Genomic DNA, 57,325 nt, shown 5'->3' with positions numbered 1-57,325 from the left:
ATGCAGAGCGTGGTGCCGTCCGCGAAGACGTAGACGTCGAGGGTGCCCAGCGGGCCGGGGCGCACGTCCGTCAGTTCGATCGCCGTGTCGGCGAGCTCTTCCAGGCGGCTCACCGTGCGCTCGTGGTCGGTGACCACGGGTGTCTGCACGGGGACGAAGTCGGGGTGCGAGGGGTGGCGGCGGCGGGCCGCGGCCAGCTCGGGGGAGTCCTCCGGATACTCGGAGACCTCCGGCAGATCGGTGATCTCGACGAGCTCGCGCTCGGCCCTGGCCCGCTCGCTGAACTCCGTCAGCTCGACCAGTTCCTCCAGGGCCTCGGTCGCTTCGAGGTCCATCGCCTCAAGACCGGCGAAGTCGGCCTGGCGGGGGAGGAAGAACGGGGCGTCGTCGCCGAGGCCGGCCAGCCCTCCCAGCAGGGACGGGGCGTCGGCGGCGTCGCGGGCCTCCTGCGCGGCCCAGAAGGCACGCGCCTCGGCGAGCTCGCGCTCCCGCTCCTCGGCGAGCGCCTCGGTGACGGCCGCGCGTATCTCCGCGGCGGGGGTGGCTGTGCTGCGGCTCTGCGGCGGCACGGAGGGCGCGTCGAACCGGCTCGCGGCCAGCTCCGCACGCAGGGCCGCGACCTGCTCGCGCAGCCCGTGAGCGGCGTGCAGGGCAGCGGCGCCGACAGCCGTGGCAGCGGCGGTGGTCAGCAACAGGGCAAATGACATGGCGCTCACTGACATACTCCCGGTTTCAATCGATCCCCCCGACTTCCTACATCAGCTTGGCCTGTGCGTGTGCCCGCTGTCAGTGCATTACGTCACGAATTGGACAGGTCTTTTGGCCCGGCGTTTCACCCCGAAACCAGCGTGACCTGCGAAAACGACTCTCCCCCGGGACGCAGATCACATCCTGGGGGAGATTCGGTCACGGTCGGGGCTCGGCCCGGTTCGCGGAGGCCGTTCCGAGGGAAGGGCGGGGCCTCAGCTGAGGCGCTCGATGACCATGGCCATGCCCTGGCCGCCGCCCACGCACATGGTCTCCAGGCCGAACTGCTTGTCGTGGAACTGCAGGCTGTTGATCAGCGTGCCGGTGATCCGGGCGCCGGTCATACCGAACGGGTGGCCTACGGCGATGGCGCCACCGTTGACGTTGACCTTGTCCAGCGGCAGGCCGAGGTCGCGGTAGGAGGGGATGACCTGGGCGGCGAACGCCTCGTTGATCTCGGCGAGGTCGATGTCGCCGACGCTGAGCCCGGCGCGCTTGAGCGCCTGCCTGCTGGCCTCGACCGGCCCGTAACCCATGATCTCGGGGAGAGGCCGGAGACGCCCGTCGAGACGATCCGGGCCAGCGGGGTCAGGCCGAGCTCACGCGCCTTGGTGTCGGACATGATCACCAGTGCGGCGGCGCCGTCGTTGAGCGGGCAGCAGTTGGCGGCGGTGACCAGGCCGTCCGGGCGGAAGACCGGCTTCAGCCCCTGCACACCCTCCAGCGTGACGCCCGCGCGCGGGCCGTCGTCCTGCGAGACGACGGTGCCGTCCGGCGTCGTCACCGGGGTGATCTCACGCTCCCAGAAGCCGTTCCCGATGGCCGCTTCCGCGAGGTTCTGGGACCGTACGCCGAACTCGTCCATCTCCTGGCGGGTGACGCCCTTGAGCCTGGCCAGGTTCTCCGCGGTCTGCCCCATCGAGATGTAGGCGTCCGGGACGGCACCGTCCTCGCGCGGGTCGTGCCAGTGCGCACCCTCCTGCCCGGCCCGCTCGGCGGTACGGGCCTCGGCCTCGGCGAAGAACGGGTTGTGCGTGTCCGGGAGGCTGTCGGAGTTGCCCTTCACGAAGCGGGACACCATCTCGACACCGGCCGAGATGAACACGTCGCCCTCGCCGGCCTTGATGGCGTGCAGAGCCATACGGCTGGTCTGGAGCGAGGAGGAGCAGTAGCGGGTGACCGTACAGCCGGGAAGGTGGTCCATGCCCATCTGTACGGCGACGACGCGGCCCAGGTTGTTGCCCTGCTCGCCGCCGGGGAGGCCGCAGCCGAGCATCAGGTCGTCGATGTCCCTGGGGTCCAGCTCGGGGACCCTGGCCAGCGCGGCGCGGATGACGGTGGCGGTCAGGTCGTCCGCGCGCAGGTCCTTGAGGGACCCCTTGAAGGCCCGGCCGATCGGTGAACGGGCAGCAGAGACGATCACGGCTTCGGGCATCACGCGGCTCCATGAGGGCTGGAAGGCGGACTGGCAGGCTTGGCTGACTTGGAAGTTACCCGGCCGTATCGCTGAGGTCACCCAGCAGGCCGTGTGATGCGGGCCTCTTTTCTAAGCAACCGCTCAGTCGCCCCGCCGCACCTCCCGGTACGCCGGACCCGCACCCGGGTCGTGTCCGGTCTCCCGGCCGAGGTCCCGGGGGGTGTTCTGACCGGTGTCCTGGCCGGTGGCCCGACCGGTGCCCGGCTGCCGGTCCGCAGCGGGGTCGGGAGCCGTGGCGGCCTGTGCCTCCAGGCGCGCGGCGGGGTGCGGCGGCGGGTGCGAGGCGGGGTGCGCGGCCGGTTCCGTGGCCGCGGGCAGACGCCGCCGCCTGCGGTGCCTGAGCAGGGCCCAGGGAGCCCGGGCGCCCGTGACCTCCGTACCGGCCTCCCGTGCCGCCCTGGAGGCCGCCTTGGCCACCGGCAGCAGCCCCTCGCGCCGTCCCTCGTCCAGCCGGTCCGACTCCGGCCACAGGCCGAGCGCCGCGCAGACGGTCGGCAGCATCGCCATCGCCGCCGTCGCGTACCCCTCCGCGGACGGGTGGTAGTTGTCCGGGCCGAACAGTTCGCGCGGGTTCGCCGCGAACTCGGGCCCCAGCAGATCGCCCAGTGACACCGTGCGCCCGCCCTGCTCCACGGCGCCGATGGTCTGCGCCGCCGCCAGCTGCCGGCTCACCCGCCGGGCCAGCCAGCGCAGCGGCTGGTAGACCGGCTCGATCGTCCCCAGGTCCGGGCAGGTACCGACGATCACCTCGGCACCCGCCGTCCGCAGCCTGCGCACGGCGGTGGTCAGGCACCGCACCGACTGGGTGGCGGGCAGCCGGTGCGTCACGTCGTTCGCCCCGATCATGATCACGCAGACGTCCGGGACCCGCGCCGGGTCCGCCAGCAGCAGCGAGACCTGGCGCTCCAGATCGTCGGACCTGGCCCCGGGCAACGCGACGTTCCGCAGATCCACCGGCCGTTCGGAGACGGCCGCCAGCCCCGAGGCGAGCAGGGCCCCCGGCGTCTGCCCGGCTCTGCGCACCCCCTGGCCCGCCGCCGTCGAATCGCCCAGCATGACGAGCCGCAGTGGTGCGGCGGGGCCGGTGAACGCCACCCCGTACCGCCCGTCCGCGCTCGGTGGCACGGGTGCCGTACCCCCGCCCACCTGCCGTTTCGCGAGCTGGACCTCGGCCAGCACCACACCGACCGTCGCGGCTCCGATCAGCCCGATGCCGCCGCCGCCGTAAGCGGCGCCCGCCGCGATCCGCCGTGCCACCCTCGCCCTCGACACAGTCGGGTCCACCTCCTCTTCGCCGTACGCCGTGCTGACAACTACCTGCCCCGTGGGTGGTGGCACCCAATCGTTTCGCCCAATCTCGTGCCCGTACGCATACTCTGGCCGGACCATCTCGGAGATCCCGGAGTACACGGTGCAATTCCACGATTCGATGATCAGTCTGGTCGGCAACACCCCGCTGGTGAGGCTGCGCAGTGTGACGGCAGGCATCCAGGCGACGGTCCTGGCCAAGGTCGAGTACTTCAACCCGGGCGGGTCGGTCAAGGACCGGATCGCCCTGCGCATGATCGAGGCGGCGGAGCAGAGCGGCGAGCTCGGACCCGGCGGCACGATCGTCGAGCCGACCAGTGGCAACACGGGTGTCGGCCTCGCCATCGTCGCCCAGCAGAAGGGCTACAAATGCGTCTTCGTCTGCCCGGACAAGGTGTCCACGGACAAGATCAATGTGATGCGCGCCTACGGTGCCGAGGTCGTCGTCTGCCCGACGGCGGTCGACCCCGAGCACCCGGACTCGTACTACAACGTGTCCGACCGGCTGGTCCGTGAGACGCCGGGGGCGTGGAAGCCCGACCAGTACTCCAACCCGAACAACCCGCGCTCCCACTACGAGACCACCGGGCCGGAGCTCTGGAAGCAGACGGACGGCCGCATCACCCACTTCGTGACGGGCGTCGGCACCGGCGGCACCATCACCGGTACCGGCCGCTACCTCAAGGAGGCCAGCGACGGCGCGGTGAAGGTCATCGGCGCGGACCCGGAGGGCTCGGTCTACTCGGGCGGCTCCGGACGGCCGTACCTGGTCGAGGGCGTCGGTGAGGACTTCTGGCCCACCGCCTACGACCGCACCGTCACGGATGAGATCGTCGCGGTGTCCGACAAGGACTCCTTCCGGATGACCCGCCGCCTCGCCAAGGAGGAGGGGCTGCTCGTCGGCGGTTCCTGCGGCATGGCGGTCGTCGCGGCCCTGGAGGTCGCGGCGCGGCTGGGACCGGACGACGTGGTCGTCGTCCTGCTGCCCGACAGCGGGCGCGGCTACCTGAGCAAGATCTTCAACGACGAGTGGATGGCGGACTACGGCTTCCTGGAGAACACCGGCCCCTCCGCCCGCGTCGGCGCCGTCCTGGACTTCAAGGAAGGCCCGCTGCCGCACCTGGTCCACATGCACCCGGAGGAGACGGTCGGCGAGGCGATCGAGGTGCTCCGCGAGTACGGCGTCTCCCAGATGCCGATCGTCAAGCCGGGCGCCGGCCACCCGGACGTGATGGCCGCCGAGGTCATCGGTTCCGTCGTCGAGCGTCAGCTCCTGGACGCCCTGTTCACCCAGCGCGCCCAGCTCACCGACTCGCTGGAGAAGCACATGTCGGCCCCGCTGCCGCAGGTCGGCTCCGGCGAACCGGTCGAGGACCTGATGGCCGCGCTCAGCGGCGCGGACGGCGCGGACGCGGCGATCGTGCTGGTGGAGGGCAAGCCCAAGGGCGTCGTGAGCAGGCAGGACCTGCTGGCGTTCCTCGCCAGGGACGCGGGTGCGAAGGCGTAACACCGGCTGTCCTGGCTTCGTGTAATCGGTACGAGCGCGTCACGTACGCGCAGCACCCGCTTAACACGCGTCGGGCAGATTGGTGGGTGTCGGCAGGGGAACCCGCCGGCACCCGAGACGGCGACACGGAGTACGGAGCGGCTCCCGGACCTCCACCGTCGCCAGGACGCGGCACCCGGCCCTGACCCGGACCGCGTCCCTCGCGGGGACCGTCGTCGTCCCGCCCCCCGGGCAACCGGGGTGCGGCGGTCCCCGCGACTACCTCTCCCCGTCAGCGGCTCGTCCATGTGCCGCGTGCACCGCGTTGACACCGACGATCCCCACCCAGGCCACCACGAGTCCGCCGAGCCCGGCGTTCGCGACGCCGATGGCGGAGAGCGGGACGGCCAGCACCAGCGAGAGCGCGCCGAAACCGAAGCGCTCGCCGAAGGCACCCAGCGGTGCGGTGCCCGGTCCTCACGGACCACGGCCGTGTGCCGCTCGGCGAGATGGCGGCGCACCCGCCGGTCGAGCGTGCCGTCCAGACGTTGCTCCACCTTCTCCAGGAACGAGTCGATGAGGGCGGACTCGTACTCCGGCCCCAGTTCGGCGCGGGCCTGGAGGGTGGCGTCGAGTTCCTTCCTGAGCTCAGGGTCGCGGGTTTCCATGCTCCGTACCGTACGAAGCGCGGCGCACCCGGGTTGAGAACCGTCGACGAACGCGACAGTTGACAAGGCGGCTGACCTCGCCACTGTCAGTTCGATCAGTGCCGTACTAGGTCGATTTCGAACCACTCAAGATGACAGTGCCCATGGTGGCGGGCCTGCGGGTGTCGATCGTGTTCCCGGCTGATCCGGGCGGGTGGCGAGACGGGCTTTCCTCCGCGGGACATCTCCACCGGCAGGACGCGTGGGAAACCGGGTGGTTTGTCGCACGCCGCGCAGCTCAAAGGACCCATCGTTCTGGTCTGGGACAACCTGCGTACCCATCTCATGCCGCAGATGAAGGACTTCATCGCCGCGAACCAGGACTGGTTGGTTGTTTCCACTTCCCCTCGCGGTCACGACCAGGTTCACCCGCCCCTGCACCCACTTTCGATCACACCGCACTCAAGATCGATAGGACAACGGCTTCTTAACCCGCAGGAAAGCATCTGGGCCCCGGTGAAACGGACCATCGTCAACCTCGCCACCGCAGTGAAGCGCAGCCTTAAGAAGCCCCAGTACCGACCGCACCTCATAGGCGGCTGACACGATCGGAGTGACATCACGAATTCAAGTTCAATAGCGGTCGTCTGTCCCAACTAGCCGACAGGCGGGTGTATTTAGCGAACGGTCATGACTCTTGCTCTGATGTCCCTCCACGAAATGAGCGAAGTGTGGAGGCGTTGTGGCCGACGGCACACATCAAGGTTCCGTGTGTCGTGGTGAACCAAATTGATCGATATATACCTTCATTGCGGCGCTGTACTCGCCCTCCCTGTAAGCGCACAGCATCAAAATCCCGCCATTGCGCTGTGCTGGCCGGTCTGGACCCTTACTTGGGAACGGGTGCTCCCCGTAGATTTCCGACGACTGCGGAGAGCGCTTACCGGCTGCGCTCCGGACCTGGGGGGAGAGGTCCGTGCGGTCGCCTTCATTTGCTCCAACCTGAGGGAAGCGTCATGTTCAACGCACTCAGAACCGCCGTCAGTGCAGGGTTAGCTGTCGTCGCGGATCCCTTCGGTGATTCTCGCTGACCGGCGGCCTCGTGTGCAGCTCGCATTGCGCGCGAGGCCGCCTGCTGCTCAGCGCAAGGCTACGGCTCCCGCGCTACCGCTTTCTGGCGCGTTGAGGGCGGAAACGCTGGGCGGGCCGCCATGTTCGCGTTCACTCGAGTTTTGCGTTACGAGCTCGGCATACGGACGCCCGGGCGCCTGAGATATCTCGATTCTCATGTCCGGATGGGACCCCACCCATCAAGCTCCGCTCCACCCACCAAGTGCCGCCCGACCCCGGACGCGGCCCCGCCTCCCCCTGTCGAGAGGGCACCCCATGGCCGACGAGATGGTGCGTCAAGCCCAGGTCTTCATCAACCGCACGTACAGCAGCCGCATCGGCATGACCGTCGAGGAGAACGGTCAGACCAGCTGGAACACCATGTACGCCCTGACCCGCGCGCTCCAGTACGAGCTGGGCATCACCAGTCTGTCAAACAGTTTCGGCCCCACCACACTGGCGGCCATCGCCGAGAAGTACGGCAAGATAGACGCGTCCAACGTCCCGTCCGCGGACTTCTGCCGGATCCTCCAGTCCGCCCTGTACTGCAAGGGGTACGACGGCAGCGCCATCGACGGCACATACAACGCCCGCGTCCAGCAGTCCGTCACCCAGCTCAACGCCAACATGGGGTTGAGCGTGGTCTATCCGGGAAGTGCGCTGTGGCCGAAGGTCCTCAAGGGCCTGTTCAACATGGACGCGTACGTCACCGTGAACGGCGGCTCAAGTGCGGTCCGTTCGGTGCAGCAATGGCTCAACGGCCAGTACGTGCTGCGCAAGGACTTCTATGTCATCCCCTGTGACGGCCACCACTCGCGCGATGTCGCCAAGTCGATGCTCTTCGGTGTTCAGTACGAGATCGGAATGGCGGACGGAGTCGCGAACGGTGTCTTCGGCCCCGTACCCAGTCGGGCCTGAAGTCGCACACCCTGTCGGTCGGCAGCTCCGGCAACTGGGCACGGCTCTTCACCGGCGCGATGATCCTCAATCAGCGGTCGGTCGTCTTCGGTAACTTCACCAGCGCGGTTTCTACCGCCGTCAATGGCTTCCAGTCCTTCGCGAAGCTCCCCGTCACCGGTAAGGGTGACTTCTCGACCTGGGCCTCCCTCCTCGTCTCGTACGGTGACCAGAGTCGCAACGGCGAGGCATGTGACGGCGTCACCAAGATCACTGACGCCCGCGCGGCCACCCTCAAAGCGGCCGGCGTGAAGTACATCGGCCGTTACCTCACCAACCCCAGCGCCACATCTCTCCCCGAGAAGGCCATCCAGCCCGGTGAGCTGGCCACCATCGCCTCGAACGGCCTGCGCTGCTTCCCCATCTACCAGACATACGGCCGGGACGCCGACGGCTTCAACTACCCCGCCGGACGGGCCGCCGGACAGGCCGCGGCCAACGCCGCCCTCGACCACGGCTTCAAACCCGGGACACGGATCTTCTTCGCCGTCGACTTCGACGCGCTCGACCACGAGGTGACGTCGAACGTCCTGTCGCACTTCAAGGGCATCGTGGACGCACTGGCCGCCGACGGCGGACGGTTCGGGATCGGCGTGTACGGGCCGCGCAACGTCTGTACCCGGGTCGGCGAGGCCGGGCACTCCACCGCCTCGTTCGTCTCCGACATGTCCTCCGGCTTCTCCGGGAACTTCGGCTACCCGCTGCCCGCCGACTGGGCGTACGACCAGATCGTCACTCGCACCTTCGGCTCCGGCACCGGCGCCATCGAGATCGACGTCAACATCGCCTCCGGCCGCGACACCGGCCAGGGCGCCTTCAACGCGCCCCGGCCACCGCGCGCCGACGTCGCCTTTGACGGCTCCTTCCTCAACGCGCTGGCCGAAGACCTGAGCCGCTACATGCGCAGCATCGGCTACGAGGACGACGGCGGCACCGGCGCCGACGCCCGCCTCTTCACCCACATCCAGTGCTTCGAGACGATCATGTCGCACGACGCACAGACCACCCAGCTGTCCCGTTCGTACAGTATGCGCAAGGCGCTGATCCAGACCTCCGCGTACTGGGAGATGCGGCACTACGACCTGATCGACCAGGGTGTGGACCACCAGGTCGCCTCGTACCACCTCAACGGCATCGGCATCGTCAAGGACTCGTCGACCGGCATCGGACAGATCAGTGGCGAGGTCGGTATACGCGCCTGGAACCACTGCATCGACAAGGGCTTCGTCACCGGCACCCGCACCGACCCGACCAAGGACGCCGACCTCTGGCGGATGTGGCAGAAGGTCAACAAGGACAACGCCTTCACCATGCGGACCGTGCCGCTGATCCACCTGTGGGGCGTCGCAGGCAAGCCGGGCGGCAAGAACCCGCCGGCCGGCGAGACCACCCTGCGCCCCATGAGCCTGGCTTACACCGAGGGCGAGATCTTCGAGATCATCCGCCGCTACCAGGGCTGGGGCGACCAGGCCGAGACCGACGCGGCCAAGCGGATGGGGCTTTACCACATCTTCGAGAAGTACAACAACCTTGTCCGACAGCTTGCCGTCGGCTGAGGTGTTCACCATGACCTCCCAGTATCCCGCCGCCGTGCCCCTGCTGATCGGCGTCGTCGTCGCCGCCGTGATCGCCTTCGGTCTCGTCGGATACGGCTTCCCGGCGATAGGCAGGGGCGGCCGCGGGGCCGTGGCACGCGGCGGCGCCGCGCTCGCCGGAGCCCTCGCCGCAGTCGCCTACGCCTGGGGCCTGGTGTCGCTCTTCCTCGACGAGAGCGGCACCGCCCAGGCATGCCAGGACGCGAACCCTGCGCTGTACGGGCAGGTGAGCGGCTACAGCGTGTCCTACCTGCCGCCAGCCCTCAACTGCCGCCTCACGTCGGGTGGTTCGTACGCGGCGGCCGTCCCTGACTTTCTTGCGCCCGTGATGACGGGCTGTGCAGTGATCGCGGTGACGCTCGCCCTGATCGCCGTCGCCGAACACCGCCGCACCACCACCCCCGAGCATCCCGAGAAGAGGAACACGTGAGCGCCACCCCCGCCTCCCCGCTGTCCCGCAGAGGCTTCCTGCTGCGTGCCACCGCCGTCGCCACCGCAGTGGCGCTTCCGCACTCGCAGGCGTTGGCCTCCCCGGCATACGCCGCCGGGCCGCAGGACTACACCTTCCCCAAGGCCGTCCGCGAAGGCGTCGCACGGGCCGAGGCCCGTAACGAGCGCCTTCTTGCCGGGACCCGCTCGGCCAACGGCTGGGATATGGAGACGGCCACCGACCAGGGCGGATCCATTGCCAACCGGCCCGTGCCGGGTACCCCTGTGACGGACCTCCGGGTCCGGCTCGGCGCACCTGAAACCGTCCTGGTCCACCTCGTCCGACGCTTCCATTACGAGCTCGCCGAGCTCCAGCCCGGCGAGGTCGTCGGCTGGTCCGCTCCGGACGGGCTCCGGGGGCCGGCCCGCAACCTGGCCTCCGGCACCGCCGTCCGCATCCGCCCCGGCCACTGCCCGCCCGGCACCAAGGGCGGCTACTTCCCTCTCGAACTCGCGGTTCTCCGCGACATCCTCGCCGAACTCGACGGCGTGGTCCGCTGGGGCGGCGACGACCGCGCCGTCGACGAGGCACTCTTCTACCTCGCCGTCGGCCCCGACAACACCCGCCTGACAGCCGTCGCCGAACGCCTCCGCGCTGGAGAGGGCGCCGGTACCCTCGTGGACGTCCACGACAAGCGTCGCCGCTCGGCCGCCGACGCCCTCGCCCGCCGCCAGCGCAACGATTCCTGACGCCGCTCTCCGCGCGGTCCGGGGCTCCGGTGGAAGAGGGCTTATTCGGACAAGCGAGCCGGGCCATCCCGGGCGTCAGGGTGTCCGAATGGACCTCACCGCCTTCTAGGGCGCGTATCGAGGCGTGATCTGGTAGATCGTGCGTGCATCAAGCGGGTGCAACTGACGGATGCAGAGTCTGCGCCGTGAGGCGCTGCTGATTCGAGCGGAGGTGGGAGACCTTCGCCGCTGGCCCCGTCGGAGCAGGGTGGTGAAGCTGAGGGCAGCTTGATCCGGGTGAAATACGTGGTGGGCCGCACCACCGGGCTGACGGGAGAGCAGGTGCGGAACATGACGCTCGCCCGCTACGCGGGAACAGCCCTGGACCCGCTGCCGCAACACGACCCGGAAGGGCATGGTGCCCTTGCGAGGTGGAGATACCGGCAGCGGATGGTGCTGCGCCAGCGCTCGAACGTCTGTCCACCCACGAACCGAACGCCTCACCCGCCTGCGGGGCTGTGACCAGCGCCAATCGTCGAGGCAACACCCACCCCACCCCCAGAAGTGACTCAAGTCACTATCACCTAGGTGGCTATCGCTATCACGTGCACTGTCATGTTGGCCTGGACACCGTCATTTCCAGCGATCGTTCTCATGGGTCAGTGGGGCTGGCCCCCCTGTTTCCCCGGCTGTATATGGACATGCAGGCCGCCGGCTGGCTGAATGGATTCGTCGGCGCCGGACCTGGCGCGACGGATCACTGGAGGGTCAGGATGAGCGGGAGCGGCCCGGCCGCACGGTTGCAGCGGCTCTTCGAGGGGCATCGGCTCACGCCCACCCAGCGCCGGATCGCCCATTCCATGGTGCGCAGGGCCGGGGACGCGCCGTTCCTGTCCAGTGTGGAACTGGCCGAGCTCGCGGGGGTCAGCCAGCCCTCCGTCACCCGGTTCGCCGTGGCACTCGGGTTCGACGGCTACCCCGCGCTGCGCAGGCATCTGCGGGAGGTGGCCCCCGCCGGGACGGCCGTGGGCACCGAGGACGCGTACAACGAGTACCAGCAGGCCGTCAGGGCCGAGATCGAGAACCTCCAGCATCTGACCGAGCTGCTCGCCGACCCCGGGCCGGTGGAGCGGGCGGGGCGGCTGCTGGCCGGTTCGCGGCCGCTGCCCGTGCTGGGACTGCGGGCCGCGTCCTCGCAGGCGCGCGGCTTCGGTTACTTCGCGGCCAAGGTGCACCCGGACGTCCGGGTGCTCGACGAAGGCGGCAGCGCGCTGCTCGACCGGATCGACGCCGTACGGCGGGCGGGGGCCACGGCGCTGATGTGCTTCGCGCTGCCCCGCCACCCCAGGGAGGTGCTGGACGGACTCGCCTACGCCCAGGAACAGGGGCTGACCGTGGTGACCGTCGCCGACTCGGCGTTCGCGCCGGTGGCCAAGCACAGCGACGTACTGATCCCGGGGGCTGTCGGAACCGGCCTCGCCTTCGACACGGCGTGCGCGCCGATGCTGCTGGGGCGGGTGCTGCTGGAGGCCATGTGCGACGCGCTCCCGGACGCGCAGGCCCGGCTGGAGGAGTTCGACGCGCGGGCCGCCGCCCGTGGTCTGTTCGTCGAGTAGCCGCGGCGCGGCCGGGAGCGCCGCGCCCGCTGCCGCGCGGCGCCTCCGGGCAGCGGTCAGACCTCCAGCTCGGCCTCGATCCGCTTCAGCTGGTGGCGGGCCATCGCCAGGTTGGCGCGGGCGGAGTCCAGGACCAGGTAGAGGAAGAGGCCGTTGCCGCCACGGGTCTTGAGCAGCCGGATCAGGTGGTACTGGGTGCCCAGCGTGATCAGGATGTCCTCTATCTCGTCCTGGATGCCGAGGTGTTCCATGGTGCGGAGCTTGGCGCGTACGACGTCGGTGTTGCCCGCGGCCGCGACCTCCAGGTTGAAGTCCTTGCCACCGCCGAGCGTGCCCAGGGCCATGCCGCTGGTGTAGTCGACGAGGGCGACGCCCGTGGTGCCCTCGATGGACGACATCGCTTCCTTCAGTGCCGCTTCGGTGTTCGCCATGGGTGCTCGTTTCCTTTCCCTGTCCGGTCGGGGTGACCGGAGCCGTTTCTGTGCGGGGTCTGTCCCGGTGGGGGCAGGGGCGCTAGGTGGTGGGCCGGTGCGGCAGGGGGCCGTGGTGCGCGGCGGGGGGCTGCGGGCCGCTCACCGCGCGGGCGGGCCGGTCGGCACGGGTCAGGGCCCCGTCGATGAGTTCGCCGATACGGGTGCCGGCGCGGCGGCCCTCCAGATGGAGCCGCCCGACGTTGATGCGGTCCTCGGCCAGCAGGGTCAGGACGGCCGACCTGCCCGCCGCGTAGGTGGCGATGTAACCGGTGTCGCCGCGCACCAGGAGTTCGCGGAAGCCTCCCCGGCCGGTCGCTTCGGTCATCCGGATGGCCACGCCGAGTGCGGCGGCGGTCAGGGCGGCCACGCCCTCCGCCTCCACTCCCGGCGTGTCGTGTGCCACGACCAGGCCGTCCGTGCTGGCCGCCAGCGCGCCGGAGAGCAGGGGGACGCGGGCCCGTAATCGCTGGAGTTCACTCAGGACGTCCCGTACCTCGGGCTCGGGCACCATCAGTTCTCTCCTCCCGGCACGCTGTCTGAGCGCGCGTATCACAGGGCCTCCAATGCGTCTCGGAGCCGGCGCAGCAGGGCGACGTCCGGGTCGGCCGTCTCCGGCAGGGCGGCCAGGCCGTGCGCCGCGGCACCCGGTGCCGCTTCCCGCCCGACCGCTTCGACCAGCCCGGCGGCCGCGAGCCGCCGCAGGTCGACCAGGAGGTGGAACGCCGAACGGCCCAGCTCCCGGGCGATGTCCGAGGCCGTCCGCACGCCGTCGGCCAGCTCCAGGACCCGGAGCTGGCGGGGCGGGACGGGCGCGTCCAGGGGATACGCCGTACGGGTCACCGGCGCGGTGTCGGTCAGCGCGTCGGGCCATATCCGGTCCAGGAGTTCACGGCGTCTGAGCGTCTCGCGCTGCACGGCGTCGACGGCGACGGGCCGGACCGGGCCGATCCAGTGCGAGACGCCGTAGCGGAAGCGGGCCGGGGTCCTGGTCGGGGCGAGGGCGAAGAACGCCGCGTCGTACAGGGCGCCCAGATGGCACAACTCCAGTGCGCCGCCGGGCACATGCCCGCTGTCCACCAGATAGCGGGCCACCCGCTGCCCGGCGCCCGCCTGGGCCACCGCGTCCCACCAGCCCTCGTGGCGCAGGGCCCCGCCGGTGGTCAGCAGGATGTCTATGCCGGGGGTGGCGGGGCTCTCGGCGTGCACCACCTGGCCGTCCGCGAGGTAGAGGGTGCCCCGGTCCCTCAGCAGGGCGCCGGTGGCGCGCTCGGCCGCCAGGCGCTGGAGCATGGGGGAGGGTGTGGTGTGCCGCGCGTCCTCGTCGGGGCCGGCGGTGAGCGGTCTCATGCCAGGACCAGCCGCTCCGCCATCTCGCCGAGCCGCAGGCGGGCGAGGGCGAGGTTGCCTTCCGCCCGGTCCAGCCACAGGTACAGGAAGACACTGCTGTCGAAGGCCGTCTCGACGAAGCGGAGTACGTGGTAGCCGGTGTGCGTCGTGATGATGACGTCTTCGACCGGCGGGCCGGGTCTCGGCCCGCCGGCCCCGCCGGGCGGCGGGAGCGCGAAGGCGGGCTGCTCGGCCGCCATCCGCGCCACCTCCGCCGTCTCGGCGGCGGTGGCCTCGTGGTCGCCGTTGGGCGATTCGCCCGTGGTGCCGAGGGCGAGACCGCTCGTCCAGTCGACGACGGCGGCGCCCCGGGCACCGGGCAACCTCATGACTTCGAGCAGGCACTCGTCGATTCCGGGCACGCGGACTCCCCTCCCGACGTCGCGTACGGCTGTGACCCAGAGGTTACGCAACGTGCCCGCGTCCGGAAGGAGTTCTGGCAATTTCCCGTGGTACATGCGGACGGCCGGGAGAGCGCTGCACCGGCGCCCCGCCCGGCTCAGCGCTTCTCGCGCGCGCTCATCACCATCTTGTTCACCGCCCACAGGCCGATGCCGATCAGCAGGAGCACCCCGGCCCTGATGTAGACGTCCGCGTCCCGGTCGGCGAGCGGGCCGGCCAGGATCAGGGCCGTGATCGCACCGAGCACGGGCAGGGCCGTCGGCGTACGGAAGTGGGGATGGTCCACCGGGTCCCTGCGCAGCACGAGGACGGCGATGTTGACCACGGCGAAGACACACAGCAGGAGGAAGGCCGTCGTGTCGCCGAGACCCTCGATCTCGCCGGTGGTGACGAGGCCGACCGCGAGTACGGAGACGAAGACGATGCCGGCCCACGGGGTCCGGCGGCCGGCGAGCACCCGGCCCATGACGGGCGGGAGGATGCGTTCGTTGGCCAGGCCGTAGCAGAGCCGCGAGGCCATCATGATGTTGATCAGGGCGGAGTTGGTGACCGCGAACAGGGCGATCAGGGCGAAGAGTTTTGGCGGGAAGTCGACGCCGCCCGCCTTCACCACTTCGAGGAGCGGCCCGCTGGACCCCGCCAGGGTGCGGTGGTCGACCAGCAGGGAGGAGGCCAGCGCCACCAGCACGTAGACCGTGCCCGTCACGGCGACGCCGATGAAGATGGCGCGCGGGAAGGTGCGCGCCGGGTCCCGGGTCTCCTCCGCCATGTTCACCGAGTCCTCGAAGCCGACGAAGGCGAAGAAGCCGAGCGCGGTCGCGCCGAGCACGCCGGTGAAGAGCGCGAAGCCGGTGCCGCCCGCCTCGAAGTCGGTCAGCCGGGAGGGCTGCCCGTCACCCGTCAGCACGGCGTACGCGCCGATGGACAGGACCACCAGCAGACCCGTGACCTCGACGATCGTCAGCACGACGTTGGCCTTCACCGACTCCGCGACACCGCGCAGGTTGACCGCCGCGAGGATCAGGATGAAGAGGATGGCGACCAGCGTCGGCGGGAGGGCGGTGGTGAACTCGCCCAGGTAGTCGCCGCTGAACGCGCGGGCCGCCGCGCTCGCGGAGGAGAGGCCGGAACACATCACCATGAAGGCGATCACGAAGGTCAGGAACGGGACCTTGAACGCCTTCTGGGTGTAGAGCGCGGCCCCGGCCGCCTTGGGGTACTTGCCGACGAGCTCCACGTACGAGGCGGCCGTCAGGATCGCGACGACGAAGCCGATCAGGAACGGCAGCCAGAGGGCCCCGCCCACCTTCCCCGCGACCTTGCCCGTGGTGGCGTAGATGCCGGTGCCCAGGATGTCGCCGATCACGAAGAGGATCAGCAGCCTGGGGCCGATGGCCCGCCTGAGCGCGGGTGCTTCCGCCGGAGCGGGTGTCTCGGACGGGCGTGATGTGGTCACGGATACCTCCCCCGGGTGTGTGGTGGGGGACATTTGCCCGGGCGTGGCGACGGCTCACCTGTTGACTACAAGTATTCAGACCTCCAGGATATGAATAGAAGTTTCACGGTCACGCCGGAGCCGGAGCCGGAGCCGGAGCCGGCGTCGTAGTCGTAGTCGTAGTCGCGAGGAGGCATTTCCATGTCAGGACCCCGCCCCGTACGGGCACCGCGCGGTACCGAACTGAGCGCCCTGGGATGGCAGCAGGAAGCCGCCCTCCGCATGCTCCAGAACAACCTGGACCCCGAGGTCGCCGAGCACCCCGACAAGCTCGTCGTCTACGGCGGCACGGGCAAGGCCGCCCGTGACTGGCGCTCGTTCGACGCCATGGTCCGTACGCTGCGGACGCTCAAGCAGGACGAGACGATGCTCGTGCAGTCCGGGCGGCCGGTCGGGGTCATGCAGACCCACGAGTGGGCGCCGCGCGTCCTGATCGCCAACTCCAACCTGGTCGGCGACTGGGCGAACTGGGAGGAGTTCCGCCGCCTGGAATCCCTCGGCCTCACCATGTACGGGCAGATGACCGCCGGTTCCTGGATCTACATCGGCACCCAGGGCATCCTCCAGGGCACGTACGAGACGTTCGCCGCCGTCGCCGCGAAGAAGTTCGGCGGAACGCTCGCGGGGACGATCACCCTGACGGCCGGGCTCGGCGGCATGGGCGGCGCCCAGCCGCTGGCCGTGACCATGAACGACGGCGTCGCGATCTGCGTCGACTGCGACCCGCGCGCCATCGAGCGCCGGATCGAGCACCGCTTCCTGGACGTGCGGGCCGACAGCCTGGAGCATGCGCTCCAGCTCGCCGTCGAGGCCCGCGACGCCCGCCGCCCGCTCTCCATCGGCCTGCTCGGCAACGCGGCGGAGCTGCTGCCCCGCATGCTCGCCGAGGGCGCCCCGGTCGACATCGTCACCGACCAGACCAGCGCCCACGACCCGCTCGCCTATCTGCCGCTCGGCGTCGACTTCGACGACATGGCCTCGTACGCCGCCGAGAAGCCCGCCGACTTCACCCAGCGGGCGCGGGAGTCGATGGCCGCCCACGTCGAGGCGATGGTCGGCTTCATGGACGCGGGCGCCGAGGTCTTCGACTACGGCAACTCGATCCGCGGGGAGGCGCGACTCGCGGGCTACGAGCGGGCATTCGACTTCCCGGGCTTCGTGCCCGCCTACATCCGGCCGCTCTTCTGCGAGGGCAAGGGCCCCTTCCGCTGGGCCGCGCTCTCGGGCGAGGCGTCCGACATCCACAAGACGGACAAGGCGCTGCTCGACCTCTTCCCGGAGAACGAGTCCCTGCACCGCTGGATCAAGATGGCCGGTGAGCGCGTCCGCTTCCAGGGGCTCCCGGCCCGCATCTGCTGGCTCGGCTACGGCGAACGCGACAAGGCGGGCGAGCGCTTCAACGACATGGTGGCGAGCGGCGACCTCGCCGCCCCGCTGGTCATCGGGCGCGACCACCTGGACTGCGGCTCGGTCGCCTCGCCGTACCGCGAGACCGAGGCCATGCTCGACGGCTCCGACGCCATCGCCGACTGGCCGCTGCTGAACGCCATGGTCAACGTGGCGTCCGGGGCGTCCTGGGTGTCGATCCACCACGGAGGCGGCGTCGGCATGGGCCGCTCCATCCACGCGGGCCAGGTCACCGTCGCCGACGGCACGAGGCTGGCGGGCGAGAAGATCCACCGGGTGCTGACGAACGACCCGGGCATGGGCGTCATCCGGCACGTCGACGCCGGGTACGACATCGCGGAGTCGGTAGCCGAGGACAAGGGCGTACGCGTCCCGATGACGGAGACCGAATGACCGCCCCCGCGGACGGCCGCTCTTCGGGCGCGGGCCCAGTCGCACCGGACGGCCGCCCCTCCGGTACGGAGCCGGTCGCACCGGACGGCTCCCGCCCCTCCGCCGCGGCCCCGGTCGCACCGGACAGCCGCTCCTCCTCCGGCGCGGAGGCCACCGCCGCGCCGCGCCCGGCCACCGCCGCGCAGGCCGGCGGTCCCTCCTCCCACGGGAGCGGTTCCTCCTTCCACGAGATGTGGCGCGACCTCGCCCCCCTCGGGCGCGACGCCCGCTCCGGCGGATACCGGCGGTACGCCTGGACCGCGGCCGACGCGGACTGCCGCGCCTGGTTCCGTACGCAGGCCGAGGCCCGCGGCCTCACCTGTGAGGTGGACCGCAACGGAAACCAGTGGGCCTGGCTCGGTGACCCCCTCGCGGGCGACGCCGTCGTCACCGGCTCGCACCTGGACTCCGTGCCGGACGGCGGCGCCTTCGACGGCCCCCTCGGCGTGGTCTCCTCCTTCGCCGCACTCGACGAACTCCGCCGCAGGGGAGCGGAGTTCGTCAAGCCGCTGGCCGTCACCAACTTCGGTGACGAGGAGGGGGCCCGCTTCGGGCTCGCCTGCGCGGGCTCCCGGCTCGCCGCCGGGCAGCTGAGCCGCGAGCGCGCGCACCGGCTCCGCGACGGGGACGGGACGTCCCTGCCGCAGGCCATGGCCGCCGCAGGACACGACCCCGACGCGATCGGCCCGGACCCCGAACGCCTCGCCCGAATCGGCGCGTTCGTCGAACTGCACGTGGAGCAGGGGCGCGCCCTCGACCTCTCCGGCGATCCGGTCGGCATCGCCTCCGCCATCTGGCCGCACGGGCGCTGGCGCTTCGACTTCGGAGGCGAGGCCAACCACGCCGGGACCACCCGGCTCGCCGACCGGCGCGATCCGATGCTGACGTACGCCGAGACCGTGCTCGCCGCCCGCCGTGAGGCGGAACTCGCCGGCGCGCTGGCCACCTTCGGCAAGATCACCGTCGAGCCCAACGGGGTCAACGCCATCCCCTCCCTCGTACGCGGCTGGCTCGACTCACGCGCCGCCGACCAGGCCACCCTGGACACCGTCGTCGCGGGCATCGAACGGGCCGCCCGCGACCACGCCCAGCGGGCCGGGATCGACCTCGACGTCGTCCGGGAGTCCTTCACCCCGGTGGTGGAGTTCGCACACACCCTGCGGGACGAGATCGCCGAGACCCTCGCCCGGCGGCCCTCGCGCGACACGGGCCGCGCCGTACCCGTCCTCAGCACCGGAGCGGGGCACGATGCGGGTATTTTGTCCGCTTCGGTACCTACCGCCATGCTGTTCGTCCGCAACCCCACCGGCATTTCCCACTCGCCGGCCGAATACGCCGCCGAGGACGACTGCGTGGCCGGTGTCATCGCACTCGCCGACGTACTGGAGGGCCTCGCGTGCCGCTGACGACCGAGCCGACCCCGATGCCCGACGCACCGGCATCCGCCACCTACTGGCTCTCCCACGCCTGGCTCGGCAACCATGTGGAGCCCGGCGTCACCCTGGACGTGACCGGTGGCCGGATCACCGGTGTGCGCACCGGCGTCGAGGTGCCCCCGCCCGGCGCCACAGCCCTGCGCGGACTGACGCTCCCCGGGCTGGCCAACACCCACTCGCACGCCTTCCACCGGGCGCTGCGCGGCAGCGCCCAGGTGGGCTCCGGCACCTTCTGGACCTGGCGCGAGCTGATGTACGGGACGGCCTCCCGGCTGACCCCCGACACGTACCACGACCTGGCCCGCGCCACGTACGCCGAAATGGCCCTGGCCGGCATCACCTCCGTCGGTGAGTTCCACTATCTGCACCACGCGCCGGGCGGCACCCCCTACGAGAACCCCAACGCGATGGGCGAGGCGCTCATCGCCGCCGCCGCCGAGGCCGGAATCCGCATCACGCTGCTGGACACCGCCTACCTCGCCGCCGGTTTCGGCCAGAAACCCGGACGCCAGCAGCTGCGCTTCTCCGACACCACGGCCGACGCCTGGGCCGAGCGCGCCTCCCTCCTCAAGGGTGACGACCACGCCCTGATCGGCGCCGCCGTCCACTCCGTACGCGCCGTGCCGGCCGGGCAGCTCGCCACCGTCGCCCAGTGGGCCGAGGAGCGGGACGCCCCGCTGCACGTCCACCTCTCCGAGCAGATCGCGGAGAACGACGCCTGTCTCGCGGCCCACGGCCGCACCCCCGCCCGGCTGCTCGCCGACCACGGCGTGCTCGGCCGCCGCACGACCGGCATCCACAACACGCACCTCACGGCAGAGGACATCGACCTGCTGGGCTCCTCCGGCACCGGCACCTGCATGTGCCCCACCACCGAACGCGACCTCGCCGACGGCATCGGACCCGCCGTCGCCCTCCAGCGCGCGGGCTCCCCGCTCTCGCTGGGCAGCGACAGCCACGCCGTGATCGACCTCTTCGAAGAGGCGCGCGCGATGGAGCTCAACGAGCGCCTGCGCACCCACGTACGCGGCCACTGGACCGCGGCGGCCCTCCTGCGCGCGGCCTCCGCCACCGGGCACGCCGCACTCGGCCGCCCGGACGCGGGCGTCATCGAACCCGGTGCGCCCGCCGACCTCACCACCGTCGCCCTGGACTCCGTCAGAACAGCGGGGCCGCTGCCCCGGCTGGCAGCCGAAGCAGTCGTATTCGCCGGCTCCGCCGCGGATGTGCGGCACACGGTCGTCGCGGGGCGGCACATCGTCCAGGACGGTCACCACACCCGGGTGCGGGACGTGCCCGCGGCACTCGCCTCGGCCATTGCCGCCCTGCACGGCTGACCCAGGACTCCCCGGACCCTCGCGCAAGGAGAAACAGCCTCCTCATGACGACGACCGCCGTCATCAACATCGCCAGCCTGGTCACCAACGACCCCTCCCTCGGAAACGGGACCCCCCTGGGCCTGATCCGGGACGCGGCCGTCGTCATCGAAGGCGACCGCGTCGTCTGGACCGGTGAATCAAGCAAAGCACCCGCCACTGACAACGCCGTCGACGCGGGCGGCCGGGCCGTGATCCCGGGCTTCGTGGACTCCCACTCCCACCTCCTCTTCGCGGGGGACCGCACCGAGGAGTTCAACGCCCGGATGTCCGGCCTCCCCTACACCGCGGGCGGCATCAGGACGACCGTCGCCGCCACCCGCGCCGCCTCCGACGAGGAGCTGGACGCGAACGTCTCGCGCTACCTCGCCGAGGCGGCACGCCAGGGCACCACCACGTTCGAGACCAAGTCCGGCTACGGCCTCACCGTCGAGGACGAGGCCCGCGCCCTGCGTATCGCCGCCCGCCACACCGATGAGGTGACCTACCTCGGCGCCCACGTCGTACCCGCCGACCACGCCGACGACCCGGCCGGTTACGTGGAGCTGGTCACCGGCCCGATGCTGGACGCCTGCGCCCCGTACGCCCGCTGGATCGACGTCTTCTGCGAGAAGGGCGCCTTCGACGGCGACCAGGCTCGCGCCATCCTCACGGCGGGCCGCGCCAAGGGCCTGCATCCGCGCGTCCACGCCAACCAGCTGGGTCACGGCCCCGGCGTCCAGCTCGCGGTGGAGCTCGACGCCGCGTCCGCCGACCACTGCACCCACCTGACGGACGCGGACCTCGACGCGCTCGGCCAGGGCGACACGGTGGCCACCCTCCTGCCGGGCGCCGAGTTCTCCACCCGCGCGGCCTGGCCCGACGCCCGGCGCATCCTGGAGGCGGGAGCCACGGTCGCGCTCTCCACGGACTGCAACCCGGGCTCGTCCTTCACGTCCTCCATGCCCTTCTGCATCGCGCTCGCCGTACGGGACATGGGCATGACGCCGGACGAGGCGCTCTGGTCGGCCACCGCGGGCGGCGCCGCGGCGCTGCGCCGTACGGACGTCGGCGTCCTCACCCGGGGCGCCCGCGCGGACCTCGTCATCCTGGACGCCCCGAGCCACGTCCACCTCGCCTACCGGCCGGGCGTCCCCCTGGTCAGCGCGGTCTGGCAGCGCGGCGAACGCACCCTCTGACCGGCCCGTCCCAGCGCCCGCCGCACCCGACGCGGCCTCACGCATGCCGCATGCCGCTTGCCGAAAGCGGAACGCCGGATGCCCCCTGCGGAAGAAAAACGAGAAATGCGGAAGGACCCGCCCGTCCCCAGGCAGGTCCTTCCGCAAGATGTCACCGGTGCCGGGCCGACAGCGTCCGGCGCGGCAGGTCATTCCTCCAGGGTCAGGCCCTTCCTGAGCTTGCCCAGGGTCCGCGAGAGCAGCCGGGAGACGTGCATCTGCGAGAGGCCGAGCTCCTCGCCGATCTCCGACTGCGTCATGTTGGCGACGAAGCGGAGGGAGAGGATCTTCCGGTCACGGGCCGGGAGGGAGGCGATGAGCGGCTTGAGGGACTCGACGTACTCGATGCCTTCGAGCCCGTGGTCCTCGTAGCCGATCCGGTCCGCCAGCGTGCTCTCGTTGTCGTCCTCCTCGGGCCTGGCGTCCAGCGAGCTCGCGGTGTACGCGTTGCTCGCGGTCATTCCCTCGACGACCTCGCCGTCGGTGATGCCGAGGCGTTCGCCGAGCTCCGTCACGGTGGGAGCCCTGTCCAGCTGCTGGGCGAGCTCGTCGCCCGCCCTGGCGAGGTCGAGCCGCAGCTCCTGGAGTCGGCGCGGGACGCGCACGGACCAACTGGTGTCGCGGAAGAAACGCTTGATCTCGCCCGTGATGGTCGGAAGCGCGAAGGTCGGGAACTCGACGCCGCGGCTGAGCTCGAAGCGGTCGATCGCCTTGATCAGCCCTATCGTGCCGACCTGGACGATGTCCTCCATCGGCTCGCTGCGGGAGCGGAACCGGGATGCCGCGAACTTGACGAGCGTCAGATTCAGCTCGACGAGTGTGTTGCGGACGTACGCGTACTCGTGGGTGCCCTCTTCGAGGGTCTCAAGCCGTGCGAAGAGGGTCCTGGACAGCGCCCGGGAGTCCAGCGGCCCCAGCTCCGTGTGGGGCGGGACGTCGGCGTCTGTGAGGTCGGTCGTGCCGGTGGTTTCCGTACTTCCGGTGGTGCTGGTGGTGCCGGCGCGCGGGCCGGGTACGGCGATCGCGGCAAGGGAGCCGGAATCGGTCGGTCCCTGAGGACATGTCGACGGCGCGTTGTGGGTACGCGGTACGTCGAGCCGGGGTGACATGCTTCTCCTCCATCGTTCTCGGCATATGGCTGCCGATGCCTATACGTGTTCCTGCGGTGAAGCGGCGCCTCCGAAGCCACGAAAATTGGTATGTCCCTACCCTTACCCGGTTCCTGCTGCGACTTACAAGCTGCAAATCATGTCCTATGTCCGCTTTGTCAAGTTCTTCGGGTACCGCGTGGCGTACGGAACGCGTACTGTTTCTCGAACGTCGGCGATAGCTAGGCAGACAGCCGCGCAGAAACACGCGCGGGCGGTGACGGACGACGAAGAGGAACGGGCATGGACCGCGGGACGGTCGGCAGTGCGAACCGGGGTCGGCTTCACGTCGAGGTTCGAACCGAAGGGCACAGCGAGGTTGTGACGCCGGTGGGTGAGCTCGATCACCACACCGCGGACTTGCTGCGAGAGCCTCTGGAGAGTGCGGTCGAGCAGGGGCGCGTGCGCCTGGTGGTCGACTGCTCGCGCCTTGATTTCTGCGACTCGACCGGACTGAACGTCCTGCTGGGCGCACGTCTCAGATCCGAGGCGGAAGGCGGCGGTGTCCACCTGGCCGGCATGCGGCCCGTCGTGGCGAGAGTCTTCGAGATCACCGGGGCCGACGCGGTGTTCACCGTCCACGCCTCACTCGAAGACGCACTCAAGCCCTGACCGCGGGCACACACCCCGGGGTCCCGGGCGCCACATCTGCCGCCCTCGTCACACGATCACGTGGCCCGAGTGGGTGTTGTCACGATTCGGCAGGGCAGGAGACACCTCGGTGGCGTCCTGGCAGCCCGCACACTCTGTATCTGATCAGTTATCCGTTCAATGGCGACATGGTGAATCGGTGAGGTGAAGCGCTGATGAGCACCACCCGGCAGCATCCGCCGGGCGACCTCGGCCGCGACTCGGACGGCGCGGGCGAGCCCGACGCCACCCCGGGCGACCGGCAGTGGCGCACGCTCTCACTGGGGCAGGCCAGCGGCATCGTGCCGATGGCCCGCGATTTCGCCCGGCAGGCACTGTACGACTGGGGCTGGCTCCCGGCGGCGGGGGCCGACCGGCGCGCCGCCGCCGAGGACGTGCTGCTGGTCGTCTCCGAGCTGGTCACGAACGCCTGCCTGCACGCGGACGGCCCCGAGGAGCTCCGTATCGGGCACACGCCCAAGGCGCTGCGGGTGGAGGTCGTCGACCGCGGCGCGGGTCAGCCCACGCCGCGCACCCCGCACCGCGCGGGGCGGCCCGGCGGCCACGGGATGTTCATCGTGCAGCGGCTCTGCCTGGACTGGGGCGTCACCCGTACGCCCGAATCACCGGGCAAGACCGTCTGGGCGGAGCTCGCCTCCCCCGCGTGATCCCCCCTCCGGGCCGTGCCCGGGCTCGTCCTCGCAGGAGCGCACCGGATCGGTGCGCTCCTCTGTCATGTCTGGCCCCTAGGGCGTAGAACAACGTCCGGCAGCCTTACGGACTCCCGTCACGGCCCGGACCCGCCAGCCACCAGGGCATGACGAAGGAGGGCCGCCGCACCGGGATCGGTGCGGCGGCCCTCCTTGCGGGTGAGGACGTACGTCAGCGGACGTTGCCCATGAGTTCCTTGACCTTGCCGCGGTACATGAAGATCGCGACACCCGCGAGCACCGCGAGGGCGGCCTGGAGGGCGACCACTCCGGTGCCGTTGAGCTCGACCCCGGCGATGGACAGCAGACCGGTGGTGCAGTCACCGGCCGTCACCGCCAGGAACCAGACACCCATCATCTGGCTGGCGTACTTGGCCGGCGCCATCTTCGTGGTGACGGAGAGGCCGACCGGGGAGAGCGTCAGCTCGGCGACGGTCTGGATGAAGTAGATCGCGACCAGCCACATTGCGGCGGCCTTGTGGCCGTCGCCCGCGATCGTCAGCGGCAGCAGGAAGACGAAGAACGACGCACCGACCAGCACCAGACCGGAGCTGAACTTCACGATGGTGCTCGGCTCCTTGCCCCGCCGGTTCAGCGCCAGCCAGAAGGCGGCGAAGACCGGGGCCAGCGCCATGATCAGGACCGGGTTGACCGACTGGTACCAGGAGACGGGGAAGTCCCAGCCGAGGACCGAGTTCTCCGCGGAGGACTCGGCGAAGATCGCCAGCGTCGAGCCGCCCTGGTCGTAGATCATCCAGAAGATGGCGGCGGCGACGAAGAACCAGATGTAGCCGGACATCTTCGACTGCTCGGCGGCGCTGAGGTCCTTGTCGCGCTTGATGCGCGCCAGGACGATCACCGGGATGACCAGACCGGCGATGGTGATCGGGACCAGGAGCCAGTTGAGCGTGTAGACGCCCGTCACGACGGTGCCGGCGTAGAAGACGGCCGCGACGCCCATCCAGATCATGGCCTTGCGCAGGGTCGACGCGCGTTCGGCGCGGTCCAGCGGCTTCGGGACGACGAGGCTGCGCTCGTTCAGGTGACGCGTACCGAGCAGGAACTGCGCGACGCCCAGGCCCATGCCGAGCGCGGCGATCGCGAAGCCCAGGTGCCAGTTGACGTTCTCACCGATGGTGCCGATGACCAGGGGCGCCGCGAAGGCACCCATGTTGATGCCCATGTAGAAGATCGTGAAGCCACCGTCGCGGCGCGGGTCGTCCGGGCCGTCGTAGAGGTGGCCGACCATCGTCGAGATGTTGGACTTCAGCAGCCCGGAACCGATCGCCACCAGCCCGAGACCGGCGAAGAACGTGCCTTCGGACGGCAGCGCCAGCGTCAGGTGGCCGATCATGATGACCCCGCCCGCGATGGCGACGGTCTTGCGCGGACCCCAGACACGGTCACCGAACCAGCCGCCGGGCATGGCGAGCAGGTACACCAGGGAGAGGTAGACCGAGTAGATCGCGGTGGCCGTACCCGCGTTCATGTCGAGCCCGTTCGGGGCGATGAGGTACAGCGGGAGGAGTGCGCGCATTCCGTAGTAGCTGAAGCGCTCCCACATCTCCGTCATGAAGAGAGTGGCCAGGCCGCGGGGGTGGCCGAAGAAGGTCTTACCGCCGGTACTGACGGAATCCTTCGTCAGGCTGGAAGCCATGGTCGATCCTTGCTGGTCGGGACGCGTCGCCTCGTGAGCGTTACGCGCCCGGTGAGGGGTGGCCGGCACCGGCGCGGACCTGCCCCGTCCCCTCCACTCGAAGGGACCCGCTCAGGCCACCGCTCTCCGTACGGAGTCGATGCCGGAGCAGGAGGAGCCGACCGCAGCGGGATCCACACCCGGCGCGCGCAGTACGCGCCGGGCCCGGCCCACAGGTCATTCACCTTCAAGGCCGGTGGGCACCGGCCCGCACAGAAAAAAGACCCTTGGCGCTCAAAGCTGCCCAAAGGTCCTTCCGTAGTGCATCAGGCGTCGGAACACCATACGACACGACAGTGCGGGTTATGAAAGGACTTGAGACATGGATCACAGGTGATGTCGGAACCAGGGTCTCATCTTCGAAGGTCCACAGAGAGTTCGCTGCCCAGATACAGAGGGCTGCACCAGCACCTCACTCCTCGCCCTCCGTGCGGACTACCATCACCCCATGACCCGTGTACTGCTCGCCGAGGACGACGCGTCCATCTCGGAGCCACTGGCCCGCGCACTGCGTCGGGAGGGTTACGAGGTCGAAGTCCGGCAGGACGGTCCTTCCGCGCTGGACGCCGGACTCCAGGGCGGTATCGATCTCGTCGTGCTCGACCTGGGGCTGCCCGGGATGGACGGCCTCGAAGTCGCCCGCCGACTGCGCGGTGACGGACTCGCCGTACCGATCCTGGTGCTGACCGCCCGCGCCGACGAGGTCGACACCGTGGTCGGTCTCGACGCGGGGGCCGACGACTACGTCACCAAGCCCTTCCGCCTCGCCGAACTGCTGGCCCGGGTCCGGGCCCTGCTGCGGCGCGGCGCGACCGAGCCCGCGGTGCAGCCCGCGACCCACGGCGTGCGCATCGACGTCGAGTCGCACCGGGCCTGGATGGGCGACGAGGAACTCCAGCTCACCGCCAAGGAATTCGACCTGCTGCGCGTCCTCGTCCGGGACGCCGGCCGGGTCGTCACCCGGGACCAGCTGATGCGCGAGGTCTGGGACACCACCTGGTGGTCCTCCACCAAGACGCTCGACATGCACATCTCCTGGCTCCGCAAGAAGCTCGGCGACGACGCCGCCAACCCCCGCTACATCGCGACGGTGCGGGGCGTCGGCTTCCGGTTCGAGAAGAGCTGACGTACAGAGACACTCATGCGCCGTCGACTGATCAACTCCACGCTCGCCGTGGTGCTCGTGGTGATCGCCGTCTTCGGCGTCTCCCTCGTCCTCGTGGAGAGCCGCACCATCAGCAGCAGCGCCCAGGAGAGCGTCGACTCCGAGGCGCTGCGGCTGATCAGCGTCGTGGACAGCCGGCTGCTCGGTGACGAGCGGATCACCGCCGGCGTCCTGGCCGAGCAGGTCGACTCCAACCGCTACGCACGGGTGGACATCCCGGGCCGGGACCCCATCGAGGTCGGCGAGCGCCCCGAGGGTGACGTCATCCGCAGCTCGACGACGGGGGAACAGGGGGAGAGGGTCACCGTCGAGGAGTCCGGTTCGGCCGTCACCCGCGAGCTCGGCCGCACCCTCCTGATCATCGGCGCGGTGGCGCTCCTCGCGATCGTCTCGGCCGTACTCCTCGCCGTACGCCAGGCCAACCGGCTGGCCTCACCGCTGACCGACCTCGCCGAGACGGCGGAACGCCTCGGCTCCGGTGACCCACGCCCCCGCCACAAGCGGTACGGGGTCCCGGAGCTGGACCGCGTGGCCGACGTCCTGGACTCCTCAGCCGAGCGGATCGCCCGGATGCTGACGGCGGAACGGCGCCTCGCCGCCGACGCCTCGCACCAGCTCCGCACCCCGCTCACCGCGCTCTCCATGCGGATCGAGGAGATCTCCGTCACCGAGGACCTGGAGACGGTGAAGGAGGAGGCGCACATCGCCCTGACCCAGGTCGAGCGGCTGACCGACGTGGTGGAGCGGCTGCTGACCAACTCGCGCGACCCGCGTACCGGCTCCGCCGTCGTCTTCGACCTCGACGAGGTCGTCAAGCAGCAGATCGAGGAGTGGCGCCCCGCCTACCGCAGCGCCGGCCGCGCGGTCGTCTGCTCCGGCAAGCACGGACTGCGGGCGGTCGGGACCCCCGGCGCGGTGGCGCAGGTGCTCGCCGCGCTGATCGAGAACTCGCTGATGCACGGAGGCGGTACGGTCGCGCTGCGCACCCGGGTCACCGGCAACCAGGTGGTCATCGAGGTGACGGACGAGGGGCCGGGCGTCCCCGCCGACCTCGGTGCGCGGATCTTCGAGCGCACGATCAGCGGCCGCAACTCCACCGGGATCGGCCTCGCCGTCGCCCGGGACCTCGCGGAGGCGGACGGCGGGCGGCTGGAGCTGCTTCAGCAGCAGCCCCCGGTCTTCGCCCTCTTCCTCAGCAGGGTGGCCAGGAAACGCAAGGACGAGGACCGTCCGGTGCGCTGACCGCTCCCAGTGACCGCGCTCAGTTGCGTACGGGGCCCGGCTCCACCCGCGTGACCTGCTCGACCAGCGGGACCGGCGGGGTACGGGGCGGCTGGGGCGCGGTCTCCGCCGACGCGGAAACGTCCTCCGGCGTCACGGCCGCATCCGGGGCCTCCGGGGCCTCCGCAGCCCCTTCCGCCCCTTTGGCGGGCAGCGCCTTGAACACCCAGGTCCGGTAGGACCAGAAGCGGAACAGGGTCGCGACCCCGATCCCGACGATCTTGAAGACGTTGTTCTGGAGCGGGGTGTCCCAGCCGAACCCGTACGTCGCCGCGTACAGCACCCCGACCTCGATCACCGCGCCCACGGCGCTGAACGCCAGGAACAGCATCAGCTCCCGGGTCCTGCGCCTCTTGTCGCGGTCCCGGTAGGTCCAGTAACGGAAGCCCACGTAGTTGAAGAGGATGGCGACGCAGGTCGCCATGAGGCCGGCCCGGACCACCGGAATGTCGGTGGTGCGCCAGATCAGGTTGGAGACCGCGATGTTGACCAGCACGCCGACCGCGCCGACCGCGCCGAACTTGGCGGCCTCCCGGCCCAGAACATCCAGGCGGGCCCGCAATGCGCCACGTTCGTCCATGGTGACCGCTCAGCCCCGTCCGTTCGGTTTCGTCAACCCGGCCATGCTAACCAGCCCTCCCGTGTGATGGCGGTGAGCGCGGGGGAGGAGGGCGCGGCCGGAAGCCAGGGGAATGCGGTGCGGTGCGGCACGCCCCCGTCCGCCCCGGCACCTGTCCGTCACCTGTCCGCCACCGGTCCGCCGTCCGGAGGGCCCCGGCGCGGCGGATACTCTGGAGGGGTGACGTTCCCGGTAGTCGGCATGGTCGGCGGCGGTCAGCTCGCCCGTATGACCCACGAGGCGGGTATCCCCCTCGGCCTGAAATTCAAGCTCCTCAGTGACACCCCCCAGGACTCGGCGGCCCAGGTGGTGAGCGAAGTCGTCATCGGCGACTATCGCGACCTGGACACGCTGCGGGCCTTCGCGCGCGGCTGCGACGTGATCACCTTCGATCACGAGCACGTGCCGACAGAGCACCTGCGGGCCCTGGAGGCGGACGGCATCCCCGTCCGCCCCGGCCCCGACGCCCTGGTGCACGCCCAGGACAAGGGGGTGATGCGGGCCAGACTCACCGAGATCGGCGCACCCTGCCCCCGCCACCGCCTGGTCCGGGACCCGGCCGACGCCGCCGCCTTCGCGGCCGAGGCCGGCGGCTTCCCCGTGATCCTCAAGACGGTCCGCGGCGGCTACGACGGCAAGGGCGTGTGGGTCGTCCGCTCCGAGGAGGACGCGGCCGAGCCCTTCCGGGCGGGCGTCCCCGTCCTCGCGGAGGAGAAGGTCGACTTCGTACGGGAGCTGGCGGCCAACATCGTCCGCTCCCCGCACGGCCAGGCCGTCGCCTACCCGGTCGTCGAGTCGATCCAGGTCGACGGCGTCTGCGACACGGTCATCGCCCCGGCCCCCGGCCTCGACGAGCGGCTCGCGGGCGAGGCCCAGCAGCTCGCCCTGCGGATCGCCGCCGAGCTCGGAGTCGTCGGCCACCTGGCCGTCGAGCTGTTCGAGACCCGGGACGGCCGCATTCTCGTCAACGAACTGGCGATGCGCCCGCACAACTCCGGGCACTGGACCCAGGACGGCGCGATCACCTCGCAGTTCGCCAACCACGTGCGGGCGGTCCTGGACCTCCCGCTGGGCGACCCGCGCCCGCGCGCCCCGTGGACGGTCATGTGCAACGTCCTGGGCGGTGACTACCCGGACATGTACCAGGCGTATCTGCACTGCATGGCCCGTGACCCGCAGCTCAAGATCCACATGTACGGCAAGGACGTGAAGCCGGGCCGCAAGGTCGGGCACGTCAACACCTACGGCGACGACCTGGCGGACGTGCGGGAGCGCGCCCGGCACGCGGCCGACTACCTGCGAGGAACGATCACCGAATGACCTCCCCCGGTACCGCCCCCGTCATTGGCATCGTCATGGGCTCGGACTCCGACTGGCCCGTCATGGAAGCAGCCGCGAAGGCCCTCGACGAGTTCGAGATCCCCTACGAGGTCGACGTCGTCTCCGCCCACCGCATGCCCCGCGAGATGATCGCGTACGGCGAGGAGGCGGCCGGCCGCGGTCTCAAGGCGATCATCGCGGGCGCGGGCGGCGCGGCCCACCTGCCCGGCATGCTCGCGTCGGTGACCCCGCTGCCCGTCATCGGCGTCCCCGTCCCGCTGAAGTACCTCGACGGCATGGACAGCCTCCTCTCCATCGTGCAGATGCCCGCGGGCGTCCCCGTCGCCACCGTCTCGGTCGGCGGAGCGCGTAACGCCGGCCTGCTCGCCGCCCGCATCCTCGCCGCCCACGACAGCGAGCTGATGACGCGGATGCGGGACTTCCAGCGGGAACTGAACGACCAGGCGACCGAGAAGGGGAAACGGCTGCGGGCCAAGGTCGAGGGCGCCGACTCCTTCGGCTTCGGGAAGTAGGGCACCGTGGACCACCTGGACCGGGCCCGGGAACTCCTCGCCGCCCACCCCGTCGTCGACGGCCACAACGACCTGCCCTGGGCCCTGCGCGAACAGGTCGGCTACGACCTGGACGCCCGCGACATCGCCACCGACCTCACCGGCGCCCTGCACACCGACATCCCCCGGCTGCGCGCCGGCGGCGTCGGGGCGCAGTTCTGGTCGGTCTACGTCCGCAGCGACCTGGCCGGTGACGCCGCGGTCAGCGCCACCCTCGAACAGATCGACATCGTCGCCGAGATGCTGGCCCGCTACCCCGCGGACCTGCGGCGCGCACTGACCGCCGACGACATGGAGACCGCCCGCGCCGAGGGCCGGATCGCCTCCCTGATGGGCGCCGAGGGCGGCCACTCCATCAACAACTCGCTGGGTACCCTGCGCGCCCTGCACACCCTCGGCGTGCGCTACATGACGCTGACGCACAACGACAACATCGACTGGGCGGACTCGGCGACCGACGTCCCGCGCCTCGGCGGCCTCTCAGCGTTCGGCCGCGAGGTCGTACGGGAGATGAACCGCATCGGCATGCTGGTCGACCTCTCCCACGTGGCGGCCACGACGATGCGCCAGGCGATCGCCACCTCCACCGCGCCGGTGATCTTCTCGCACTCCTCGGCGCGGGCGATCTGCGACCACCCGCGTAACATCCCGGACGACGTGCTGGCACAGCTCCCGGTCAACGGGGGCGTGGCCATGGCGACGTTCGTGCCGAAGTTCGTCCTCCCGGCCGCCGTCGCCTGGACGCTGGCCGCCGACCGCAACATGCGCGAGCACGGCCTGCACCACCTGGACACCACATCGGCGGCCATGCGCGTCCACGCCGACTTCGAGGCGGCCTACCCGCGCCCCGAGGCCACCGTCGCCACGATCGCCGACCACCTCGACCACATGCGCGAGGTCGCCGGCATCAACCACATCGGCATCGGCGGCGACTTCGACGGCACGGCCTTCCTCCCGGAGGGGCTGCGGGACGTCGCCGGCTATCCGAACCTGATCGCGGAGCTCCTCGCCCGCGGCTGGTCCGCCGCCGACCTCGCCAAGCTGACCTGGCGCAACGCCGTCCGGGTGCTGCGCGACGCGGAAGCGGTGGCCCGCGACCTCAGCGCCCGCTACGGCCCCTCGCACGCCACGATCGGCGAAGTGGACGGCTACACGGTCTGAGCCGACCGGGGTACGGGCCACGGTCCGTACCCCTGGTCCGGCCTGAACCGCGCCCGCACGGCGACCGAGGACGGAGCGTCCACCGGGCGTACCCGGCTCACATCCGCCCTGCCCCGACCGTCACGCCTTCGGCCGCCCCATCGCCCGGAACGTCCACCCCGCCTCACGCCACAGCGCGGGATCGAGCGCGTTGCGTCCGTCCAGGATGATCCGCCGCGCCGCCGCCTCGCCCAGCTCCGCCGGGTCCAGCTCACGGAACTCACGCCACTCGGTCAGGTGAAGCACCACATCCGCACCGCGCACGGCATCCAGCGCCGAGTCCGCGTAGGCGAGCGTGGGGAACAGCCGCCGGGCGTTGTCCATGCCCTTGGGGTCGAACACCGTGACCTGTCCACCCTGGAGGTGGATCTGACCGGCCACGTTGAGCGCGGGCGAGTCCCGTACGTCGTCGGAGTCCGGCTTGAACGTGGCGCCGAGCACAGCCACCCGCCTGCCCAGGAACGAATCGCCGCCCACGGCCTCCCGGGCCAGCTCGACCATGTGGCCGCGGCGCCGCATGTTGATCGAGTCGACCTCGCGCAGGAAGGTCAGCGCCTGGTCCGCGCCGAGCTCACCCGCACGGGCCATGAAGGCCCGGATGTCCTTGGGCAGGCAGCCGCCACCGAACCCGATGCCCGCCCGCAGGAACTTCTTCCCGATGCGGTCGTCGTGGCCGATCGCCTCGGCCAGCTTCACCACGTCGCCGTCGGCCGCCTCGCAGACCTCGGCCATGGCGTTGATGAACGAGATCTTGGTCGCCAGGAAGGAGTTCGCGGACGTCTTGACCAGCTCGGCGGTCGGGTAGTCCGTCACCACGAACGGCGACCCCTCCCCGAGCGGCCCCGCGTACACCTCGCGCAGCAGCTTCTCGGCCCGCTCGCTCTCCACCCCGACGACGATCCGGTCCGGGTGCAGGGTGTCCTGGACGGCGAAGCCCTCCCGCAGGAACTCCGGGTTCCACGCCAGCTCGGCGTCCGCGCCCACCGGGGCCAGCTCCGCGAGCCGCGCCGCGAGCCGCGCGGCGGAGCCGACCGGCACGGTGGACTTCCCGACGACGAGGGCCGACCGGGTCAGCTGCGGCGCGAGCGAGTCGAAGGCGCTGTCCACATAGCTCATGTCACAGGCGTACTCGCCGTGCTTCTGCGGAGTGTTCACGCAGACGAAGTGGACGTCACCGAAGGCACCCACCTCCTCCCAGGAGGTGGTGAACCGCAGCCGCCCGGTGGACCCCTCGATCCCGGCGACGTGCTTCCGCAGGATCTCTTCGAGCCCCGGCTCGTACATCGGCACCTTGCCGGCCGAGAGCATCTCGATCTTCTCCGGCACGACGTCGAGCCCCAGGACGTCGAAGCCCAGCTCCGCCATGGCCGCGGCGTGGGTGGCGCCGAGGTAGCCGGTGCCGATCACGGTGATCTTGAGGGCCATGGAGTGCTCCTGGGAGATACGGACGGGCGTGCGGAGCCGAGCATAGTCGCGCTCCGGAACCTGTATTTCCCTCACCCGCCCGGTTGTATTTGCCCCACCCGTCCACCGTGCGATTCCCTCACCCGTCCACCGCGCGCCACCGGTCCTTCCGAGTCATGCCCCCTTTGCACCACCCCTGTCGTCAAGCTCACGCGACGGTTGCGTATGCCATTGCCCGAGCGGCCCACTAAAATCGGGTTACTTAACGGTAGTTAGCACATCTGGGGAGTGAGAGTCTTGGCGGGTTCGACCGATTTCGACCTGTACCGTCCGGCGGAGGAGCACGACATGCTCCGCGAGACGGTCCGCTCGCTCGCCGAAGCGAAGATCGCCCCGCACGCGGCAGCGGTCGACGAGGAGTCCCGCTTCCCGCAGGAGGCCCTCGACGCGCTCGTCGCCTCCGACCTGCACGCCGTCCACGTACCCGAGGAGTACGGCGGCGCCGGCGCCGACGCGCTCGCCACGGTCATCGTCATCGAGGAAGTGGCCCGCGTCTGCTGCTCCTCCTCCCTCATCCCGGCCGTGAACAAGCTGGGCTCGCTCCCGGTGATCCTCTCCGGCTCCGAGGAGCTGAAGAGGAAGTACCTGGGCCCGCTCGCCAAGGGTGACGCGATGTTCTCGTACTGCCTCTCCGAGCCGGACGCGGGTTCCGACGCCGCCGGTATGAAGACCAGGGCCGTCCGCGACGGCGACTTCTGGGTCCTCAACGGGGTGAAGCGCTGGATCACCAACGCGGGCGTCTCCGACTTCTACACGGTCATGGCCGTCACGGACCCGACGAAGCGCTCCAAGGGCATCTCGGCCTTCGTCGTCGAGAAGTCCGACGAGGGTGTCTCCTTCGGCGCCCCGGAGAAGAAGCTCGGCATCAAGGGCTCCCCGACCCGCGAGGTCTACCTCGACAACGTCCGTATCCCCGCCGACCGGATGATCGGCGAGGAGGGCACGGGCTTCGCCACCGCGATGAAGACCCTGGACCACACCCGCATCACGATCGCGGCCCAGGCGCTCGGCGTCGCCCAGGGCGCGCTGGACTACGCCAAGGGTTACGTCCAGGAGCGCAAGCAGTTCGGCAAGCCGATCGCGGAGTTCCAGGGCGTGCAGTTCATGCTCGCGGACATGGCCATGAAGATCGAGGCCGCCCGCCAGCTGACGTACTCGGCCGCCGCCAAGTCGGAGCGCGGCGACAGGGACCTCACGTTCGCCGGCGCCGCGGCCAAGTGCTTCGCGTCGGACGTCGCGATGGAGGTCACCACGGACGCGGTACAGCTCCTCGGCGGCTACGGCTACACGCGGGACTACCCGGTGGAGCGGATGATGCGCGACGCGAAGATCACGCAGATCTACGAGGGCACGAACCAGGTCCAGCGGATCGTGATGGCGAGGAACCTGCCGTAGCAGGGCTTTCGCAGAGGTTGCAACCCCTTCCACGCTCTCCTCTGATCACCCCGAACAAACCGAATGAACGCCCCTGCCGCGAATGGCAGGGGCGTTCATTCGTTGGTCAGCGTCGCCGTCGTGCGCGGTCAGCGTGCCGGCGCGCGTACGAGCATCGTGCCCACGGTCCTGCCCTGCGGTGGATCGATCAGTGATGCTGACACCGCCGTGCTCGTTGTGAAGGGGTCCACCGCCGAGCACCTGGCCGACCTCCTGCGCGGCCATCGGATCGAGGCCGGGACCCGCACGGGGCGGCGTGCCGGGGGCTGCTTCCGTCAGGCGGTACTCGTCCTGCGCTGGTTCCTCGACGGCGCCCGCCTGGTCCAGCTCAGCTGCGACATACGGGTGTCGGTCTCCACCGCATACCGCTGTCTCCATGAGGAACTGACCGTGCCGGCAGCCGGGGGCCGGACCTCGCCACCGCGCTGGAGCGCGCGAAAGCGTCCGGGCTGACGCATCTGAACCTCGACGGCACCGTCATCCGCACCGACCGCGTCGCCGCCCGGCCCCAACGGCACAGACCTCTGGCGGTCCGGAAAACGCAAGCACCATGGCCGGACGTGCGGATCATCGCCACCCCAGGTCAGGCGGCTGCCTGTAGGTCGTACCGGCAGTCGCGGCAGTGCCCGGGTTCGGTGGAGCGAAAGGCCCGGTCGCAGCCGTCGCAGTTCTGGAGGGGGACGGTGCGGCGCGCGGGGGTGATGGCCGACGTGCCGGGGAGCGGGGGCGGCAGGAGTGCGGTGAGCCGGTGCTTGAGGAGTTTCGCCGGGTGTTTCAGCGGGTGCGGCAGATCGGCCGTCAGGGCGCGGCGGAGTGTGTCGGGGTGCGCGTCACGTTCCAGCCAGGTGGCTACTGCGGGGGCCAGTAGCCCGATGTCGTGTGCGGACAGCATCAGTTGGGGCGCGTGGCGTCGAAGGTCGGCGAGGAAGGCGGTGGCGGCGGTGTGCAGCTCCGGGGTGAGGGTCACGGGCTGCGGGAGCGGCGGGGGCGGGGGCTTGGGTGCCGTGGGAGCCGGTACGAGGACGGGGGCCGGGGCCGGGGCCCGGCGTGGCTGCTCCGGTACGGGGACGGGTGCGGGCGGCCCGGGCGGCGGAGGAGCGGTCGCGGCCACCGATGGCGCCGGTGCGGTCGGTGCCTGCTGCGGGGTGGTGCCGGGCCGGTTGTAGGACACCGTACGAGTGACGATGCGGCCACTCGCCAGACGGCAGCGGGTGCGTCGCAGATAGCCGTGCTTCTCCAGCTCCCGCAAGGCGGAGGCGATACGGGTCTCGCTGTCCGGAAAGCGTGCGGCGAGGACCTTGATGCCGACCTTTGCCCCGGTGGGCAGCGACTGGATGTGCACCGCCAGCCCGAGCGCGACGAGTGAGAGATCGCGGTGCTGGGCGAGATGGTTGCCGATGATCGTGAACAGCCGGGTGTGGGGGACCACGACGTGGATCACGCCGGACGGGTTGGGAGGTCCGGGAACCTCCGCCATGGCGCGCGTCAGCGCGGTAATCTGCTGGGTATCCATCGGGAAGTCGTTCTCTTCCTCGGTGGTCAGGCCCTCGATCGGGATTGCCGTCCCGGCCGGGGGCCGACGTATGTCGGGTGTGGTGAGCGTGAGCATATGCCAGCCAACCAGTCGGAAATCCAGCTGAGTTGGCAAACCTCACCCGTGTGGGTGACGGGCCCACCGGGGGAGGTGGGAGGGGTTGGGTTGGGTTTGGTTGGGTAATTTCCCCGGTTCTTTAAGTCTTTGATGTCGTGGGCCGCCGGGACGCGGTCCACCGGGTCGCGGGAGTCCACGATCCGGTGGAAACGGTCACCGCGCGAGGAAGATTTCGGCCCAAACCGTCTTTCGGGGTACGGGTCCCGGGGTGACGCCCCAGTGGTCGGCGAGGGCATCGACGATGAGCAGGCCGCGCCCGGCCTCCGAGTCGTCGGCGGGGGGCTCGGTGGCACCGGGTCCGGGTGGCAGGTGGCCACCCCTGGCGTCGGTGACCTCGATGCGCAGCAACGAGCCGTCGCGGACGGTGAGTCCCAGACGGAAGTCCCGCCCCGGTACGCGCCCGTGGACCGAGGCGTTGGTGGCCAGCTCGGCGACGATGTGCGCGGCCGCCTCCGAGGGCAGCCCCCACAGGTCGAGATGGGCCACGGTCAGCAGACGGGCGAGCCTGGCGCCCCGGCGGGTGGGAGAGAGCAGCACGGTGAACGCCTGCGTTCCGGTGGGCTGTTGGCGGCGGACGATTCGTTGATTCACATCACTCAGCGTGGCGGTGTCCGCCTGCCGTGAACAGTGACGAAGCCCTTGCGTACGGTGATTGTCCCGGGCTTGTCCGGCGCTGTCCCGGCTGTCCGGCGTGACGTGCGGGAAACAGAGGCGGTTGAGAGCGAACGGCACGCGGTTCGGAGAGTGGGGCACGTATGAGCGCGGATGGAGCCGGTACGGAGCACGGGGACGGCGGGGCGGACGAGCCCGGCTGGGATGTCGACCCGGATGACGAGTCGGGGGTGGCGGTGGTCGCCGCGGTGGGCCGCCAGATCAAGGCATGGCGCGAGGCGGCGGGCCTGCGGGCGGGCGAGTTCGGGGCGGCGATCGGGTACGGCGAGGACCTCGTCTACAAGGTGGAGGGCGGCCGGCGCATCCCTCGCCCGGAGTTCCTGGACAGAGCGGACGAGGTCCTGGGAGCGGGCGGGAAGCTGGCCGCGATGAAGAAGGACGTAGCGGAGGTCCGGTACCCGAAGAAGGTGCGGGATCTGGCGAAGATGGAGGCCAAGGCCGTCGAGTTGTTGGCGTACGGCGACCACAACCTGCATGGGCTGTTGCAGACAGACGACTACGCACGTGCCCTCTTCGGGATGAGGCAGCCCGCATATGAACAGAACGAGATCGAACGAGCTGTCGCAGGCCGTGCGGACAGGCGGTCCATCTTCGAGCGGTCGCCCGGCCCGTCGCTGAGTTTCGTGCAGGAAGAGGTGACCCTGCGCCGCCCACTCGGAGGCAGAATGGTGCTACGCCGACAGCTCCAACGTCTCTTGGAGGTGGGGCAGTTGCGGAACGTAACGATCCAAGTCATGCCGACCTCCCGTGAGGATCACGCCGGAATGCAAGGAGAGACACAGGTGCTGAAGTTCGGCGACGGGACGGCGGTGGGGCGCTCCGAGGGGGCGTTCGCGGGCCGCCCGGTCTCCGACCCGAAACAGCTCCGAATCCTTGAGCTGCGTTATGGGATGATCCGGGCCCAGGCTCTCACACCACGAGAGTCGTTGGCCTTCATCGAACAAGTGCTGGGAGAAACATGATTCGCAAGGCCGCTGCTGGAGACGCTTCCACGCTGGAGTGGTTCAAGAGCAGCTACAGCGACAGCAGCAATAGCAGCGAGTGCGTCGAGGTCGCGTCTGCCCCCGGCACGGTCCACGTCCGCGACTCCAAGAACGTCCAGGGCCCCCGGCTCGCTTTCGGCCCAGGAGCATGGGCAGGTTTCGTCTCGTACGCCTCCGACAACTGACGTCCCGGCACCCGCCGCCCCGCCGAGGTCCGGACGGTTCGTCGTCCGGGTTCTGCGTTCGCGTCAGCTCATGGATGGCGGGACTTGATCGACCTGTCCCGGGCGGTCCTGGACTCCGCACACGTCCGCGCTGAAAAAGGGACGACCTTGCAGGTCCGAGCCCCATGGACCGAGGCGGGCCGGGTTCCAGCGCGCACGTCCTGGCCGACGCGAACAGACTGCCCTACGAGTCGGGCTCCCCCCGGCCCACACTCACGACAGCCAGGCCCCGAAGCCGATGCTGTCCCGTCTCCACATGGGACACGGATCCCATGCGACGGAAACGAAGTCCCGTCGCCACGGCATCGACTCCATCGAGCGGCTCGGCCGACGCAGGGGGTCATCGAGCACACCCTGTCTCGGCTGACCGGCTACCGCCGACTCGACCACCGCCAGGCAACTACCCAACCTTCCTCGGACGGGCAGCCGCTCTCCGCTGCTACTAACGGTTCCTCAAGCTGGCCATGTAGGACACGCCCAAGTATCCAAACTCCTGGGGTGAAAGGCCGGAAGGGGTCCTTGGCATGCGCTCTGGGATTCCGCTTACGCGTGCAGCGGGTAGGTCAGTCGCACACCCAGGTGCGGGCTCAACCGGCCTTGGGGTCAGTGCGGAGCGCTGGATTCACTGGTAGTTCGGGCGGTACGCAACCGGATGTGCTGCGACGACTGGCGAATTTCGATTCGGGAGATGTCAAGAATCGTGGCATGCGTGGTATCACCGACACCCTGAGACTTGCTGCCTGGGTGTCGAGACTCCGTGCTCCATATCCGTTTCCCGGCAAGCTGCGGTGGCGTGTGCGCGGTCTCATTCCGCTTGGCGATGTAGGTCGGCGGAAAACGGATAGTAGTGGCATGCGTTCAGGCCGTGACCAGAAACGGCCGTTGATCGTTTCCGGCGATCACCCTACGCTTCATCATGTCTGGCATGTGGCAGGAGCAGTTCTGTGGCGGGGCATGTCCTTCCCGGGGAGAAGGGGGCCCTCCTCTCTCGTACGCTCGGTTTCGACTCGCGAAACGAAAGCGAAGTAACTGTGATTTCTTTCAATGCGCGTCTCGGTGCGCTGCGCACGTCGGTCCGCCGGATAGCCGTGGTGCTCTTCAGTGCGATCACGGTGGTGGGAATCTTCAGCGCGCCGGCTCAGGCGGCCAGCTGGAGCAGTTCCCTGTCGGGTGTGGCGCCTGGGTATGAGTCCCGCCAGTGGTACGCGCCGAGCTCCTCCACGGGGACCAAGATCACGTTCACCGGATGTACGGGCTTCAACAGCGTCGTGAACGTCACCCTGTACAAGGCCGTCACCGCGCTTCCGGACACTGGTTATGTCCGGGCGGCGTTCACGCAGTGCTTCACGGGCAGCTCATCCACATCGACGGGCAATTGGTCCGACCATGGAGCCGGGGACTACTACTTCGTCGTCAATGATGGTGGCGGCGCCAGCGTATCGGTTCGATCGCTGACTGTTACCTACTGATCACACTGTCCCCGTCTCACTCCACGAGCGTGGAGTGAGACGGGGAAAATGTTCTGTCGATGAGGTTGTCTTCATGCCGTTGCACTACCAGTCCTGCACGTTCCGCTACAGCCGCAGGACACGCCCTGTAATCGACAGACTCGATCTGAGTTTCTCGCCAGGCAATACCGTGCTTCTAGGCCCGAACGGGGCCGGCAAGAGCACGCTACTCGCGCTCGGAGCGAGCGCGAGCAGCCCCCAGGAGGGAAAGGTCCGCTTCGGTGAGCTGCGGTCCACGAACAGCAGGACTCTGCACGACTACCGGCGCAAAGTTTCCTGGCTGCCCCAGCGTGCTTCGTTCCTTCCGGGCATGACATGCCAGGAACACGTCGCTTACGTCGGCTGGCTCAAGGGGATGCGTGAGCGCGAAGCATGGCGTGCCGCTCCGGCCGCGATCGAGCGGGTCGGGCTGACGGCGAAGATCAAAGACAAGGTCGGGACCCTTTCCGGTGGACAACAGCAGCGGTTGGCCATCGCCCAGGCACTGGTCCACGACGCGGAACTCCTTCTGCTGGACGAGCCCACGGTCGGCCTAGACCCCAACCAGCGCCGCCGGTTCCATGACCTGCTCGTCGAACTCCGCGGAAACGTGCACGTGATCGTCTCCACCCACGACATAGCCGATCTGCACCAGGCATTCGACGAGGTTGTAGTCCTGGAGAACGGCAGTCCGAGATTTCAGGGCGGAGTAGCGGAATTCGAGAGTTACGCCGACTTGGAAAGTGTTCCAGGGCGGCGTCTGGAGAGCGCATACTCGGCTCTGCTGGGGTCGGTGGAACTGTGATCTCACTCGGGAACCTGCGCGCTTCCTCCATCCCCTGGCTACTACTGCCGTCACTCCTCTACATGGGCAGCTTCGTCGGGGGCGACAATTTCTGGGGCGTCCCCGACTACGGTCCCTCGTCGGGTGAACTCGCCTCGTGGGGAATCACGGTGATCGCTCCGGCGGTGGCTGGAGCCGCCGCTTGGGAAGCCGGCCGCCAACGAAGTATCGGAGACATCCGGAAGGTCAGCTCGCGGGGCGCGGTGCGGCAGTGGTTCTGGGCAGCTCGGCCTGTCTTCGTCCTCCATCTTCTCCTCGTTGTCGGCGCCCTCATCATGGCCAGGCTCACAGTCGGCGTCTGGCCAAGTGGCGCCGGCCTGCTCGCAGTCGCGCACCTGCTGGTGCTCCCGTGCGGCTGGATGGTCATTGGCTGGGTGCTTGGACTGCTGTGTCCCCGCGCCGTAGCGGCACTGATTGCGGCAGTCGGCGGGTGGGCATGGCTGGCCATTCCGCGGTCGATGAGCGCCCCGACATGGCGTCACCTGACTGGTTTCGCCACCGAAGGATCTACTCTGACCGACACTCTTGACCCGCTCGTCTACCTCGTTCCATGGCTGGTCACAGCAGGTCTCGCTGCGGCTGTTGTCCTGCTGACGGGGGCCCGTGGCAGGCCGTGGCTGGGTGCGGTGAGCGTGGCAGTGCTCGTAACCACGCTCGTCACCGGCCGCAGTTCTGTGTCGGACTGGGGATACAGCCCGCTGACCGATGCACGTGTCGGCCACACCGTGTGCGTGGGCAAGTCCCCCGCACTCTGCCTGCCCGAGGAGTACGAGAAGAACGCCGCCGAGCTGCGCAGTGATTCTGTGCCCGCGCTGGAGGCACTGCAAGCCGCCGGAGTGCCCTCCCGCGAAAGCTGCAAATGGGCTCTGACAAGCTCAGCCTGAAGCCCGGCACCTGGCCCTTGTACTGGTCGCCGGAAAACTCCCCTGAGCAGTATCAGATCGACCTCGCACGGTCGGCCGTCACCGGCGTGGCCGCACTCCACGGCGTGCAGGGCTGCCGACAGCCGTATCTGGCCGAAACATGGGCACTGCTGGTCGTGGGTATAGACGAGAGAGACGTCCAGGCGAGCGTCCCTCCCCAGGACTGGACGCTGGTGCAGCGGATACGGCAACTTCCGGCTGCTCAGCAGGCTGACTGGTTCACCAAGGCGGCCCTCGACCAGACGCACTGCGTGGTAGGTCAGACGTGAGGCTCTACTTCTCCGTCGTACGACGCTGGTGGACCGTGCCCGCAGCACTCGCACTGCTCACGCTGGTCTGCTGGGTACTCGGCGGGACAGAAGTGCCCGTCCCCAGTTTCCTGGGCGGCATGGTCAGCATGCGCGTCCAGTACTTCACACCCGTCCTGGTCATCGGGGCCATCCTCTACTGCCTTGACCGCCGCCTCAACGCACCGGAGAACACAGCAGTCGTGCGTGTGAAGCGCTGGGACCTTGCTGCCGTCACGGCAGCTGTAGCGCTGTGCCACCTACTCGGCCTCATTGTGGGCATGGACATTCCGCGCAACCTGATGGTGCTTCTAGCCGTGGCCCTGACAGTCCGGAGGCTGAGTAACGAGGCGGCAGCCGGCGCCGCCTGCCTGCTTCTCCTGCTGGCCAACGCCAGCCTCGGCCGCGTCTACCAGCCTTCCGGGCAACCTACTGGCCAGTGGTGGGCCATCACTCTCTACCCATCCGGGGACCTGAGCGCGTGGACTGTAGCTGCCGTTCTGTTCACTGGGGGGCTCCTGGCATCAGGCCAGCGCCTTTCACCAATGCGCTCGTTCACATGACCCACTGACCATTTCGGGATGACGTTCATGGTGGTGCAAGGCAGTCGGGTGTCTGCTGCCGGGGAGATCGACACCGCTTTCGCGCGGGGCGTCCTTCGTCCTGCGGGACCGCCCCAGGACATGCACCGAAGCCGCGCTGGAGTACCAGGCCGCCAGACGCGTGAGCGCGGCGGCCCGGGCGGCACCGACCGGTCGTGGCGTACCTTCCCTGTCCATGACGGACATCGACAGGCTCACCGCCCTGTTCGAGGCGCTGGGTGCCGAGGACGCGCGGGGATGGGCCGAATCCGAGGCCGAGGAGAACCTTCCCCAGCTGGCCCGCTACCGGTTCCTGCGCATGGTCTGGCAGGACATCGACGCATGGAGTTCGGCGGCGCCCCACTGGGTCGAGGCGTACCGCGCGCATGGACCGGCGAGTGCGGTCGTCCAGCGGGCGTCAAAGCTCGGGCTGACACCCGGTGAGCTGGGGGAGCTGGCCCGCGAGATCGCCCGGGAGACCGCGTTCGGACTGCTCCACGGACTGGCCGATCCGGCGGACGGCGATCTTCCGCCCGAGGTCGAGGTCCACCTGCCCCGGTGGCGCCTGGCCGAGCTGTCACCGCAGGGTGAACCCACGGGGCGGGTTCTCGCGGCACTGCACGAGGATCTGGGCGAGGTCGAGCCGCCGGCGCCCGCCGGAGGCGTCAGCTGACCGTACGACCGGTACGCGGAGGGGCCCGGACGGTGGACCGGCACCGTCCCGGCCCCTCCGCGACCGCACACCGTCAGTCGCCCGTGACCGTGACCTTCTCGTCGTTGTTGAGCTCCCGCACCAGCTGCTTGACCTTCTCCTTGTCCCAGACCAGGTTGCCGCCGACGCTGCCAGAGATGGGGATGTTCATCGACGTGCCGTCGCCGCCCGTGACGCCCTTCATCGCGAAGAACATCTGGCTCAGGGACCAGAGCGACATGTCCTTGTCGACGATCAGGGTGTCCAGACCCGCGCCCATCGTCGGGTAGAGCCTGAACGGGTTGAGGATCGTCGACGGAGTCGCCGTCTGACCGGCCAGCGCCGCGAGGAACTTCTGCTGGTTCTTCGTACGGTCGAGGTCGCTGCCCGCGAACGCGTACCGGGTGCGGACGAAGGCGAGGGACTGCTCACCGTTGAGCGTCTGCTTGCCGGCCTGGAAGTCGGCGCCCGACTTCTTGTCCTTGAACGCCTTGGGGATGTCCATCTCCACCCCGCCGATCGCGTCCACGATCTGGGCGAAGCCGCCGAAGCCGATCTCCACGTAGTGGTCGATGCGCAGGCCGGTGTTGAACTCGACGGTCCGCACCAGCAGTTCGGGGCCGTCCTCCGCGTACGCGGCGTTCAGCTTCACCGTACGACCGGTGCCCTTGAACGACTTGCCGGACTCGGAGCCGACGAACGACGGGATCTCCACGTTCGAGTCACGCGGCAGGGAGACCAGCGTCGGCCCGTTGGAGCCGTCGTGCAGGATCATCATCGAGTCCGTCCGCTTGCCCTCCGCGGAACCGGTGTGGAGCTTCTTCCTGTCCTCGGCCGTCATGCCCTCACGGCTGTCGGAACCGACGATCAGGTAGTTCGTCCCGTCGCCCTCGGACGGCCGCTCGATGACCTTCGCGAGGTCCACCTCGCGCTTGAGCTTGGAGTCGGCCCAGAAGTACGTCGAGATCGAGACGGCTAGCACCACGACCACCAGGGTCAGCGCGCTGCGCTTGATGCGGCGGGGCCAGTCGGGGGCCGAGGGGCCCTGGACGTAACCGCCGTCGCCGTAGTCGCGGCCGTCACCACGGCCGCGCCCGCCACCCCGGGCACCGGCGTTTCCGCCACCGTAGACCTGGCCCGTGTTGTAGTCGCTGTCATAGGCGGGGCTCGCGTGACGGTCGTCGTAGCCCTGGCCCTGCGGCGGGACCTGGGGCGCCTGCGGCGGCGCCGGGCGGCGCCGCTGGATGTGAGGCATGGCGCGGGCGCCCTCCGGCTGGGGGCTTGCGCTTCCCCGGCCGTAGCGGTCGCCGGTCCGTCCTTCGGGCCAATCATTCATGTGGACCAGTGTGCAGGCCGGGCACACGGCCTTCACAGGGGGTGGGCGAAATCGGTCCAGGGCTGTTGCGAAGCTGATGCATTCTGCGGTACGCAACCCCACGCATAAGGTGGAGGGCATGACAGATCAGGCCCCGCGCCCGGAGGGCGAGATCCCGGGCAGGCCGACCGCGGCCTCACGGACGACTCTCAGCCACATCATGACCGGCAACGACACCAACCTCCTCGGTACCGTGCACGGTGGCGTGATCATGAAACTGGTCGACGACGCGGCGGGCGCCGTGGCCGGCCGGCACTCCGGCGGGCCCGCCGTCACGGCGTCGATGGACGAGATGGTCTTCCTGGAGCCGGTCAGGGTCGGTGACCTCGTCCACGTCCGCGCCCAGGTGAACTGGACCGGCCGCTCCTCGATGGAGGTCGGCGTCCGGGTCATGGCCGAGCGCTGGAACGAGTCCACCCCCGCCCAGCAGGTCGGCAGCGCCTACCTCGTGTTCGCCGCCGTCGACGCGGACGGCAAGCCGCGCACCGTACCGCCGGTGATCCCGGAGACGGAGCAGGACAAGCGGCGCTACCAGGAGGCCCAGATCCGCCGTACGCACCGGCTGGCCAGGCGGCGCGCGATCAAGGAGCTGCGCGAGAAGCGGGTGGCCGACGGCATCGACGACTGAGGCTCCTCGCGCCGGTCACGGGCAGACCACCTCGTCGCCCGTCACCGCCTCGAGACCGCCCTGCTGCGGGGCCTCCGCCCTCACCGGCCGCACCGAGCGGTAGTCCGCCCCCGCGGTCACCCTCATCGTCGCGCCCTGGCCCGGTACGGCCTTCAGCTCGCTGCCCGGCAACGCGGCGGCCAGGGACTGCGCCGAGCGGTCCCAGCGGGGGTCGTACGTCAGCAGGGTCCGCTTGAGATCGCGCAGCTCACCGTTGAGCGGGGCACGCGTGGTGTCGAAGCCCGTACCGCGCAGTGCCGCGTCGAGGTCCGTGCCGAGTCCGTCCTTCGGCGTGCCGTTGTAGACCTGCACCCGGACCTCCTGCGGCGCCACCTCGACGAGCGTCGGCTTCGGCTGCCGCCCGGGCCGCGCGGGTGCGAGCGGCTTGTCCTCGCGCAGCGCCCTGAACAGCTTCCGCGACTTCTCCGCGTCCCACTTCACCGTCGAGCCGATGCCCCTGACCGCGAACGAGGGGTCCTCGACCGGCACGGAGGTGAATTCGGACGAGGCGGGGGTGAAGCCGCGCATCGCCTTGCCGAGCGCGAGCATCTGCTTCGTACCGAACCCGTTGTCGGCCCGTACGGAGCCCAGCATCGACGAGACGACCTGCTGGAACTTGACGGGGTTCATCAGCACGCCGCTGCTGGTGGTCTGCTTGATGAGCGCCGCCATGAACTTCTGCTGGCGGTGCATCCGCCCCAGGTCGGCGGCCCCGTCGATGTGCCGCGAGCGGACGTACTGGAGCGCCTCGCCGCCGTCCAGCTCGTGCGTACCGGCCGCGAGGTCGAGACCCGTGTACGCGTCCTTCATCGGCCGGGCCGTGCAGATCTTCACCCCGCCCACCGTGTCGACCGTCTTCATGAAGCTGGTGAAGTCGGCCTCCAGGTAGTGGTCGATCTTCACACCGGTCATGTGCTCGACGGTCCGCACGGTGAGGTTCGGCCCGCCCTCCGCGTAGGCGGCGTTCAGCTTCACCGGGTGGCTCTCGTGGCGCTTGCCGCTCGTCGCGTCCGTATGCGGGGGCATCTCGGCGTAACTGTCGCGCGGCAGGCTCACCACGCTGGCCCGGCCCCTGTCCGCCGACAGGTGGACCAGCATGATCGTGTCGGTGCAGTGGCAGGGGACGCCGCCCAGCCGGTACTTCTCCTTCTCGGCTGTGGTGATCCTCTCCCGGCCGTCCGTACCGACGAGCAGCAGGTTCAGACCGTGGCCTCCCCGGGGCCGGTTCTTCATGTCCTTGAACGCGTCGACGCGGTCGATGCGGGTCTCCAGGCTGCTCACCACCGCGTGACCGATGCCACCGGCGCCGAGCACCAGCACCGAGACGCCCGTGGCCACGCGCATGCCCCACCGGGGCCGCTCGTCCTGGGTACGGGAGCGTGGCACCGTCTGCTGCCTCCCGGCCCCGCGCTGCGGGGGAGCGGTACGGGGGTGCGGCGGACGGGGCGGGCGGTGAGGCGTGGGCACGGGGGACACCTCCGCGGTGCGAGGGGGACCGTTCGCACGGTAGGCCCATACGATCTGCATTCCGGTCTGCGACCCGGCGGCGCGCGGCCGGGTCCCCCGTTCGCGGTAACGTGGCGGCCGAAAGCGCCGACCCGCGGGGCGATGCCCCCCGGCGCTCGCCCCCGAGGACTCCCTGAGGACCACATGTCTGCCGCGCAGTACCCCGCCGTCTCCGTGATCATGCCGGTGCTCAACGAGGAGCGTCACCTCCGGAACTCGGTCCGGCACATCCTGGAGCAGGAGTACGCCGGTGAGATGGAGGTGGTGATCGCGCTCGGCCCCTCGACGGACCGCACGGACGAGATCGCCGCCGAGCTCGTACGGGAGGACGCCCGCGTCCACACCGTCCCCAACCCCACCGGCCGCACCCCCGCCGCGCTCAACGCCGCCATCAAGGCGTCCCGGCACCCCGTCGTGGTGCGGGTCGACGGCCACGGAATGCTCTCGCCGAACTACATCGCGACCGCCGTCCGCCTCCTGGAGGAGACGGGCGCGCAGAACGTCGGCGGCATCATGCACGCCGAGGGCGAGAACGCCTGGGAGGACGCCGTCGCCGCCGCGATGACGTCGAGGATCGGTGTCGGCAACGCGGCCTTCCACACGGGCGGTCAGGCGGGACCGGCCGAGACCGTCTATCTCGGGGTTTTCCGCCGTGAGGCCCTGGAGAAGGCGGGCGGCTACAACGTGGAGTTCATCCGCGCCCAGGACTGGGAGCTGAACTTCCGTATCCGCGAGGCCGGCGGCCTGATCTGGTTCTCCCCGGAGCTGAAGGTCCGCTACCGCCCCCGCCCCTCGGTGCGGGCACTGGCGAAGCAGTACAAGGACTACGGCCGCTGGCGCCACGTCGTCGCCCGCTACCACGCCGGCTCGATCAACCTGCGCTATCTGGCCCCGCCTGCCGCCGTCTGCGCGATCGCGGCGGGCGTCGTGGCCGGTGCGGCCGTCACCCCGTGGGCCTTCGTGGTGCCCGCCGGCTACGTCGCCGCGATCGTCGCCGGGTCGCTGCCCGCGGGCAGAGGGCTGCCGCTCAAGGCGCGCGCCCAGATCCCGGTGGCCCTGGCCACCATGCACATGTCGTGGGGGTACGGCTTCCTGACGAGCCCGCGCTCGCTGGCGAAGAGGGTCATCGCCTCCCGCCGCCCGGCGGTCGGCCAGCCGGTCTGACGCGGCAGGCGCAGTCGTACGCGGAGGGGGCCATCCGGATCACCGGGTGGCCCCCTCCCACGACCTCACGACCTCACCGCGTCACGGCGTGCGGTAGGGCCAGTAGACGTCCATGCAGGCGCTCTCGTCCGCCGCGTTCTCCGCCTCGGTGCCCTCCAGCGGGTTCTTGCCGTCGTCCAGCGCCTTGGGATACACGTCGCCCGTCCGCCAGTCCGAACCGACGGTCAGCGTCAGGGTGTCTGCCTCGGACGACACCTTCACGGCGGAGTCCGGCAGCCCCAGCGCCTTGGTCAGGGAGAGGGCGTCCACCTTGCCCTGGACGCCCGCCGACCTCGGATAGGTCACCTGGGTGGTGAGCGCCGGGGCGGCCTCCCCGGCCGCCGTCGCCTTCGTGAAGCCGTCCCGCTGGAGCAGCCCCGCGATCGTGGACGCGCGGCCCTCGGTCGCCGCGGCGCCGTCCGCTCCGGTGCCGTTGACGACGGTCACGTCGAGTGAGCCGGCGGCCGTCGGCTCCGGAGCGTTCGCCGCCTCCAGCCGGGCCTGCTCCTTCTTGCGCTTCTGGACCTCCGCGTCCCGGCCTTTGGCGTCGAGCGGCCGGTCGTCGCGCAGCAGCGACCAGAGCTTCTCCGCCGCGCCTGGCTTCGGCAGCACCCGGTTGCCGTCCATCGGGTCGGGGACGCGCGGCATGGTGAGCATGTTGAGGCGGTCCAGCGGTACGTTCTTGAGCTGCATCGCGAGGTCGTACAGCTTCTTGACCGTACCGATCTCCTCGGACACCTGGATCGACTCGGTGGCCGTCTCGGCCAGGTTCATCAGCCGGCCCGTGTCCGTGAACGCGTTCTGGCTCTTCAGCTCGCGGATCACCGCGTTCATGTACATGTGCTGGGCCTTGGACCGCCCGAAGTCGCTCTCGAAGGCGTGGCGGGTGCGGAGCCACTGGAGGGCCTGCTCGCCCTGGATCCTGTTCTTGCCCGCCTTCAGCCGCAGACCCGAACCGCCGGGCACCCGGGGCTTGGGGACGTCGTAGACGTCGTGCTTCACACAGACCGTGGCCCCGCCGATCGCGTCGGCCATGGAGACCACCCCGGCGAAGTCGACCATCATCCAGTGGTCGATGTAGACGCCGGTCAGCTTCTCCCAGGTGTCGAGCGTGCAGCCGGGGCCGCCCCTGCCCAGCGTCTCGTTGATGAGGGTGTTGGTGGCGGGTGCCTCCTCGCCGCTCTCCGGGTCCACGCAGGCGGGGATGTCGACGCGGGTGTCCCGGGGGATGCTGATCACCGAGGCGTTCTTGCGGTCGGCGGACACGTGGAGAAGCATCTGCACGTCGGCGAGCGGCTTGGCGCCCACGGACTTCTTCGAGCCGCCCAGTTCGAGGTTGGCCGCGGAGTTACGGCTGTCCGAGCCGATCATCAGGATGTTCAGCGGGGTCTGGCCCGCCGCGTTCGGCTCGGTCTTGCGCGCCGCGCTGTTGCCCGCGCTCCGCTCGCCCTTGCGGAGCTGGCTGTTGAGGTGCTCGTAGTAGAAGTAACCGACGCCCGCGGTGGCCAGTATGAGCAGGGAGAGTACGGAGGCGACCCAGCGCAGTATGCGGCGCTTCCCGCGCCTGGGCGACCGCCCGGAGCCGCGGGCCGGTACGCCGCGCCGGCGCCCGCTCTCCGGCGGCCCGGGCGGCCTGCCGTCGCCCGGGCCACCGCGTCGGCGGCCCCCGCCCCGGGCGCCGCCGGCCTCACGACGGTGACCGTCGTCCCTGACCGGCTGACGACCGTGCCGGACGCGGGACCGCGTCCCCTCCCCAGGCGTACCGCTCCGTCCCACCAGGCCCCCCTGCTCAGACTCTCCGTATGGCGCGCTGACGCGAGGTCACTTGGCGCACTCCGCCTTGTCGGCGCTGGCCCGCTGGATGTCGTCCGGCGCCTTCGCCGGACCGGTGACGGGTACACCCGCACCCTTGAAGTCGGCCCCCAGGGTGAGCACCATCGCCTGGAGCCCCTCGGCGTCGGTGGTGCCCTGCTTCATCGCCGTGGCGGGCAGCCCCATCAGCTCGGCGAGCTTGCGGGCCTGGTCCGCCTGGTTCGGCGCGTACTCCAGCGTCGTCCTGTCGGTCTTCGCCGGGGCGTTCGCCTTGTTGGTGGACTTCGGTACGCCCTGTTCGTTCTGGAGCCAGGTGACGGTGGCGCCCGCGGCGCCCGCGGCCCCGCCGCCGTTGAAGACGTCCACGCGTATGTCGGCCGCCTCGGCCCGCGGTCCCTCCAGCAGCGCCGCCTGCTTGCTCCGGGCGGCCTTCTGCTGCTGCTTCTCCTTCTTCTTCACCTCGGTCAGCGAGATGTCGTCGCGCAACATCGCGAACAGCTGCTCACCCTTGGCGGGGGCCACGACCACGGTCAGCGGCTTCGGCTCGGCCGGGTTGTCGATGACGGGCATGGTGACGAAGGTGATGTTCTTGGTGTCGACCTTGCCGAGCACCTTGGCGAGGTCCGTCAGCTTCTTGACCGATCCGATGCCGGAGTCGACGGTCAGGGCCTTGGTGGCCGTGTCCGCGAGCTTGTAGAGCTTCGAGGCGCTGGTGAGGGTGTCGTCCGACTTCATCTGCCGGATCATCGAGCCGAGGAACTGCTGCTGGATCTTGATCCGGTCGAGGTCGCTCTGGTTGCCGAAGCTGTGGCGGGTGCGGACGAAGGCGAGGGCCTGCTCACCCTGGACCGTGGAGACTCCGGCCGGCAGGTCCAGATGGGAGTCGGGGTCCTTCACCGGCTTGGCCAGGCAGACCTTGACGCCTCCGACAGCGGTGGAGAGCTCCTTGACGGCGTTGAAGTCCACCATCATGAAGTGGTCCACGGATATGCCGGTGATCTCCTTGACCGTGCGCATGGTGCAGCCGGGATCGCGGCCGTTCTGGCCGAGGCTCACGTTGAAGCGGGCGTTCCGCGTGCCGGGTATGACTTCCCTGGAACCGTCCGGCTGGGTCGTCTCGCAGTCCGGGATGTCCGTCATCAGGTCGCGGGGGATGCTCATCGCCGTCGCGTTGGTGCGGTCCTCGGAGACGTGGAAGAGGATGTTGGTGTCGGCGTGGCCGGTACTGCCCTTGTCTCCGTAGCCCTCGTTGCCCTTACCCGTCCGCTTGTCCGTCCCGATGACCAGGATGTCGAGCGGACCGTCGGCGGTGACGCTGCTGCTGCCCGCGTCACCCACGTCGATGGTGGCGAGGTTGCCGTTGAACTTCTGGTAGAGGGCGTAAGCGACGGTGGAGCCCGCGACGATGACGAAGGCCGTCACCCCGCCCGTCCAGAGCAGCGCCTTGTTCTTGCGGGACTTCGCGGGCTTGCGCTTGCGACGGCCTACGGGGGCGCCCGCCGTCTCGGGGGCGCCGTTCCGCCCGGCCTGGCGCCTGCTGCGCTGGCGGGGGACCTGCCGCTGGGCCCGGGATGACCGGTCGGACCCGTCCAGCGGGTCAGCGGTGGGGGAGCCGCTCCCATGACCCAGGTCGACGGGGTCCGCCGGACGCGGTCCGGAGTGGTCCAGTCGCAGTTCGTAGTCACCGGTGTCCGGGTTCAGTACCCACTGGTCTGCGGGGTCGGTTCCGTCCGTCCGCCCACGGCTTTGCGCATCCACGGTTCTCTGGGTCCTCCGTCGGTGCTACGCGAGGCGCCTCCCCCGGAAAGGCGCTCGGTCTTTCGCTGAAGCAGTGCACGGCCTGATGGCCGCAAGCACCGGATCGCGTCACACTATCCGGCCATTAAGCCGTGGAGCGACGGTCGTGACACATCGCACGGCCCTTACAACCGGGCATACTTCCCATTCCTCGCCGAATGTCGTCGGCGGTTCGAGAATCGCTTTACTGCTTACACAGGTCTTCCGCGGCATTGGAGCCGGAAAAGGTCGGTGCGGGGCTGGGAGTCGCGGAGCCCGAATCGTCCGGCTTTCCATCGGATGACGCGCTCTCTCCGGCATCGGTGTCCGGCGTCGCCTCCGGGGTCGCGGAAGCGGACGACTCGATCTCGTCGGCCGGCACCACCGCGACGGGCGCGTCCTCGCGCAACTGCTTGAACAGGCGGCCCGCGTCCGGCTCGACGAGCTCGTCCCTGTTCGGATTCGCCCGGTACGGCTGCCGGGGCACGGTCAGGAACTGCACCTTGTCGGTCGGCACGTTCCGCATTCCGCGCACCAGGTCGTACAGGTCACGCAGCGAGTCGAGCCCCGGGTCGGTGGTCAGCGACTTCGTCGCCGCGTCCAGGACGGGATAGAGGCGCGTGGGGTTGAGAAGGACTCCATTGCTCTGCATCTTGTTGACCAGAGCGCCCAGGAACTTCTGCTGGCGGTCCATTCGTTCGGTATCGCTGCCGTTCCCGATGGATTTACGGGCGCGTACGTATCCGAGTGCCGCCTCGCCATCGAGTTTCTGCCGCCCCGCCGGGAGTTCCAGCTGCGCGTCCGCGTCCTTGACCGGCTCCTGGAGGCAGACCTCGACACCGTCCACGGCGTCGACCATGTCCTTGAAGCCGTTGAAGTCGACGACCATGTGGTGGTCGACCCGGACGCCGGTCATCCGCTCGACGGTACGGATGGTGCAGGCGGTGCCGCCGACCTCGAAGGCCCAGTTGAACTGGGCGAACCGCTCCTCGGTGGTCTTCTTGTCGGCCGTGTGGCAGGTGGGGATCTCCGCCATCAGGTCGCGCGGGATGGACACGGCGGTCGCACTGCGCCGGTCCGCGGCGAGGTGCAGCAGGATGGTGGTGTCCGAGCGCTGGCTGCCGCCGTCGTCGCGACCGTACCTGCTGTTGTCCCCCGACCGGGAGTCGGAGCCGATGAGCAGGATGTTCTGGGCGTCCACCGCGATCGGTGTGGGCCGTTCCCTGTCGTACGCCTTGAGTTCGGCGGCCACGCCCGTGTCGGTCCTGATGTTCCCGTCGAGCTTCTTGTACAGCCACCAGCCGCCCCCGGCGGCGGCCAGTACGACGAACGAGGCCGCGAGGGCCGTCCACCGCAGCCAGTGGCGCCTGAACCCCCCGGGAGGCCCGGCCTCGGGCCGCCCGGCCCAGCCCTGTCCCTCGCCACCCGCCGCTGCGGGCCCGCTCCCCGGGTCCGCAGCGGGGGCGGCCCCGCTCAGCGCCTGGCCCTCCGCTTCCGGCTTCGGTTCCGGCTCGGGTTCCGATGCCGGTTCCGGTTCCGCTTCGGGACCGCTCCCGTTCCCGTTCCCGGACCCGGGCGCGGGCGGTCCGTCCTGCGGGGTGGTGGCCCCGGACCCGTCCCGCGCCCTCACCGGCGGCTCGTCCTCGGCCTGGTGCCCCGGCTGATCCGGGTCGGCCGGCGTGCCAGCACTGTCCGTCACGTCTGCGTCCATCCTTCACGGTCGGCGGCGCGATGGGCCGCCGGTCGCAGGAGTAGACGGCTGAACCTCACGCTTGGTTGTGCATCTCGGGATACTGGTCCGTACCGCCGATCATGTACCGCCGTTGACGCTCAGCCCTGAGGGCTCGGCCCGGCCTGGTCCGTACAGGTGACCCTCAGGGTGCTTGTCATACCGTGGTGTTGGTGACCCGCTCGCTCTCGACGCGCTGGGCGAGGCCCGCCTCGTCCAGCTGCCCGAGGTGACGGCAGAGCACCACGGACGCCCCGGCGGCCAGCGGCGCGAAGAGCCCGGCGGCGAGCCCGTCCCAGGTGCCGTACGTGCGTCCCGACAGCAACCGCGCTCCGGAATCCAGTCCCAGACCGGCGGCGTCCTGGCGGGCCCGGCCGACCAGTTGTGCCCCCGACAGCTCCACCTCGCCCACGACCAGGGCGAGCGCGTCCGGGTCCACGGGTGCGAACGGCGCGAAGCGGTCGCCCTGGCCCGGTACCTCCACCGCGTAGTCCGCGAAACCCTCGGGCACCTGCGGGAAACGGCCGCCCATCGGCCGCAGGGCCAGCGCGACCCGCTCGCCGCGGCAGGCCCGCGCACGGTCCAGGGTGTCCGGACCGGTGACCACGAGGTCGGCCGAAGCGGGGTCGCCCTGCACGTCGGCGACCACGCCGACGGACGAACACGCCAGCAGCCACACGGCGGACTGCCAGTGCGCGGGAAGCAGCAGGGCGACCCGGTCACCCGGTTCCGCCGCCAGGTCGCCCTGGAGCAGATTGGCGGTCTTCGCCACCCAATTGGCGAAGGTGGCCACCGACAGTTCGACGCGCTCTCCGGTGGCGTCGTCGTAGAAAGTGATCAGGGGACGGGCCGGGTCCGCGGCGAGCGCGGATCGCAGCAGGTCGGCGGGGGTGCGGTCGCTGGAGTTCATCCGCGCAAGGGTACGCGGCCGGGGCGGCCGGAGAGGGGTGGCGGGGCGCCCGGGTACACCGGTTCGGCAGACGGGTCATCAGAAGCGCGTGGATATCCCGGTAGCCGGAATTGTCGGTGTATGCCAAGGATCATGTGTATGCGTGCTCTTCTTGCAACCTCCATCGGCGTCAGCTGCGCGGCGGCCCTCACCCTCCCGCTCGCCGTGCCCTCGACCGCCGCCCCCGCGATCCGGACGTCCACGGCCCAGGCCGCCCCCGTCCCCGCACCGGACCCCCACCCCGAATCCGCCGCCGCCGCCACCGCGTCCGCCGAACCGGCGGGCTCGACCCAGTCCCTGCCCCTGTCACCGCTCACCCCCGCGGCCACCCGGGCCACCGGCTCACCCACCGGTTCCGCGTCCGCCGTACAAGGACTGCGGCAGCGGGACGTACGCCCGTTCTCCCTCGTCGGCGTGGTCTGGGACGACCCGGACGCCGAACTGCACGGCACGGTCCAGATCCGTACCCGCGCCACCGGCTCCACCCGCTGGTCCGACTGGCAGGACGTGGAGACGCACAACGCGGAACACGCCGCCGACCCGGGAACGGCCGAGCGTGAATCCGGCACCGTACGAGGGTCGACGGCCCCGCTCTGGGTCGGCGACTCGGACGGCATCGAGGTCCGCGTAGCGCCCGGCGCCCCCGACCCGCACCACCGCACTGCCACCCCGCACGACGCGCTTCCCGATGGACTGCGCCTGGAACTCGTCGACCCGGGCGAGGACGAGCCGCAGCCGCCCGCGGCGGGAGCCGCGCGCACCGCCCGCGCCATCGAACCCGCGGCAGTCGCACCGCGCACCGCCGAGTCCGCCGCCGCGGCGGGCGCCAGGCCGTACGTGGGCCCCCGCCCGCGCATCGTCACGCGCAAGGGGTGGGGCGCCGACGAGAGGCTCCGCGAACGGAGGTTCGTCTACACCAAGCGGGTCAAGGCCGCCTTCGTGCACCACACCGCCACCGGCAACAACTACCGCTGCTCGCAGTCGCCCTCAGTGCTCCGCGGCATCTACCGGTACCACGTCAAGAGCAGCGGCTGGCGCGACATCGGGTACAACTTCGCCATCGACAAGTGCGGAAACATCTACGAGGGCCGCGCGGGAGGTGTGTCCAAGCCCGTCCTGGGAGCGCACACGCTCGGCTTCAACAGCAACAGCATGGGCATCGCGGTCATCGGCACGTTCAGCTCGTCGAACCCGCCCGCGGCCTCCGTGAAGGCCGTCTCCAAACTCACCGCCTGGAAGCTGGGTCTGTTCGGGGCCAACCCCAAGGGCAGGACCACGCTCGTGTCGGGCGGAGGCAACCGGTTCAGGAAGGGAGCCAAGGTCCGCCTCAACGTCATCTCGGGACATCGGGACGGTTTCTCAACCGAATGCCCCGGACGACGTCTCTACAAGAAGCTCGGCACCGCCCGGGCCGGCTCGGCCCGCCTGCAGGGCCGCTGACCGGGGTCGATCCCCCGGTCTGCATACACTGGCCAGCCGAAACGAGGCCCGGCCCAGCAGGAAGCGAAGACAGTGCTGTGACAGAGGCAAAAGAAGCGATCCTCCTGGTCGGCGGCAAGGGCACCCGGCTGCGTCCGCTCACGGTGCATACTCCGAAGCCGATGGTGCCCGCGGCGGGAGTCCCCTTCCTGACCCATCAGCTGGCGCGCGCCAGGGCGGCGGGTGTGGAGCACATCGTGCTCGCCACGTCGTACCTGGCGGAGGTGTTCGAACCGCACTTCGGCGACGGTTCCTCACTCGGCCTTTCCATCGAGTACGTCACCGAGCGTGAACCGCTCGGCACCGGGGGCGCCATCCGCAACGTGGCGTCCCGGCTGACCTCGGGGCCGGACGAACCGGTCCTCATCTTCAACGGTGACATCCTCACCGGCCTCGACATCCGCGCGCTCGTCACCTCGCACGCCACCTCCGGGGCGGACGTCTCCCTGCACCTCACCCGGGTCGAGGACCCGCGCGCCTTCGGACTCGTGCCGACGGACGGCACCGGCAGGGTCACCGCCTTCCTGGAGAAGCCGCAGACGCCGGAGGAGATAGTCACCGACCAGATCAACGCGGGGGCGTACATCTTCCGCCGCTCGGTGATCGACACCATCCCGGCCGACCGCCCCGTCTCCGTGGAACGCGAGACCTTCCCCGGACTCCTCGCCTCGGGCGCCCACCTCCAGGGCATGGTCGACTCCACGTACTGGCTGGACCTGGGGACCCCCCAGGCGTTCGTACGCGGCTCCGCCGACCTCGTCCTGGGGCGCGCGCCCTCCCCGCGGTCCCGGGCCGCTGCGGCGACCGCCTCGTCCTGCCCACCGCGTCCGTCGCGCCGGACGCCAAACTCACCGGCGGTACGGTCATCGGCGAACGCGCGGTGATCGGCGAAGGCGCCAGGATCAACGGGTCCACGGTGCTGGCCGGCGCAGTCGTGGAACCGCACGCGGTGATCACCGACTCCCTGGTCGGCGAGGGCGCCCGCATCGGCAGCCGTACGGTGCTGGCGGGCGCGGTCATCGGCGACGGGGCCCACGTCGGCGCCGACAACGAGCTGCGCGACGGGGTCCGCGTCTGGTGCGGCGCGACCCTCCCGGACGCCTCGGTCCGCTTCTCCTCCGACCAGTGACCGGCCGGGCCCCGAGCCCCGCCCGTCGGCCGTACCCTCGACAGGCACCCCCCGACCTTCGAGGACCTCACCCCGTGGCAGGACGTTTCGTACCCCGCACCCACCGAGCGGCGCTTCCGCACCAGGCGGTGCCGTCGCCCGTGGGCGCCCCTGCGGGGTCAGCACGCGTGGCCGAGGCCGTGACCCGGGAGTGGACCCCGCCGGGGCCCCTGGACCTGCGGCTCGTGCTCGGCCCGCTGCGCCGCGGTCCCGCCGACCCCACGTTCCGGGCGCTCCCCGACGGGTCGTTCTGGCGGGCCACCCGCACCCCGGCCGGTCCCGGCACACTCCGGCTCACCGCACGCGGGGGCCGCGTCGAGGCGTCCGCGTGGGGCCCCGGCGCCCGGTGGCTCC

47 protein-coding genes and 6 pseudogenes (2 of these 53 running past the window's edge) are annotated in these 57,325 nt (G+C 70.1%); 32 read left to right on the top strand and 21 right to left on the bottom strand.

Annotation, left to right across the window (positions count from 1 at the left end; translation table 11 throughout):
* From Sfulv_RS11305 to Sfulv_RS11295, 3 genes and pseudogenes are all read right to left on the bottom strand, one after another.
* Positions 1–707, bottom strand: partial view of a hypothetical protein gene (locus tag Sfulv_RS11305; RefSeq protein WP_246353088.1) — the 5' portion only. Its footprint begins 169 nt before the window's first position; the window shows 707 of its 876 coding nt (coding positions 1–707); its start codon is at positions 705–707; the stop codon falls past the left edge of the window.
* Positions 708–962: 255 nt separating this feature from the next.
* Positions 963–2,182 (bottom strand): annotated as a pseudogene (locus Sfulv_RS11300) (acetyl-CoA C-acetyltransferase).
* Positions 2,183–2,305: 123 nt separating this feature from the next.
* The gene (locus Sfulv_RS11295) at positions 2,306–3,481 is read right to left on the bottom strand and encodes an SGNH/GDSL hydrolase family protein (RefSeq protein ID WP_256669245.1); all 1,176 of its coding nucleotides are present in this window, start codon (positions 3,479–3,481) and stop codon (positions 2,306–2,308) included.
* A gap of 154 nt (positions 3,482–3,635) precedes the next feature.
* Here Sfulv_RS11295 and Sfulv_RS11290 point away from each other — a divergent pair, with 154 nt between their 5' ends.
* On the top strand, positions 3,636–5,039 hold the full coding sequence (locus Sfulv_RS11290; RefSeq protein WP_173313562.1) for a cystathionine beta-synthase: 1,404 nt from the start codon (positions 3,636–3,638) through the stop codon (positions 5,037–5,039).
* 258 nt (positions 5,040–5,297) lie between these two features.
* Here the strand turns inward: Sfulv_RS11290 and Sfulv_RS11285 are convergent.
* Positions 5,298–5,686: pseudogene (locus Sfulv_RS11285) on the bottom strand (hypothetical protein).
* A 273-nt stretch (positions 5,687–5,959) separates the two neighbouring features.
* Here Sfulv_RS11285 and Sfulv_RS11280 point away from each other — a divergent pair.
* The 5 genes and pseudogenes from Sfulv_RS11280 to Sfulv_RS11260 all read left to right on the top strand — a co-directional run.
* Positions 5,960–6,268: pseudogene (locus Sfulv_RS11280) on the top strand (hypothetical protein); the annotation flags it as partial.
* A 783-nt stretch (positions 6,269–7,051) separates the two neighbouring features.
* A pseudogene (locus Sfulv_RS11275) lies at positions 7,052–9,288 on the top strand (glycoside hydrolase domain-containing protein).
* A gap of 10 nt (positions 9,289–9,298) precedes the next feature.
* On the top strand, positions 9,299–9,757 hold the full coding sequence (locus tag Sfulv_RS11270; RefSeq protein ID WP_218900343.1) for a hypothetical protein: 459 nt from the start codon (positions 9,299–9,301) through the stop codon (positions 9,755–9,757).
* A complete protein-coding gene (locus Sfulv_RS11265) occupies positions 9,754–10,506 on the top strand; it encodes a hypothetical protein (RefSeq protein ID WP_256668873.1) in 753 nt (250 codons plus the stop codon). Before Sfulv_RS11270 ends, Sfulv_RS11265 begins: the two co-directional genes overlap by 4 nt.
* Positions 10,507–11,285: 779 nt before the next feature.
* A complete protein-coding gene (locus tag Sfulv_RS11260) occupies positions 11,286–12,101 on the top strand; it encodes a MurR/RpiR family transcriptional regulator (RefSeq protein ID WP_173317760.1) in 816 nt (271 codons plus the stop codon).
* A gap of 56 nt (positions 12,102–12,157) precedes the next feature.
* Here the strand turns inward: Sfulv_RS11260 and Sfulv_RS11255 are convergent, their stop codons facing one another.
* The 5 genes from Sfulv_RS11255 to Sfulv_RS11235 form a co-directional block, all read right to left on the bottom strand.
* Entirely contained in the window at positions 12,158–12,532 is a 375-nt protein-coding gene (locus Sfulv_RS11255; protein WP_173313561.1) for a roadblock/LC7 domain-containing protein, read from the bottom strand.
* An 82-nt stretch (positions 12,533–12,614) separates the two neighbouring features.
* Complete coding sequence (locus tag Sfulv_RS11250) at positions 12,615–13,085, bottom strand: roadblock/LC7 domain-containing protein (protein WP_173313560.1); 471 nt, start codon at positions 13,083–13,085, stop codon at positions 12,615–12,617.
* Between the two features lie 38 nt (positions 13,086–13,123).
* On the bottom strand, positions 13,124–13,921 hold the full coding sequence (locus Sfulv_RS11245) for a helix-turn-helix domain-containing protein (RefSeq protein ID WP_173313559.1): 798 nt from the start codon (positions 13,919–13,921) through the stop codon (positions 13,124–13,126).
* Positions 13,918–14,322 (bottom strand): hypothetical protein, encoded by a 405-nt coding sequence (locus Sfulv_RS11240; RefSeq protein WP_173313558.1) that lies wholly within the window; start codon positions 14,320–14,322, stop codon positions 13,918–13,920. Before Sfulv_RS11240 ends, Sfulv_RS11245 begins: the two co-directional genes overlap by 4 nt.
* A gap of 137 nt (positions 14,323–14,459) precedes the next feature.
* Positions 14,460–15,818: an APC family permease gene (locus Sfulv_RS11235; RefSeq protein WP_256668872.1), complete on the bottom strand. Its 1,359-nt coding sequence runs from the start codon at positions 15,816–15,818 to the stop codon at positions 14,460–14,462.
* Positions 15,819–15,998: 180 nt separating this feature from the next.
* On the opposite strand from Sfulv_RS11235, the gene hutU reads away from it, so the two are divergent.
* The 4 genes from hutU to hutI all read left to right on the top strand — a co-directional run bounded on the left by hutU (position 15,999) and on the right by hutI (position 21,686).
* Positions 15,999–17,657 (top strand): urocanate hydratase, encoded by a 1,659-nt coding sequence (gene hutU / locus Sfulv_RS11230; protein WP_173313556.1) that lies wholly within the window; start codon positions 15,999–16,001, stop codon positions 17,655–17,657.
* 230 nt (positions 17,658–17,887) lie between these two features.
* On the top strand, positions 17,888–19,102 hold the full coding sequence (locus tag Sfulv_RS11225) for an allantoate amidohydrolase (protein ID WP_173317756.1): 1,215 nt from the start codon (positions 17,888–17,890) through the stop codon (positions 19,100–19,102).
* A 17-nt stretch (positions 19,103–19,119) separates the two neighbouring features.
* On the top strand, positions 19,120–20,469 hold the full coding sequence (locus Sfulv_RS11220; protein WP_173317758.1) for a formimidoylglutamate deiminase: 1,350 nt from the start codon (positions 19,120–19,122) through the stop codon (positions 20,467–20,469).
* 44 nt (positions 20,470–20,513) lie between these two features.
* Positions 20,514–21,686 carry an imidazolonepropionase gene (gene hutI, locus Sfulv_RS11215; protein ID WP_173313555.1) on the top strand — a complete coding sequence of 391 codons (1,173 nt, stop codon included), beginning with the start codon at positions 20,514–20,516 and terminating at the stop codon, positions 21,684–21,686.
* Between the two features lie 188 nt (positions 21,687–21,874).
* Here the strand turns inward: hutI and Sfulv_RS11210 are convergent, their stop codons facing one another.
* Positions 21,875–22,834, bottom strand: coding sequence for an RNA polymerase sigma factor SigF (locus tag Sfulv_RS11210; protein ID WP_173313554.1), 960 nt, complete (start codon positions 22,832–22,834; stop codon positions 21,875–21,877).
* 282 nt (positions 22,835–23,116) lie between these two features.
* On the opposite strand from Sfulv_RS11210, the gene Sfulv_RS11205 reads away from it, so the two are divergent.
* Positions 23,117–23,485, top strand: coding sequence for an STAS domain-containing protein (locus Sfulv_RS11205; protein ID WP_173313553.1), 369 nt, complete (start codon positions 23,117–23,119; stop codon positions 23,483–23,485).
* Positions 23,486–23,679: 194 nt separating this feature from the next.
* Positions 23,680–24,171: an ATP-binding protein gene (locus tag Sfulv_RS11200; RefSeq protein WP_173313552.1), complete on the top strand. Its 492-nt coding sequence runs from the start codon at positions 23,680–23,682 to the stop codon at positions 24,169–24,171.
* Positions 24,172–24,385: 214 nt separating this feature from the next.
* On the opposite strand, the gene Sfulv_RS11195 is transcribed toward Sfulv_RS11200, so the two are convergent.
* Positions 24,386–25,870, bottom strand: coding sequence for an oligopeptide:H+ symporter (locus Sfulv_RS11195; protein ID WP_173313551.1), 1,485 nt, complete (start codon positions 25,868–25,870; stop codon positions 24,386–24,388).
* 487 nt (positions 25,871–26,357) lie between these two features.
* On the opposite strand from Sfulv_RS11195, the gene Sfulv_RS11190 reads away from it, so the two are divergent.
* A complete protein-coding gene (locus Sfulv_RS11190) occupies positions 26,358–27,035 on the top strand; it encodes a response regulator transcription factor (RefSeq protein ID WP_173313550.1) in 678 nt (225 codons plus the stop codon).
* A gap of 15 nt (positions 27,036–27,050) precedes the next feature.
* Entirely contained in the window at positions 27,051–28,316 is a 1,266-nt protein-coding gene (locus tag Sfulv_RS11185) for a sensor histidine kinase (protein WP_173313549.1), read from the top strand.
* A 19-nt stretch (positions 28,317–28,335) separates the two neighbouring features.
* Here Sfulv_RS11185 and Sfulv_RS11180 read toward each other — a convergent pair whose 3' ends face one another.
* Complete coding sequence (locus tag Sfulv_RS11180) at positions 28,336–28,935, bottom strand: GtrA family protein (protein ID WP_173313548.1); 600 nt, start codon at positions 28,933–28,935, stop codon at positions 28,336–28,338.
* 219 nt (positions 28,936–29,154) lie between these two features.
* On the opposite strand from Sfulv_RS11180, the gene Sfulv_RS11175 reads away from it, so the two are divergent.
* The 3 genes from Sfulv_RS11175 to Sfulv_RS11165 are packed head-to-tail and all read left to right on the top strand — an operon-like array spanning position 29,155 to position 32,027.
* Positions 29,155–30,294 (top strand): 5-(carboxyamino)imidazole ribonucleotide synthase, encoded by a 1,140-nt coding sequence (locus tag Sfulv_RS11175; RefSeq protein ID WP_178134757.1) that lies wholly within the window; start codon positions 29,155–29,157, stop codon positions 30,292–30,294.
* Positions 30,291–30,827, top strand: coding sequence for a 5-(carboxyamino)imidazole ribonucleotide mutase (gene purE, locus Sfulv_RS11170; protein ID WP_173313547.1), 537 nt, complete (start codon positions 30,291–30,293; stop codon positions 30,825–30,827). The genes Sfulv_RS11175 and purE overlap by 4 nt, the downstream gene beginning before the upstream one ends.
* A 6-nt stretch (positions 30,828–30,833) precedes the next feature.
* On the top strand, positions 30,834–32,027 hold the full coding sequence (locus Sfulv_RS11165) for a dipeptidase (RefSeq protein WP_173313546.1): 1,194 nt from the start codon (positions 30,834–30,836) through the stop codon (positions 32,025–32,027).
* Between the two features lie 120 nt (positions 32,028–32,147).
* On the opposite strand, the gene Sfulv_RS11160 is transcribed toward Sfulv_RS11165, so the two are convergent.
* The gene (locus Sfulv_RS11160) at positions 32,148–33,491 is read right to left on the bottom strand and encodes a UDP-glucose dehydrogenase family protein (protein WP_173313545.1); all 1,344 of its coding nucleotides are present in this window, start codon (positions 33,489–33,491) and stop codon (positions 32,148–32,150) included.
* A 276-nt stretch (positions 33,492–33,767) separates the two neighbouring features.
* Between Sfulv_RS11160 and Sfulv_RS11155 the strand changes: the two genes are divergently transcribed.
* Together Sfulv_RS11155 and Sfulv_RS11150 are read left to right on the top strand one after the other, a co-directional pair.
* Entirely contained in the window at positions 33,768–34,925 is a 1,158-nt protein-coding gene (locus Sfulv_RS11155) for an acyl-CoA dehydrogenase (RefSeq protein ID WP_173313544.1), read from the top strand.
* Positions 34,926–35,111: 186 nt separating this feature from the next.
* Positions 35,112–35,545, top strand: a pseudogene (locus Sfulv_RS11150) (transposase); the annotation flags it as partial.
* 2 nt (positions 35,546–35,547) lie between these two features.
* Here Sfulv_RS11150 and Sfulv_RS11145 read toward each other — a convergent pair.
* Positions 35,548–36,477 carry a helix-turn-helix domain-containing protein gene (locus tag Sfulv_RS11145; protein ID WP_246353538.1) on the bottom strand — a complete coding sequence of 310 codons (930 nt, stop codon included), beginning with the start codon at positions 36,475–36,477 and terminating at the stop codon, positions 35,548–35,550.
* Between the two features lie 291 nt (positions 36,478–36,768).
* Positions 36,769–37,206 (bottom strand): ATP-binding protein, encoded by a 438-nt coding sequence (locus tag Sfulv_RS11140; protein ID WP_173313543.1) that lies wholly within the window; start codon positions 37,204–37,206, stop codon positions 36,769–36,771.
* A 164-nt stretch (positions 37,207–37,370) separates the two neighbouring features.
* Here Sfulv_RS11140 and Sfulv_RS11135 point away from each other — a divergent pair, with 164 nt between their 5' ends.
* From Sfulv_RS11135 to Sfulv_RS11100, 8 genes are all read left to right on the top strand, one after another.
* Positions 37,371–38,249, top strand: coding sequence for a helix-turn-helix domain-containing protein (locus Sfulv_RS11135; RefSeq protein ID WP_173313542.1), 879 nt, complete (start codon positions 37,371–37,373; stop codon positions 38,247–38,249).
* The gene (locus Sfulv_RS11130) at positions 38,246–38,455 is read left to right on the top strand and encodes a DUF397 domain-containing protein (RefSeq protein WP_173313541.1); all 210 of its coding nucleotides are present in this window, start codon (positions 38,246–38,248) and stop codon (positions 38,453–38,455) included. The genes Sfulv_RS11135 and Sfulv_RS11130 overlap by 4 nt, the downstream gene beginning before the upstream one ends.
* A gap of 983 nt (positions 38,456–39,438) precedes the next feature.
* Positions 39,439–39,963 carry a hypothetical protein gene (locus Sfulv_RS11125; RefSeq protein WP_173313540.1) on the top strand — a complete coding sequence of 175 codons (525 nt, stop codon included), beginning with the start codon at positions 39,439–39,441 and terminating at the stop codon, positions 39,961–39,963.
* A gap of 73 nt (positions 39,964–40,036) precedes the next feature.
* Entirely contained in the window at positions 40,037–40,786 is a 750-nt protein-coding gene (locus Sfulv_RS11120; RefSeq protein ID WP_173313539.1) for an ABC transporter ATP-binding protein, read from the top strand.
* 62 nt (positions 40,787–40,848) lie between these two features.
* Complete coding sequence (locus Sfulv_RS11115) at positions 40,849–41,709, top strand: hypothetical protein (RefSeq protein ID WP_173313538.1); 861 nt, start codon at positions 40,849–40,851, stop codon at positions 41,707–41,709.
* Positions 41,685–42,017 (top strand): DUF7224 domain-containing protein, encoded by a 333-nt coding sequence (locus Sfulv_RS11110; RefSeq protein ID WP_173313537.1) that lies wholly within the window; start codon positions 41,685–41,687, stop codon positions 42,015–42,017. Before Sfulv_RS11115 ends, Sfulv_RS11110 begins: the two co-directional genes overlap by 25 nt.
* 35 nt (positions 42,018–42,052) lie before the next feature.
* The gene (locus Sfulv_RS11105; RefSeq protein ID WP_173313536.1) at positions 42,053–42,598 is read left to right on the top strand and encodes a hypothetical protein; all 546 of its coding nucleotides are present in this window, start codon (positions 42,053–42,055) and stop codon (positions 42,596–42,598) included.
* A 214-nt stretch (positions 42,599–42,812) separates the two neighbouring features.
* The gene (locus Sfulv_RS11100; RefSeq protein ID WP_173313535.1) at positions 42,813–43,289 is read left to right on the top strand and encodes a hypothetical protein; all 477 of its coding nucleotides are present in this window, start codon (positions 42,813–42,815) and stop codon (positions 43,287–43,289) included.
* Positions 43,290–43,362: 73 nt separating this feature from the next.
* Here Sfulv_RS11100 and Sfulv_RS11095 read toward each other — a convergent pair whose 3' ends face one another.
* A complete protein-coding gene (locus Sfulv_RS11095; protein WP_173313534.1) occupies positions 43,363–44,643 on the bottom strand; it encodes an LCP family protein in 1,281 nt (426 codons plus the stop codon).
* A 118-nt stretch (positions 44,644–44,761) separates the two neighbouring features.
* Between Sfulv_RS11095 and Sfulv_RS11090 the strand changes: the two genes are divergently transcribed.
* Entirely contained in the window at positions 44,762–45,310 is a 549-nt protein-coding gene (locus tag Sfulv_RS11090; protein WP_173313533.1) for an acyl-CoA thioesterase, read from the top strand.
* Positions 45,311–45,325: 15 nt separating this feature from the next.
* On the opposite strand, the gene Sfulv_RS11085 is transcribed toward Sfulv_RS11090, so the two are convergent.
* Positions 45,326–46,876, bottom strand: a complete 1,551-nt coding sequence (locus Sfulv_RS11085; RefSeq protein WP_443098537.1) for an LCP family protein — start codon at positions 46,874–46,876, stop codon at positions 45,326–45,328.
* 123 nt (positions 46,877–46,999) lie between these two features.
* Here Sfulv_RS11085 and Sfulv_RS11080 point away from each other — a divergent pair, with 123 nt between their 5' ends.
* A complete protein-coding gene (locus Sfulv_RS11080) occupies positions 47,000–48,019 on the top strand; it encodes a glycosyltransferase family 2 protein (protein WP_173313532.1) in 1,020 nt (339 codons plus the stop codon).
* An 81-nt stretch (positions 48,020–48,100) separates the two neighbouring features.
* Here the strand turns inward: Sfulv_RS11080 and Sfulv_RS11075 are convergent, their stop codons facing one another.
* The 4 genes from Sfulv_RS11075 to Sfulv_RS11060 form a co-directional block, all read right to left on the bottom strand.
* Positions 48,101–49,834, bottom strand: coding sequence for an LCP family protein (locus Sfulv_RS11075; protein WP_173313531.1), 1,734 nt, complete (start codon positions 49,832–49,834; stop codon positions 48,101–48,103).
* Between the two features lie 45 nt (positions 49,835–49,879).
* Positions 49,880–51,628, bottom strand: coding sequence for an LCP family protein (locus Sfulv_RS11070; protein ID WP_173313530.1), 1,749 nt, complete (start codon positions 51,626–51,628; stop codon positions 49,880–49,882).
* A gap of 223 nt (positions 51,629–51,851) precedes the next feature.
* Positions 51,852–53,357 carry an LCP family protein gene (locus tag Sfulv_RS11065; protein WP_173313529.1) on the bottom strand — a complete coding sequence of 502 codons (1,506 nt, stop codon included), beginning with the start codon at positions 53,355–53,357 and terminating at the stop codon, positions 51,852–51,854.
* 175 nt (positions 53,358–53,532) lie between these two features.
* Entirely contained in the window at positions 53,533–54,285 is a 753-nt protein-coding gene (locus Sfulv_RS11060) for a TIGR03089 family protein (protein ID WP_173313528.1), read from the bottom strand.
* Positions 54,286–54,423: 138 nt separating this feature from the next.
* Here Sfulv_RS11060 and Sfulv_RS11055 point away from each other — a divergent pair, with 138 nt between their 5' ends.
* The 3 genes and pseudogenes from Sfulv_RS11055 to Sfulv_RS11045 form a co-directional block, all read left to right on the top strand.
* The gene (locus tag Sfulv_RS11055; protein ID WP_173313527.1) at positions 54,424–55,764 is read left to right on the top strand and encodes a peptidoglycan recognition protein family protein; all 1,341 of its coding nucleotides are present in this window, start codon (positions 54,424–54,426) and stop codon (positions 55,762–55,764) included.
* A 77-nt stretch (positions 55,765–55,841) separates the two neighbouring features.
* Positions 55,842–56,932: pseudogene (gene manB, locus Sfulv_RS11050) on the top strand (mannose-1-phosphate guanylyltransferase).
* A gap of 74 nt (positions 56,933–57,006) precedes the next feature.
* On the top strand, positions 57,007–57,325 hold the start of the coding sequence (locus tag Sfulv_RS11045) for a DNA-3-methyladenine glycosylase family protein (protein ID WP_173313526.1). The gene runs 704 nt beyond the window's last position; only the first 319 of its 1,023 coding nucleotides appear in the window; the start codon lies at positions 57,007–57,009; the stop codon falls past the right edge of the window.

Origin of the sequence: Streptomyces fulvorobeus, assembly GCF_013167895.1 — a bacterium.
Classification (GTDB): Bacteria; Actinomycetota; Actinomycetes; order Streptomycetales; family Streptomycetaceae; genus Streptomyces; species Streptomyces fulvorobeus.
The sequence above is the reverse complement of the archived record's forward strand: the minus strand, read 5'-3'. Positions and strand labels throughout refer to the sequence as shown.

Excerpts from the sequence above, each read along its gene's own strand:
- Sfulv_RS11270 (WP_218900343.1), top strand. The coding sequence starts at position 9,299 with ATGACCTCCCAGTATCCCGCCGCCGTGCCCCTGCTGATCGGCGTCGTC.
- Sfulv_RS11255 (WP_173313561.1), bottom strand. The coding sequence starts at position 12,532 with ATGGCGAACACCGAAGCGGCACTGAAGGAAGCGATGTCGTCCATCGAG.
- Sfulv_RS11250 (WP_173313560.1), bottom strand. The coding sequence starts at position 13,085 with ATGGTGCCCGAGCCCGAGGTACGGGACGTCCTGAGTGAACTCCAGCGA.
- Sfulv_RS11245 (WP_173313559.1), bottom strand. The coding sequence starts at position 13,921 with ATGAGACCGCTCACCGCCGGCCCCGACGAGGACGCGCGGCACACCACA.
- hutU (WP_173313556.1), top strand. The coding sequence starts at position 15,999 with ATGTCAGGACCCCGCCCCGTACGGGCACCGCGCGGTACCGAACTGAGC.
- Sfulv_RS11225 (WP_173317756.1), top strand. The coding sequence starts at position 17,888 with ATGTGGCGCGACCTCGCCCCCCTCGGGCGCGACGCCCGCTCCGGCGGA.
- Sfulv_RS11220 (WP_173317758.1), top strand. The coding sequence starts at position 19,120 with ATGCCCGACGCACCGGCATCCGCCACCTACTGGCTCTCCCACGCCTGG.
- hutI (WP_173313555.1), top strand. The coding sequence starts at position 20,514 with ATGACGACGACCGCCGTCATCAACATCGCCAGCCTGGTCACCAACGAC.
- Sfulv_RS11210 (WP_173313554.1), bottom strand. The coding sequence starts at position 22,834 with ATGTCACCCCGGCTCGACGTACCGCGTACCCACAACGCGCCGTCGACA.
- Sfulv_RS11205 (WP_173313553.1), top strand. The coding sequence starts at position 23,117 with ATGGACCGCGGGACGGTCGGCAGTGCGAACCGGGGTCGGCTTCACGTC.
- Sfulv_RS11200 (WP_173313552.1), top strand. The coding sequence starts at position 23,680 with ATGAGCACCACCCGGCAGCATCCGCCGGGCGACCTCGGCCGCGACTCG.
- Sfulv_RS11195 (WP_173313551.1), bottom strand. The coding sequence starts at position 25,870 with ATGGCTTCCAGCCTGACGAAGGATTCCGTCAGTACCGGCGGTAAGACC.
- Sfulv_RS11190 (WP_173313550.1), top strand. The coding sequence starts at position 26,358 with ATGACCCGTGTACTGCTCGCCGAGGACGACGCGTCCATCTCGGAGCCA.
- Sfulv_RS11185 (WP_173313549.1), top strand. The coding sequence starts at position 27,051 with ATGCGCCGTCGACTGATCAACTCCACGCTCGCCGTGGTGCTCGTGGTG.
- Sfulv_RS11180 (WP_173313548.1), bottom strand. The coding sequence starts at position 28,935 with ATGGACGAACGTGGCGCATTGCGGGCCCGCCTGGATGTTCTGGGCCGG.
- purE (WP_173313547.1), top strand. The coding sequence starts at position 30,291 with ATGACCTCCCCCGGTACCGCCCCCGTCATTGGCATCGTCATGGGCTCG.
- Sfulv_RS11160 (WP_173313545.1), bottom strand. The coding sequence starts at position 33,491 with ATGGCCCTCAAGATCACCGTGATCGGCACCGGCTACCTCGGCGCCACC.
- Sfulv_RS11145 (WP_246353538.1), bottom strand. The coding sequence starts at position 36,477 with ATGGATACCCAGCAGATTACCGCGCTGACGCGCGCCATGGCGGAGGTT.
- Sfulv_RS11135 (WP_173313542.1), top strand. The coding sequence starts at position 37,371 with ATGAGCGCGGATGGAGCCGGTACGGAGCACGGGGACGGCGGGGCGGAC.
- Sfulv_RS11130 (WP_173313541.1), top strand. The coding sequence starts at position 38,246 with ATGATTCGCAAGGCCGCTGCTGGAGACGCTTCCACGCTGGAGTGGTTC.
- Sfulv_RS11120 (WP_173313539.1), top strand. The coding sequence starts at position 40,037 with ATGCCGTTGCACTACCAGTCCTGCACGTTCCGCTACAGCCGCAGGACA.
- Sfulv_RS11115 (WP_173313538.1), top strand. The coding sequence starts at position 40,849 with ATGGGCAGCTTCGTCGGGGGCGACAATTTCTGGGGCGTCCCCGACTAC.
- Sfulv_RS11110 (WP_173313537.1), top strand. The coding sequence starts at position 41,685 with ATGGGCTCTGACAAGCTCAGCCTGAAGCCCGGCACCTGGCCCTTGTAC.
- Sfulv_RS11100 (WP_173313535.1), top strand. The coding sequence starts at position 42,813 with ATGACGGACATCGACAGGCTCACCGCCCTGTTCGAGGCGCTGGGTGCC.
- Sfulv_RS11095 (WP_173313534.1), bottom strand. The coding sequence starts at position 44,643 with ATGAATGATTGGCCCGAAGGACGGACCGGCGACCGCTACGGCCGGGGA.
- Sfulv_RS11090 (WP_173313533.1), top strand. The coding sequence starts at position 44,762 with ATGACAGATCAGGCCCCGCGCCCGGAGGGCGAGATCCCGGGCAGGCCG.
- Sfulv_RS11085 (WP_443098537.1), bottom strand. The coding sequence starts at position 46,876 with ATGCAGATCGTATGGGCCTACCGTGCGAACGGTCCCCCTCGCACCGCG.
- Sfulv_RS11080 (WP_173313532.1), top strand. The coding sequence starts at position 47,000 with ATGTCTGCCGCGCAGTACCCCGCCGTCTCCGTGATCATGCCGGTGCTC.
- Sfulv_RS11065 (WP_173313529.1), bottom strand. The coding sequence starts at position 53,357 with ATGGACGCAGACGTGACGGACAGTGCTGGCACGCCGGCCGACCCGGAT.
- Sfulv_RS11060 (WP_173313528.1), bottom strand. The coding sequence starts at position 54,285 with ATGAACTCCAGCGACCGCACCCCCGCCGACCTGCTGCGATCCGCGCTC.
- Sfulv_RS11055 (WP_173313527.1), top strand. The coding sequence starts at position 54,424 with ATGCGTGCTCTTCTTGCAACCTCCATCGGCGTCAGCTGCGCGGCGGCC.